Origin of the sequence: Micromonospora sp. RP3T (assembly GCF_003027925.1) — a bacterium.
Lineage (GTDB): Bacteria > Actinomycetota > Actinomycetes > Mycobacteriales > Micromonosporaceae > Micromonospora.
Genome location: NZ_PYPS01000018.1, coordinates 57,672 through 115,342, shown reverse-complemented (window position 1 = coordinate 115,342; position 57,671 = coordinate 57,672). Strand labels below are relative to the sequence as shown.

At 74.4% G+C, this 57,671-nt stretch carries 35 protein-coding genes (2 of these 35 cut by a window edge); 25 read left to right on the top strand and 10 right to left on the bottom strand.

Annotated elements, in window-relative coordinates:
• Nucleotides 1-523, bottom strand: the beginning of a protein-coding gene (locus tag C8054_RS16520; RefSeq protein WP_233219673.1) for a cytochrome P450. It extends 659 nt beyond the left edge of the window; only the first 523 of its 1,182 coding nucleotides appear in the window; its start codon is at nt 521-523; the stop codon falls past the left edge of the window.
• Between the two features lie 274 nt (nt 524-797).
• On the opposite strand from C8054_RS16520, the gene C8054_RS16515 reads away from it, so the two are divergent.
• Nucleotides 798-3,641: a hypothetical protein gene (locus C8054_RS16515; protein ID WP_107157685.1), complete on the top strand. Its 2,844-nt coding sequence runs from the start codon at nt 798-800 to the stop codon at nt 3,639-3,641.
• Nucleotides 3,642-3,700: 59 nt separating this feature from the next.
• Complete coding sequence (locus tag C8054_RS16510; RefSeq protein ID WP_107157684.1) at nt 3,701-4,105, top strand: hypothetical protein; 405 nt, start codon at nt 3,701-3,703, stop codon at nt 4,103-4,105.
• A 132-nt stretch (nt 4,106-4,237) separates the two neighbouring features.
• On the opposite strand, the gene C8054_RS16505 is transcribed toward C8054_RS16510, so the two are convergent.
• On the bottom strand, nt 4,238-4,483 hold the full coding sequence (locus C8054_RS16505; RefSeq protein ID WP_107157683.1) for a hypothetical protein: 246 nt from the start codon (nt 4,481-4,483) through the stop codon (nt 4,238-4,240).
• 245 nt (nt 4,484-4,728) lie between these two features.
• On the opposite strand from C8054_RS16505, the gene C8054_RS16500 reads away from it, so the two are divergent.
• Complete coding sequence (locus C8054_RS16500; protein ID WP_107157682.1) at nt 4,729-4,938, top strand: DUF5988 family protein; 210 nt, start codon at nt 4,729-4,731, stop codon at nt 4,936-4,938.
• A gap of 69 nt (nt 4,939-5,007) precedes the next feature.
• On the opposite strand, the gene C8054_RS16495 is transcribed toward C8054_RS16500, so the two are convergent.
• Nucleotides 5,008-6,306 carry an ABC transporter substrate-binding protein gene (locus C8054_RS16495; protein WP_107157681.1) on the bottom strand — a complete coding sequence of 433 codons (1,299 nt, stop codon included), beginning with the start codon at nt 6,304-6,306 and terminating at the stop codon, nt 5,008-5,010.
• Nucleotides 6,307-6,552: 246 nt separating this feature from the next.
• Between C8054_RS16495 and C8054_RS16490 the strand changes: the two genes are divergently transcribed.
• The 4 genes from C8054_RS16490 (at nt 6,553) to C8054_RS16475 (ending at nt 10,144) form a co-directional block, all read left to right on the top strand.
• Complete coding sequence (locus tag C8054_RS16490; protein ID WP_158273865.1) at nt 6,553-7,719, top strand: uroporphyrinogen-III synthase; 1,167 nt, start codon at nt 6,553-6,555, stop codon at nt 7,717-7,719.
• Nucleotides 7,720-7,723: 4 nt separating this feature from the next.
• On the top strand, nt 7,724-8,746 hold the full coding sequence (locus tag C8054_RS16485; RefSeq protein WP_107157679.1) for an RICIN domain-containing protein: 1,023 nt from the start codon (nt 7,724-7,726) through the stop codon (nt 8,744-8,746).
• An 88-nt stretch (nt 8,747-8,834) separates the two neighbouring features.
• Entirely contained in the window at nt 8,835-9,680 is an 846-nt protein-coding gene (locus C8054_RS16480; RefSeq protein ID WP_158273864.1) for a chitosanase, read from the top strand.
• A 149-nt stretch (nt 9,681-9,829) separates the two neighbouring features.
• Nucleotides 9,830-10,144, top strand: coding sequence for a hypothetical protein (locus C8054_RS16475; protein ID WP_107157677.1), 315 nt, complete (start codon nt 9,830-9,832; stop codon nt 10,142-10,144).
• Here the strand turns inward: C8054_RS16475 and C8054_RS33260 are convergent.
• On the bottom strand, nt 10,132-13,077 hold the full coding sequence (locus C8054_RS33260) for a LuxR family transcriptional regulator (RefSeq protein WP_107157676.1): 2,946 nt from the start codon (nt 13,075-13,077) through the stop codon (nt 10,132-10,134). The two genes, C8054_RS16475 and C8054_RS33260, sit on opposite strands and share 13 nt — an antisense overlap.
• A 250-nt stretch (nt 13,078-13,327) precedes the next feature.
• Between C8054_RS33260 and C8054_RS16465 the strand changes: the two genes are divergently transcribed.
• The gene (locus C8054_RS16465; RefSeq protein ID WP_107157675.1) at nt 13,328-14,767 is read left to right on the top strand and encodes a chitosanase; all 1,440 of its coding nucleotides are present in this window, start codon (nt 13,328-13,330) and stop codon (nt 14,765-14,767) included.
• Nucleotides 14,768-14,849: 82 nt separating this feature from the next.
• Nucleotides 14,850-15,374, top strand: a complete 525-nt coding sequence (locus C8054_RS16460) for a hypothetical protein (RefSeq protein WP_107157674.1) — start codon at nt 14,850-14,852, stop codon at nt 15,372-15,374.
• A 21-nt stretch (nt 15,375-15,395) separates the two neighbouring features.
• On the opposite strand, the gene C8054_RS16455 is transcribed toward C8054_RS16460, so the two are convergent.
• Nucleotides 15,396-16,067 carry a response regulator transcription factor gene (locus C8054_RS16455; RefSeq protein ID WP_107157673.1) on the bottom strand — a complete coding sequence of 224 codons (672 nt, stop codon included), beginning with the start codon at nt 16,065-16,067 and terminating at the stop codon, nt 15,396-15,398.
• 166 nt (nt 16,068-16,233) lie between these two features.
• Nucleotides 16,234-16,563: a winged helix-turn-helix domain-containing protein gene (locus tag C8054_RS16450; RefSeq protein WP_158273863.1), complete on the bottom strand. Its 330-nt coding sequence runs from the start codon at nt 16,561-16,563 to the stop codon at nt 16,234-16,236.
• A gap of 183 nt (nt 16,564-16,746) precedes the next feature.
• Here C8054_RS16450 and C8054_RS16445 point away from each other — a divergent pair, with 183 nt between their 5' ends.
• Nucleotides 16,747-17,460: a zf-HC2 domain-containing protein gene (locus C8054_RS16445; protein WP_107157671.1), complete on the top strand. Its 714-nt coding sequence runs from the start codon at nt 16,747-16,749 to the stop codon at nt 17,458-17,460.
• Nucleotides 17,457-20,111, top strand: a complete 2,655-nt coding sequence (locus tag C8054_RS16440) for a LuxR C-terminal-related transcriptional regulator (protein ID WP_107157670.1) — start codon at nt 17,457-17,459, stop codon at nt 20,109-20,111. Before C8054_RS16445 ends, C8054_RS16440 begins: the two co-directional genes overlap by 4 nt.
• Here the strand turns inward: C8054_RS16440 and C8054_RS16435 are convergent.
• On the bottom strand, nt 20,074-22,914 hold the full coding sequence (locus C8054_RS16435; protein ID WP_158273862.1) for a LuxR family transcriptional regulator: 2,841 nt from the start codon (nt 22,912-22,914) through the stop codon (nt 20,074-20,076). The two genes, C8054_RS16440 and C8054_RS16435, sit on opposite strands and share 38 nt — an antisense overlap.
• Before the next feature lie 124 nt (nt 22,915-23,038).
• Here C8054_RS16435 and C8054_RS32055 point away from each other — a divergent pair, with 124 nt between their 5' ends.
• The 3 genes from C8054_RS32055 to C8054_RS16420 all read left to right on the top strand — a co-directional run bounded on the left by C8054_RS32055 (nt 23,039) and on the right by C8054_RS16420 (nt 25,554).
• Nucleotides 23,039-23,923 carry an RICIN domain-containing protein gene (locus tag C8054_RS32055; protein ID WP_158273861.1) on the top strand — a complete coding sequence of 295 codons (885 nt, stop codon included), beginning with the start codon at nt 23,039-23,041 and terminating at the stop codon, nt 23,921-23,923.
• A gap of 165 nt (nt 23,924-24,088) precedes the next feature.
• On the top strand, nt 24,089-24,463 hold the full coding sequence (locus C8054_RS16425; protein WP_158273860.1) for a WhiB family transcriptional regulator: 375 nt from the start codon (nt 24,089-24,091) through the stop codon (nt 24,461-24,463).
• 101 nt (nt 24,464-24,564) lie between these two features.
• Nucleotides 24,565-25,554, top strand: a complete 990-nt coding sequence (locus C8054_RS16420; protein WP_107157666.1) for an RICIN domain-containing protein — start codon at nt 24,565-24,567, stop codon at nt 25,552-25,554.
• A gap of 54 nt (nt 25,555-25,608) precedes the next feature.
• On the opposite strand, the gene C8054_RS16415 is transcribed toward C8054_RS16420, so the two are convergent.
• Together C8054_RS16415 and C8054_RS16410 are read right to left on the bottom strand one after the other, a co-directional pair.
• Nucleotides 25,609-27,828 (bottom strand): hypothetical protein, encoded by a 2,220-nt coding sequence (locus C8054_RS16415; RefSeq protein WP_107157665.1) that lies wholly within the window; start codon nt 27,826-27,828, stop codon nt 25,609-25,611.
• 16 nt (nt 27,829-27,844) lie between these two features.
• Nucleotides 27,845-28,906 (bottom strand): hypothetical protein, encoded by a 1,062-nt coding sequence (locus C8054_RS16410; RefSeq protein ID WP_107157664.1) that lies wholly within the window; start codon nt 28,904-28,906, stop codon nt 27,845-27,847.
• A gap of 160 nt (nt 28,907-29,066) precedes the next feature.
• Here C8054_RS16410 and C8054_RS16405 point away from each other — a divergent pair, with 160 nt between their 5' ends.
• Nucleotides 29,067-29,663, top strand: coding sequence for a sigma-70 family RNA polymerase sigma factor (locus C8054_RS16405; RefSeq protein WP_158273859.1), 597 nt, complete (start codon nt 29,067-29,069; stop codon nt 29,661-29,663).
• Between the two features lie 9 nt (nt 29,664-29,672).
• Nucleotides 29,673-30,884 (top strand): S8 family serine peptidase, encoded by a 1,212-nt coding sequence (locus C8054_RS16400; protein WP_107157662.1) that lies wholly within the window; start codon nt 29,673-29,675, stop codon nt 30,882-30,884.
• On the opposite strand, the gene eccCa is transcribed toward C8054_RS16400, so the two are convergent.
• Nucleotides 30,790-34,806: a type VII secretion protein EccCa gene (gene eccCa, locus C8054_RS16395; protein WP_107157661.1), complete on the bottom strand. Its 4,017-nt coding sequence runs from the start codon at nt 34,804-34,806 to the stop codon at nt 30,790-30,792. The genes C8054_RS16400 and eccCa overlap by 95 nt on opposite strands.
• 134 nt (nt 34,807-34,940) lie before the next feature.
• Between eccCa and eccD the strand changes: the two genes are divergently transcribed.
• The 9 genes from eccD to C8054_RS16350 all read left to right on the top strand — a co-directional run.
• Entirely contained in the window at nt 34,941-36,338 is a 1,398-nt protein-coding gene (eccD, locus tag C8054_RS16390; protein WP_107157660.1) for a type VII secretion integral membrane protein EccD, read from the top strand.
• A gap of 5 nt (nt 36,339-36,343) precedes the next feature.
• Nucleotides 36,344-37,735: a type VII secretion protein EccB gene (gene eccB, locus C8054_RS16385; RefSeq protein WP_146179925.1), complete on the top strand. Its 1,392-nt coding sequence runs from the start codon at nt 36,344-36,346 to the stop codon at nt 37,733-37,735.
• A gap of 64 nt (nt 37,736-37,799) precedes the next feature.
• Entirely contained in the window at nt 37,800-38,099 is a 300-nt protein-coding gene (locus C8054_RS16380; RefSeq protein WP_107157658.1) for a WXG100 family type VII secretion target, read from the top strand.
• Between the two features lie 15 nt (nt 38,100-38,114).
• On the top strand, nt 38,115-38,411 hold the full coding sequence (locus tag C8054_RS16375) for a WXG100 family type VII secretion target (protein WP_107157657.1): 297 nt from the start codon (nt 38,115-38,117) through the stop codon (nt 38,409-38,411).
• Between the two features lie 11 nt (nt 38,412-38,422).
• Nucleotides 38,423-38,770: a hypothetical protein gene (locus C8054_RS16370; protein WP_107157656.1), complete on the top strand. Its 348-nt coding sequence runs from the start codon at nt 38,423-38,425 to the stop codon at nt 38,768-38,770.
• A 110-nt stretch (nt 38,771-38,880) separates the two neighbouring features.
• Nucleotides 38,881-41,124, top strand: a complete 2,244-nt coding sequence (locus tag C8054_RS16365; RefSeq protein ID WP_146179924.1) for a WXG100 family type VII secretion target — start codon at nt 38,881-38,883, stop codon at nt 41,122-41,124.
• A 22-nt stretch (nt 41,125-41,146) separates the two neighbouring features.
• Nucleotides 41,147-41,563 carry a YbaB/EbfC family nucleoid-associated protein gene (locus tag C8054_RS16360; RefSeq protein WP_107157654.1) on the top strand — a complete coding sequence of 139 codons (417 nt, stop codon included), beginning with the start codon at nt 41,147-41,149 and terminating at the stop codon, nt 41,561-41,563.
• Between the two features lie 3 nt (nt 41,564-41,566).
• Complete coding sequence (locus C8054_RS16355; protein WP_107157653.1) at nt 41,567-41,896, top strand: hypothetical protein; 330 nt, start codon at nt 41,567-41,569, stop codon at nt 41,894-41,896.
• Nucleotides 41,897-41,944: 48 nt separating this feature from the next.
• Nucleotides 41,945-57,671: the 5' portion of a hypothetical protein gene (locus C8054_RS16350; protein ID WP_107157652.1), read on the top strand. 11,057 nt of this gene lie beyond the right edge of the window; only the first 15,727 of its 26,784 coding nucleotides appear in the window; it begins with the start codon at nt 41,945-41,947; its stop codon lies off the right edge, out of view.

Here is a 57,671-nt window from a genome sequence, read left to right as displayed (position 1 = left end):
GCGCGGTCTCCGCCGCGGTCTCCCGGGCGATCAGCAGGCGGCTGGTGCGCTGGAAGAACTCGTGGTCCTCGTACGGGACGCCGAGCACGTGGCAGATGACAAGCGACGGTACGGGAAGGGCGAACGCGGACACCAGATCGGCCGGTTTCGGGCCGGCCAGCAGGCCGTCGACGAGGTCGTCGACGATGCCCTGCACCGTCGGCCGCAACTGCTCGATGCGTCGCAGCGTGAACGAGGGGCTGAGCATCCGGCGCTGGCGGGCGTGCTCGGGATCGTCCATGGTGATGAAGGTCTGCAGGTCAGCGGCGCGCGCCTGGAAGCTCTCACTGACGTGTGGGTAGCCCGGCAGCAGCGAGTCCGAGCCGATCCGCTCGTCGGCGAGCAGGGCACGTTGCACGTCGTGCCGGGTCACCAGCCACGGGGTGCTGCCGTCCCAGAGCCGGATCCGGACCAGCGGCGCCTCGGCCTGCAGACCGCGCAACCCTGGCGGGGGGTCCAGCGGGCAGCCCTTCGCCCGGGGCATGGGAAAAGCGGGGACGTCATTCTCCACTCGACCGGAAGCGCCGATAGAAGACCGGGTCATGGTGGCTCCTCTGCTTTCGCGCGCTGTAGCCAAACGGCGATATCCAGGCCGTTGCCCGCTCACGCTATCGGAAACCGCGTGGACAAGAAGCCGCGCGACGACCTGATGCGGACATTGGCCGAACCATAGGGGTGAAGCCGCAGAATGTAGGGGTGACCTCCCGGCCATCACCTACCGTTTTTATCCGGAATCGACTTTCGAAGGAGATCGCGAAGTGGCGGACGTGCGAGGGGTACCGATCTCCGACCTGACCGATCCGGTCGCGTGGGGAGTGCACCGCCCGATCGCCGTGCAGACGCCCGGTCCTCAGCCGGTGCAGCCCCGCTACCTGCGGCGCGCGCACGACGAGAGTCTGGCGCGGATGGTCGCCCGAGCCGCTGAGGGCCGCAGTGGCATCGCGGTCCTGGTGGGTGGATCATCGACCGGCAGGACCCGCGCCTGCTGGGAGGCGCTCCATGGGTTGCCGTCGGGCTGGCGGTTGTGGCAACCATCGGACCGCGACGGGCTGGCCGCCGTGCCGACCGACCTGTTCCGGACGGAGCCGCGGACGGTGGTGTGGCTCGACGATCTGCATCAGCACCTGGACCAGCCCGGCGACACCGGCGAGCGGGTCGCGACCGCGCTACGCGCTCTCCTCGCCGACCACCACCGGTCGCCGGTGCTGGTACTGGGTACGCTCTGGCCGACGCACTGGGCGCGGCTCACCCGGGGCGGCTCCCGGTACGTCCAGGCCCGGGCGCTGCTGTCCGGCGCCGACGTCCCGGTGCCCGCCGCGTTCACGGGACCGGCCCGCGTCGACCTGCTCCGCGTGGCCGGCACCGACGCCCGGCTCCGGATGGCTGCGCAGGAAGCGCGGGACGGGCAGGTCACCCAGTATCTGGCCGGGGTTCCGGCGCTGCTGGATAGGTACCGCCACGCGCCGCCGGCGGCCCGCGCGCTGATCCATGCCGCGATGGACGCCCGCCGGTTGGGCCACCGCCCGGCCCTCCCGCTCGCCTTCCTCGTGGCCGCGGCCCCGGCCTACCTGACCGACGCCGACCGGGACGCGCTGCGCGAGGACTGGCTGGAACAGGCGTTGGCCCATGTCGCCGAGCCGTGCCGGGGGGTGCCCGGGCCGCTGCACCGGATTCGTCCGCCGTACCCCGGCCGGCCGGGGCCCGGCGACGGCCTGCGGTACCGGCTGGCCGGCTGTCTCGACCAGCACGGGCACGACACGCGGCGGGGCATCTTCCCACCGGCGGGGTTCTGGGCCGCGGCGGCCGACCACGTCGACCCGGCCGACCAGGCCGCGCTCGGAGACGCCGCCCAGGCACGAGGCCTGTACCGGCACGCCGGCCGGCTGCACCGCAGTGCCGCTCGCGGCAACCGCCGCGGCGTCGCCTATCTCCTGAACGCCCCGGATCCACTGCGTACCGACGACCGGCCGCTGCGTTGGGCCGCTGCGCACGCCACGCTCGAGGATCCCGCCGCGGTGGCCCAACTGCTGGACCGACTGCGGCGGGCGAATGCGAACGAGCAGGTCGCGACGCTGCTCCGACGCGATCCGGCCGCCCACGTCAGCCTGGACGACCCGGCCGCCGTGGCCGGGCTGCTGGTCCGGCTCAGCGTGGTGGGCGCACCCGCTCCGGTCACCGCGCTGGCGCGGCGTGCCGCCGCGCACACCGGCCTCACCGACCCCGCAGCCGTCGCCGGGCTGCTGGACGGCCTGCGCGGGGTCGGCGCCCGCGACCAGGTCGCGGTGCTGGCCCGCCGCGCCGCCGCCGAGGTGGGCCTCACCGACCCGGCCGGCATCGTCCCGCTGCTGGTCGGTCTGCGCGGGGTCGGTGCCCACGACCAGGTCGCGGTGCTGGCCCGCCGCGCCGCCGCCCAGGCCGACCTCAGCGACCCCGCAGCCGTGGCCGGGCTGCTGGACGGCCTGCGCGAGGTGGGCGCGGACGAACAGGTCGCCGCCCTGGCCCGCCGTGCCGCCGCCCACGTCGCTCTCGACGACGCGTTCGCCGTGGCTCAGCTGCTGGACTGGTTCGGCACGTCGGGCGCCCACGACCAGCTCACCGTGCTGGGGGGCCGCGTCGCGACCGACGCCGACCACCAGGATCCGGCCCTGGCGGCCGGGCTGCTGGACGGTCTGCGCGGGGCCGGCGCTGACGACCAGGTGACCGTGCTGGCGAACCGCGCCGCCGCGCACGCCGACCTCACCGACCCGGCCGGAGTCGCCCAACTGCTGGACCGGCTCACCGACCTGGGCGCGCACCAGCAGATCAGCACGCTGCTGGCGCGGGACCCCGCCGCGCACGCCGGTCTCGACCGCCCGACCGCCGTGGCGGCGCTGCTGGACCAGTTGTCCGAGGCGGGCGCGGACCAGCAGGTCGCCGCCCTGGCCGACCGCGCCGCCGCGCACGCCGACCTCACCGACCCGGCCGGAGTCGCCCAACTGCTGGACCGGCTCACCGACCTGGGCGCGCACCAGCAGATCAGCACGCTGCTGGCGCGGGACCCCGCCGCGCACGCCGGTCTCGACCGCCCGGCCGCCGTGGCGTGGCTGCTGCACGAGCTGGGGGAAGCCGGTGCGGACGGGCAGGTCGACGCGTTGGCCGAGCGGGCCGCCGCGCACCTCGGCCTGGATCATCCGATCCTCGTGGCCGGGCTCCTGGACCGGTTGCACGAGATGGGCGCACGCGACCAGGCCAGGACGCTGGCCGGGCGTGCCGCCGCCCACATCAGCCTGGACAGCGCCGCCGCCGTGGCCCAGCTCCTGGGCCGGCTGCACGGGATGGGCGCGCACGATCAGGTGGCGACGCTGCTGGAGCGTGATCCCGCCGCCCAGGTGTCGCTCAGCGACTCGGCCGCGGTGGCCGGGCTGCTGGACCGGTTGCGCGAGCTGGGCGCGGACGATCAGGTCGGCACGCTGGTCGACCGGCTGCCGGCGGAGGGCGAGTTCGACCTCTTCCTGCGGCTCACCGGCGCCACGTACCGGTACGGCCGAGAGCCTGACGGCCGGCCGGCGGATCCCTGGGACTGGTCCGAGGTGGACGCGCACGGCCCGGCACCGTCCGCCTGAAGGGCGGCTTTAGCGGCTGCGCACATGCTGGCGGCAGACACCCAACAGGAGGGACTCCGATGGCCGACAGCATCGCGTTGACCGGGCTCACCGAGATGGTCAACCTGCGCTACGAGGGCAATTCCCCGGACACGCCCGATGTGGGCGACACCGACGCCTACGACACCGTGCTGCTCGACGGCAACGGCCGTAAGGTCGGCACGCTGAGCGGCCGGGGCAAGGTCGCCTACCGACGGCCGACGGACGACCACGTGATGGTCCACTACCGGGAGGAGTTGACCCTTCCGGACGGGACGGTCGCCATCGCCGGCTGGATCGACGCCAACGACATCCAGGCGGGCAAGTGGGTCACCCTCGACGCCCGGGGCGTGGACGGCGCCTACGCGGGCTGGACCGGCGTACGGATGCTGCGCATCAAGGAGCCGCACAAGGTCATGGACGCGGCGGTATTCCTGTTCAACTGAGCGCGGACCTACCGGTGCGGTGGTTGCCCCAGCGGTGGTGGTGCGAGCCGCGAATCCGCTGGGGCCGACCGGGACACCGGCGGCGGGCAACGCCGCAGGGTCCGCAGCCGCCCCGGTCGGGCCGCCGCAGGATCACGAGTCGGCCCGCATGGACGAGGTGAGCGCGCGCCAGATCGCCGACTCGGCCTCGGTCAGCTGACAGCGGGGGCAGCCGGCCTCCGACGGCACCGGTTCCTCGCCGGTGCCCGGGGTGTGGTCGACGGGTTCCCGGGGCCACGCCACCGGCAGGTAATAGGAACTACCGAGCAGGACCAGGCCGGTGACGACACTTTCCCCACCACGGCGGGCCCACCTCACCAGCAGGTTGCCGACCGCCACGAGTGATGACCGAAATTGCGACAACAGCACTCCCGGAAAGGTAGCAGCGATGCCCTTCGACGGCATTGGGGAACCGTCAGGATATGGGCGCTCTCTTGAGGTTTTCTAATTCCGCACTAAAGCCGGACGACAAGGGTCCGTGGTTGACACCGACCAGCCGGCGAATCTAGCCTCAATTGAGGTGCCCGGACAGCTGAGACGCCCATTCCTGCCCGCTCTGGACCGACTGGAAGAGGTGCCGCTTCATGCCTGAGCTGATGGTCGAGAAATGCCGCCTGGAAGGTGGTCCGAAATTCATGCCGGAGCAGTGCCGGACGGCGCTCGTACCGATCGACGAACTCAAGGTGAAAGTACGGTTCAACAACGGCTGGGAGCATTTCGAGCGAGTGGATGAGTTCACCGAGAAAGGGCTCCCGATTTTCCGCTGGACGATGTGCACGAAGGTGGCCGAGTAGGCGCGGCGCCGCCCACCGCACCAGCCTCCGACGCGGTCCGCGGATGCCGCCCCGCAGCGGCCCGGTCCGCTACCCGCTGCCGTACGCCTTCTTCGCCGCGTCCTCCAGGCGCTGCGCCACCACCCGCGCGTCCAGGCCCTTGGCGAGGAACTCCTGGAGCAGCACCCAGAGTGCGGCGTTGCTACCACCACCGAAGCGCTGCGGCGTCAGGTCGGACAGGTCGAACCGGAGCACGCCGGCGTCCACCACGGCAGCGGCCATCGCCCGGGTGGTCGGATCGGGATAGGCGCGCTGGTCGAGTTTGACGTTGGCCGAGATGAATCCGCCCTTGCCCACGATCAGCGCGGCGGCCTCCGGGGACGCCAGAAACGTCATGACGGCTCGCGCCCCGGGGGTGTCCTTCAGCTGGACCGCCTGGTCGCCGGCGACGACGACCGCCGGCGCCGAGTCCCTGATCGACGGCCACGGGAAAACCTTCGCGGTCTCCCCCACGCGGGACCGGCCGAGCCGGGTGATGTCGGCGGCGACGAAGTCCCCCTCGAAGAGCATGGCGGCCCTCGGCGTGGCGCCGAACACGTCCGCGATCGACTGGTCGAAGGTGATCTGCGGCGCGCCGACGGGGCCACCGAGGATCGTCCGGGGCGTGCGCCAGTACGCACCCAGCAGTGTCAACGTCTCGACGACGGCCGGATCGGTCCAGGGAATCTCGTGGCGAGCGAGTCGGTCGTACTTCGTCGGCCCGCCGATACGCAGGAAGGCGTTCTCGAACCAGTCGGTCAGCACCCAGCCGTCACCACCGGCGGCGACCATCGGGGTGGTGCCCGAACGCACCAGAGCGCGCGAGACCGCCCGGAAGTCGTCCCAGGTCGCGGGCGGCGCCACGCCGGCGGCCCGGAACGACTCCGTGCGGTACCAGATCACCGATTTGTTTGCCACCTTGAAGTAGAAGCCGTACCGGGTGCCGTCGACCGCGCCGAGCCGCTGCCACGCATCGTTGTAGTTCGCCGTGACGGCGTCCGCGGTCCGACCGCTGAGTGGGACGAGCGCACCGCGTCCGGCGAGCGCGGCGACCACACCCGGCTGGGGGACGAGCGCGACGTCGGGTGGCGACCCGGCGGCGACGCGGCTGTCGAGCAGCACCGGCAGGTCGTTGCCGCCGGCCGTGTACCGCACGGTGGCGCCGGTCCGCGCCGCGAAGGCGTCGAGTACCACCTGGAAGTTCTCCCGTTCGGTACCGGACCAGGTCGCCGCGACCTCGACGGTCGTACCGACCAGGTCGGGGTCCGGGCGGGGCGGACGGACGATGTCGTCACAGGACGCCAGGACGACCACGATCGCGACGGCGGCGAGGAGGGATCTTCGTGCCATGGGGTCTCCAACGGTCCGCGGTTGCCGGTCCTCCGATCGGGCGTCCCGGACAGTGTCGAACGCGGTTCTGTCTCCGACCAGCGACGCGCCTGTGACGTGATGCAAACGACGAGAACCTCACAAGATCCTCGCGGGCGTGAACGCCACTCCGTCACCAGCCGTTGGTCAGGTCGGCTCCGGCCGACGTCCCGGGTGTGGGGCTCGGAGCGGGAGCGGGACTCCGAGTGGCGGTGCGGGGAGGCAGGGATGCGGGACCTGGCCGGCTACACGATCGCGGTCGCCGCCGAGCACCCCGGCCGGCACGAGTTGGCCGCACGCCTGCGGGCGGTCGGGGCATGGCCCGTCGCCGTCCGGCCCGTCCGCGCGGTCGGGCCGGCTGATCCGGACGCCGTGGCGGAGGCGACCCGCCGGGCAGTCGCGCGACCCGTGCACGACGTCGTCGCCTTCTCCGCCCCCGGGCTTCGGACCTGGCTGCGGATCGCTCAGAAGGCGGGGCACGGTGACCCGGTCGCGGCGCTGCTCCGCGAGGCCCGGCTCGTCACGCACGACGCCCGGGCCGTCGGCGTGCTGCGCGAGCTGGGCCTCGCCCCGACCCGGCCGCCCGCCCGTGATCCCGATCGGTGGCTGCTCGATCAGCCGATGGCCGGTCGCCGGGTCGTCGCCGTCGTCGGGTCGGATCATCATCGCGAGTGGTGTGCCGCGCTGGGCCGACGCGGCGCCGACGTCGTCGAGGTGGCGACCAGCCGGGCCCTGCCGCCCTCGCGCGCCCACGAGCTGCGCCGGCTGTGGACGGGAATCGTCAGTGGTCACGTCGACGCGGTCGCGTTGACCGGTCCGGCCACCGCGGTGGACCTGCTGCGCCGGGCGGACGCCGACGGTGTGCTGGACGATGTGCGCGACGCGCTGACCGAACGCGTGCTGGTTGCCTGCCTCGGCCCGCTCACGGCGGCGCCGCTTCGCGAGCGGGGCATGACCCCCGTGGTCGCGGCGGCTCCGTGCCTCGCCGGCCTGCTGGCGGCGCTGGTGGAGCAGGTGCCCGGCCGAGGACCCACGCTGGACGTCGACGGCCACCGGATGCAGATCCGCAGCCGATCCGTCGCGATCGACGATCTCGTGGTCCCCGTGCAGGCCGGACCCATGACGGTCCTGCGGGTGCTCGCCCGCTCACCCGGGCACGTGACGTCCTCCGCCGAGATCCGCGGCGCCTCGGCGGCCTGGTCCGGGGTGAACGACCACGCGGTCGAGATGGCGGTGTCCCGGCTGCGGCGCGCGTTCGACGACACCCCGTTGGCCGGCGTCGACCTGGTGCAGACCGTCGTTCGCGGTGGATACCGGCTGATCGCCACCCGGATCGGCGCGGTTCCCGACCGCCACCCACTGCCGTCGAACCAGGCCCAGGTCTGTCCGTTGTAAGGACATGGACTCGACACGAATCGGCAGGCCGCTCGGCCCCGACGACTGGCCGGCGGACGGCGCACTGTTCGGCAACCGGCCACCGATCCGGTCCCACCGCCGGCCCCGGGATCGGCGACGGCGACGGCCGCTGCGGGTCCTCGTCAGCGGCACGATGGTCGGCGCCATGGCCTGGTCGGCGACCGGTTGGACGACCGACGTGCCGCATCACCGCGACGGCCTGGCCACCGTGCAGGATCCGCCGGCCCGCGACCCCGCCGTCGGCGCGCCCCCCACCGCGCCGCACCCCGCCGGAGGCGGTGCACCTGCCACGGCGCCCCCCGGTGCGCCCCGTCCGATCGGCGACGCCTCCAGCGCGGGCTCGACCCCGCCTCCGGTGACGACGCCGAGCCGGCCATCCCTGCGCCCGGTGGCCGCGCCGGCCGGCATCACCGTGGCTCCCGCACCGCCACGGGGCAGGTCCGTTGCGCGGCCGGCGTCACCCGCGCCCATCCCGACGACGCGACGCCCGGACCCGCCGGCGACGACCCGGACCAGCACGCCCGCACCCACCACGGCACCGGCCACCCCCACCGCCGTGGCGCCGTCGAACGGCGGCACGGTACAGCTGATGAACCCGACGAGCGGCCAGTTCGTCGGCGTACGCGACGGGTCGGCGGCCGACGGCGCCGCCATCGTCCAGCTCACCGGTTCCGGCGACGCGGCCCGGTGGAAGCTGGTCGGGACCTCCGGCGGGTGCTATCAGCTGATCAACCTACGTTCCGGGAAGGCCCTGGACAATCCCGACGGCGGTTACGACGACGGCGCGCCCATGCAGCAGTGGGAGCCGGCGAGCGGTAACGCCAACCAGAACTGGTGCTTCCGGTCGGTCGGCTCGAAGCGGTACTCCATCCGCAACGTGGCCAGCGGCTCGCTGCTCGACCTGCGGGACGGGCGCACCGGAAGCGGGGTGCCGATCCAGCAGTGGAGCGCCGACCCGGCCGCCCCCAACAGCAAGCAGACCTGGCAACTCGTCCGCGTCGACTGACCGGCGACGCGTGTACGCCCTGCCTCGGTGCTCTAGTCTGTCGGCGAGCAGGCGTGGTGTGTACCGACTCTCGCCACTGGAGTGGTGCGTGGGTTACCTGGACGTCCGTCGTCGCCGGCCGCGCGTGTCCTGGACCGCGCTACCGACCGTGACCGCCGCCGGTCTCGTCCTCGCGCTGCTCGCCGGAGCGCACGAGCCGGTCAGGGTGGACGCCGAGCAACGTCTCGTGCTCAGCCAGTTGGAGAGCACCCTGCTGCACGACACCGCGCAGCCGCAGTACGCCCGCGCGGTCCGGCAGTTCGACTCGCGCGGCTACCTGCTCGGCATCGGTGACTTCTCCACCGCCAACGGCGAGGCGTTCGAGGTCGTGCAGAGCTATGCCGCCCAGGTCGGCCCGACCCCGCTGTCGAGGAGATACCTCACCGTGCTGGCCCGGCTCAGCGCCGACCAGGACCCCTCCGTCACCGATCTGGCCGGGCTGCCGGCCGCCTGGGCGGAGGCCAGCGCGGACGCCCGGTTCCGACGGGCGCAGGACGACGTCCTCGAGTCCCGCTACTTCGCGCCGTCGCTGAGCCTGGCCCGCGCGTTGGACATCAGGACGCAGCTGGGCGTGGCGATTCTCCTCGACTCGATGCTGCAACACGGCAACACCGACGACGTGGACTCGCTGCCGGCGCTGGTCCGCCGGGCCACGCACCGCGCCGGCGGTCCACCCGGCACGGTCCCCGAACGGGAGTGGCTGTCCGCGCTCCTGCGGGAACGCCGGGCGACGCTGGCCAGCCCGGCCGACCGGGAGCACCGGGACACCTGGCCGTACACGGTGGGTCGGGTGGACGTGCTCGCGGCGCTGCTCGACGACGGCCACGACAAGCTCCGGCCGCCCCTGACCGTCGCCCCGTACGGCACACCGCGGCTGGTAGGTCCCACCTTTTGATCCGACGAGGCTGAACGATCCCCGTCGGGGATCCGTTGTGACGGCGTGCCCGGCACCGGTTCCCGTCCCGGCGAACGGATCGGGCACTCCGATGAGAGGGAGGTACCACATTGTTCAGGACTGGACGGTGGCGTCGCGCCGTCGCCCGGGTGGCTGTTCCGCTGATGACGGCCGGCCTTCTCGCCACGGTCTCCGCCGCCCCGGCCGAAGCCGCCGCGCCCTACCAGCTTCAGCTCTGCTCCCAAGGGCCGTGGACCAACGCGCTCGTCAGCGGGCCTGACGGGAGCTACTCCACCAGGGGCGTCCCCTCGTACAACTGCGGGTGGTTCAGCCTCCCGTCCGGGATGCTGACGATCTCCTTCATGGCCGGATCGACCTACGTCGGGTCGTTCTGGGTCTCGGGATCGGACGGTGCCTGCGCCGTCGTGTACGGCAACTGGCACGGCGGCTTCTACCGCTGTTGAGGGTCGGCGGGGGCGCGGTCGCGCCGCGCCCCCGCGGGCAGCCCTCGCTCGCGGTGGAGGGCGACGATCTCGGTACGGGACCGGCAACCCAACTTGGCCAGGATGTGCGACACGTGGGTCTGGACGGTGTTGCGGGAGGTGTACAGCTCGGTCGCGATCTCCGGGTTGGACCGGCCGGCGGCCACCAGGCGGCACACGGTGACCTCGGTCGGAGTGAGGGCCTCCCATCCCGTCACCGGGCGGCGCCGGCGGGCGCCGCGGCTGCCCCGACGGACACCGGTGTCACGCAGGCGCGCCTCGGCCCGGCGGCTGTTCCACCGGGCGTCCAGGTCGGCGTACCGGTCGAGCGCCTCCGCAAGGGCCGCCCGGGCCTCGGCCAGCCGGCCGGCCCGACCCAGCGCCCACGCGGCGTCCTCGAGCGCGGTGGCCTGGTCATGAACCTGGTGGACGGTGGCGAACCCGGCCGCGGCCGCGAGGAGCCGGTTCGGGTCCTGGTCGACGAGTCCCCGGCAGTGCTCCGCCGCGGCCAGGCTGACCAGGTCACCGCGCTCCTCGGCCTGCGCGACGCAGGCGCTCGCGGCGGCCCGGGCGACCTCGTCGCGACCCAACTCGACCGCGATCCGAACCGCGGTGGCACTGAACACGCAGCGTTCGGGCGTGAGCCGGGGGAAGCACCGGGTCGAATCCGGGTCGAGCAGGGACAGCCACCGGTCCAGCGCCCGTTCCGGCCGCCCGTCACGCTCCTCGACGAGGGCCTGCGCCGCGTGCACGTAGTCGGTCATCCCGGCGGCGTCGGGGGTCGGCGGCTCCGCGGCGGCGGCGGCCAGGTACCGCTCGATCAGCTCGTCGTCGCCTCGGTTCGCCGCGATCAGCGCGCCGACACCGAACAGCATGCCCCGGACCACCGCTCCCCGATGCAGCAGCTCGGCCGCCGCGTCGAGCTCGGGCAGCGCGTCGTCCCAGCGCCCCATCAGGAAATTGATCTCGGCGGCCTGGACCCGCAGCCAGGCCAACCGCAGCGGCGTGCCGGCCCGCTCGGCCAACGTCAGCGCACGGCCCAGGGCCCGCGCCCCCTCCCCGGTGCGGTTGAGGTTGTAGAGCGCGGTGACCCGCAGCCCCTGGAACAGCAGGTGCAGCTCCACCGTGGCGGGATCGTCGCCCAGGATCGCCAGGCCGCGTTCCGCCTCGGCCAGCGAGCCGGCCGAGTCGCCGAGGGAGATGCCGGTCGCGAGTGACCAGGCGAACAACGCCCAGGCGACGGCGATCCGGTCGGGCACCCGCTCGCCGTCGGCCTCGGCCTCGCGCGCCACTGTCAACGCCTCCTCGAAGCGCCCGAGACCGGCCAACGTGACGGCCTGGATCGCGCGCACGCGGGCCCGCCACCGGGCGTCGAGGCGGTCCGCGGCCAGCGCGGCCACGGCCAGGTCGAGCGCTTCGAGCGGGCGACCCAGGGCCCGCAGGACGACGACGTGGCACCACGTCATCCGCCCGATGACCTCGACGTCGATCGCCTCCCGCAGCAGCGGGACGACGGCCGCGTCCACCGCTTCGTAGTCGCCGAGGTGGAACAGGGCATCGACCAGGTGCATGCCCAGCACGGACCGCCGCGGATCGTCGTCGCCGACCTGGGCCATGACCCGCCGCAGCAGCTCGGCGGCCAGGCCGGCGGCGCGCGTGGTCACGGACGGGGCGGCCCGCAGCAGCCAGTCGACCACCCAGCCGCTGACCGGCCCGGGGCTGGCCTGGAGCTGGGTCACCACCAGTTCGGCGGGCTCTCCCACCTCGGCCAGCCGCTGCGCCGCCTGCCGGTGCAGCGCGTTGCGCATCGCGGCCGGCATGGACTCGTAGAGCGCGTGCCGGATCAGCGCGTGCCGGAAGGCCAGCTCCGGGTCGGCGTCCGTGAGCACGCCGGCCGCGAGCGCCTCGTCGATGACGTCGACCAGGGCCAGCGGGGACCGCTCGACCAGCAGCGCGAGGTGCTCCAGCCGGAAAGCGGCGCCCAGCACCGTCGCGGCCCGCAGCACCCGCATCGCCGGCTCGGACAGGAAGCTGAGTCGGGCGCCGATCGCCGCCGCCAGCGACCGTGGGGCCGCCGCGGCGGCGTCGTCGAGGTCGAGCGCGCCGTCCTCGGCCCGCCGGACCCGACTGCCCCGGACCAGGGCGTAGACCAGCTCCCGCACGTACAGCGGATTGCCGCCGGCCTGCCGGACCAGGGCCCGCAGGCCCGGTCCGGGCGGGGCCTGGGCCAGCCGTTCCACCAGCCGGTGTACGTCGGTGTCGGCAAGCGGGTCGAGCGGTAGGTGCGCCCCGCCGCCCGCCGTGACGGCCCGCCGCAGCCGGTCGACCTCCTCCCGCCGGGGAACCGGCCGTGCGGCGGCGACCAGCAGGAGCGGCAGCTGTCGGGTCGCTTCGTCCAGCCTTCCCCAGACGGCGAGCGTGGTCCCGTCGGCCCACTGCATGTCGTCGGCCACGATCATGACGGGTCCGACCGCGCAGAGCCGGTCGACCAGCACCGTCAGCAACTCGGCCGCGGCGGTGACGGCGTTGCCGGTGCCGGGGCTGTCGTCGCCGTCACGGCCCCACAGCCGCGCGGCGATGGCGGCCCGGTCCGGGTCGGTGCTTCCGGGACCGACCCGCAGGGCGTCCAGCAGCACCCGCAGCGGGAAGATGCCCGCCGCCTCGGCCGCACGAGCGGTGAACAGGGCGATCGCGCGCCGGCCGACCCGGCCGCACAGCTCGGTCAGGAGGGCCGTCTTGCCGACGCCCGGCTCGCCGTCGATCCACACCGAACGGCCCCGCCCCGAGGCGAGATCGGCGACGACCTCGTCGAGGATCGACAACTCGGGATCGCGGCCCACGAGGTCCACCGGCGCCGGCCCTCGCGCCCGGTAGATCACGTCCGTGGTGGTCCGAGGCCCGGCCGGCTCGCGCATGGCTGACTCCCCTCCCCGGACCGGACGGCGGTGCCCGCCCCGCGATCACTCGCAGGGGGTGCACCGGCCACAGCCGACAAGTGTCGCACCCCGCGCACGCGGCCGGTGACAACAACTTCACGTCGGTGATCGGTTCTGCCATCATCTGTCCGGCTCCAGCACATGCTGCGGCACCGGCAAGTCGACGTGAGGGGGCGGGGTGCCGCAGGACCGACCGACCGCGCGATCCCGATTTCGACCCGGGCTCCCGATGATCGCCTGGCCGGCGATCATCGTGATGATCGTGGTGGGGTCGCTCGTGGTGTGGGCGATCGAACCCGACCGCGGGTTGACGGTCACCCCGGAACAGCGGCTGATCATCGAGAAGATCCGCAGCGTCCTCATGCACGACGCGGACGCTCCCCAGTACGGGCGGGTGGTGGACCAGGCCGACGGGCGCGGCTACGTGGCGGGCACCGGCGACTTCTCCACGGCCGGCGGTGAGATCGTCGCGGTCCTGGACACCTACACCGCCCGGGTCGGCGCCAACCCGCTGTCGCTGACCTACCTGCCGGTGCTGAAGCGGCTGGCCGGCCGTCGGAGCCCGGCGGTCGGTGAGCTGGCCGGGCTGCCCGACGCGTGGCGCCTGGCCAGCAAGGATCCCCGCTTCCGACAGGCCCAGGACGACGTGGTGGACGACAGTTACTACCAGCCGGCGATGCGGACCGCCACCGACCTCGGCCTGACCACCCCGCTCGGCCTGGCCGTCATCTACGACACGCTCCTGCAACACGGCGACTCGGCCGATCCGGACGCGCTGCCGTCGATCATCTACCGGACCGAGGTCCGCGCCCACGGCCGCCCGGGGAAGGTGCCCGAACGCGACTGGCTGTCGGCGTTCCTGGCGGAGCGGAGGGCGACGTTGACCAACCCGTCGACGGCGCAGCGCCGCGCCACATGGCCGTACACGGTCGGTCGGGTGGACGCCCTCGGGACGTTGCTGGCCGACGGGCACGACGACCTCCGGCCGCCGCTCACGCTGAGCCCGTACGGACGCCGGCACGTGCTCGACCTGACGCCCTCGATGCCGACTGTGGCCGACAGCACCACCCACCCGCCCGCCACGCCGTCGCCGTCAGCCGTCCCTCGTACGACCTCCCCGCGCTCGGTGGTGCCGTCGCCAACGCCGATGGGATCACGGAGACCGTCCGCCACGACCAGCCCGTCACGACCGCCGAGCAGCCGCCCGGCCGCACCCGCGGCGACCGCGCCCCGCGACGGGCTGCTGGTCCGGGTGGTCGCCACCAACGGCAGGTCGATCGGGGTGGCGGACGGTGCGTCCTTCGCCGGCGCGAAGATCGTCCTCAGTGGGGGGACCGGGGCGGCCGAGCGGTGGCGCCTCATCGCCGCGACGTCGGGCTGCTTCCACCTGGTCAACGTCAGGTCGGGCATGGCGCTCGACAACCCGGACGGGACGTGGACCAACGGGGTGCAGATGCAGCAGTGGGAGTACGGCTGGGGCACCAGCAACCAGAGCTGGTGCTTCACCTCCGTCGGCCGGGACCGGTACTCGATCCGCAACCTGACGAACTACTACCTGCTCGACGTCCGCGACGGCGGCACCACCGACGGCACCGCGGTCCAGCAGTGGGGCGCCGACGCGGCGGCTCCGAACGCCAACCAGACCTGGCGTCTCGTGACGGCTGGCTGACGGCGACGAACCCCGCGCCCGGTCGGTCCGTTGTGACTGGCGAACGGCTCCGAGCGACGGCGGCAGGGAAGGGCAGGCAGCCATGCCAGCGATCAGGGTAAGGACACGGCCGGGGAGCGCACCCATCCCGATCCGCAAGCCTGACGGCACGTTCTACCGCTTCGAGCTGACCGAGCCGGGCGACCGCTGGCGGGCCTACGCCGACGAACCGGCCGACCTGGTCGCCGAGCTCGCGCCCTGGTACGCCGTGGGGTCCGCGGCCGGTCGGGCCGCCGCCCGACGGTCGATCGCGCAGCGGCTGCGGGCGGTCATCCAGGCGCAGCTGCTGGCGTTCAGCGACGCTCGGGAACACACTCCGGAGCAGATGCACGCGCTCTGCGGCTCCGCCGACCCGGCGGCGATCACGGTCTGGACCGCCGAGACGCCGCTGGTGTTGATCGAGGGCGCGTACGCCCCGGCCGGGCTCCTGCCACGTCCGGTGGCCGAACCGCCGGCGGAGATCCTCTGGATCGACCCCACCAGCGACGAGAGCCTGCTGCGCTCGCTGCACTACCTCGGCGCCCTGGTGCTCGAGGAACTGGCCGAGCGCGCCGCGGACCGGTCGTGACCTCGTCCGTCCGGAAGGGGTCTACCGCCGGTCGGTGAACGCCAGCCGGTAGCCGGCCCCCCGGACGGTCGCGATGGCCGCCGGCGCGCCGAGCTTCCGCCGAAGCCGGGCGATGACCACGTCGACCACGTTCGACGTGGGGTCGGCCATCTCGTCCCAGCAGTGCTCGATCAGCTCCGTCCGACTCACCACAGTGGGGTGGCGCATCATCAGCCGCTCCAGGACCGCCAGCTCCTTCGGAGTCAGGCTCAGCAGGACGTGGTCCCGGCGTACCTGGCGCCGGGCCACGTCGAACTCGAGGTCGCCGGTGCGGAGCACGGCGGGGCGGATGGAGCCGCGCCGTCGGCACAGCGCCCGTACCCGGTGGACCAGCTCCGCGGTGGCGATCTGCTTCGCGACGTAGTCGTCCGCGCCCGCCTCGAAGCCGGCCAGCCGGTCGCGCACGTCGTCCCCGGTGGCGAGCAGCATCGCCGGCACCGCCATGCCGCGCCGGCGGAGCAGGTGCAGCCGGTCGGCCGAGTCGCCGTCGGCCAGGAACCGGTCGAGCACCAGACAGTCGTACTCGTTGACCGCCAGTCGCAGCTCGGCCTGACGCCAACAGTTCGCCACGTCGACGGCGAGCCCCGACGAGCGTAGGGCGAGCACGGTGGTGCCCGACACCGAGCCGCCGTCTTCGAGGATCAGGATTCGCATGCGTCTCGCTCCTCACGCCGGGCAGCGGATGACCGTCAACTGTGTCGAGGACTACGGCGGGCGACGGCACGGGTTCATCCAGCGCGGCATCATCCCGACCCCTGGTCGGTCCGCTCGCCGGTTCCGCCGGCCGCCGGCGCCCGGACGTCGACTCAGCCCGGAGACGTCAGGTCGCGTCCGGCGGACTGAGCCGGACCGGCTCGGGCCGCTCGGCGTCCGCGACCCGCCACCCACCACCGCCCGTGACGATCAGCTCGCGGCCCAACCGCGCCCGGAGCCGATGAATGATCACGCCGATCTGGTTCGTCCGCGGCGGTCGCATCGCGGCCGGCATGGCGTGCCAGATCCGCTCGGCGGTGCAGGGCAGTCCGCGTGCCTGGACGAGGACGCGGAGCACGAGGAACTCCCGCCAGCCGAGTCGTGCCGCGGACAGCCGGTTCCCGATCCAGGCCCGGCGTCCGGTCTCGTCGAGCCGGACGTCGCCGAATGACAACACGCTTGCGCCTCCCTCACCGTGCGTGGTCCGCATTGTGGCCCGGGGGACGTGAGGATTTGATGAAGCGCCGAGGAGCGGGTTTCGGCCTTGTGAAATTCTGCCCGTCGGTCGAACGAGTGAGCCTTCCCATCCGATGTCAGAGCGAGATCAGCGGGGTGACCCGTCAGGAGGAGACGCGCCAGCATGGATGCCACCAACGGTCGGGGCGGATCGCACGTCAGCGATCAGATCGACCTCTACCTGACCGGAGCGCTGGACCCGGAGCGCGAACAACGTTTCGAGGAGCACCTGTTGCGGTGCGCCTCGTGCCGCACGGAGGCGGACGAGTCGAGCGAGGTGGCGCTGGCCGTGGCCGCGCTGCCGGCCGGGTTCGTCGCCGAACTCGAAGACGCGGACCGGTCGACGCCGGCGGGCGGTGACCACACGTCCGGCGCGGCTCCCACCCGGCCGGCCGACCGCGGCGGCTCCACCTCGGACAGCCGCCGCCCGCCACCGCGCCGCCGCTCACGTGCCCGCCCGGTGCTCGCCCATCTGGCCACGCTGCTGGTCGGGGCGCTGCTCGGCGGCGGCTGGGCGCTCTACCAGCACCGGGAACCGGATCCGATACCCGCCGCGAACGGCACCACGACGGGGACGCAGGGCCAGCTCGCCGCCACCGTCACGCCCAGGTCCGGCGGCACCGAGGTACGCGCGGTCACCGTCGGGCTACGCCCGGGCGTGCGGTACGAGCTGCTCGCCGTCAGCACCGACGGCCGTACCCTGGTGGTGGCCGACGGCGTCGCCGCCGGCGGTCCGCAGACGATTGTGGGGACCGTCCGGCTGCGCCCCGACCAGTGCCGCTTCTTCGCGGTGATCCAGGCAGCGGGAGACGTCCTGCTGGTGGCCCCCGCCGCATGACCGCACCGGGACGGACGCCGGATCGCGCGCCCGGGCCGGTGGACGACGGGGCGGACCGACCGCTCGTGGGCCGCGAGTCCGAACTCGCCACCCTCGTCGCCCTCCTGAACCGGGCACGGGCCGGGCGCGGCGGGGTGGTGTGGCTGGAAGGCGCGGCCGGCCTCGGCAAGACGGCCCTGCTGTCGGCGCTGCTGCGCCGGGGCACGTCGACCGGCTGTACGGTGCGGGCCGGCGCCGGTGACGACCCGAGGTCGCTGGACGCGGTGTGGGGCCTCACCGAACACCGGCCGACGCACCCGCCGGGGATCACGGAGTCCGTCGACCAGATCGACGCCGCGGTCGCCGCGCTCTGCGCGAGCGGCCCGGCCGTGCTCGCCCTGGACGACCTGCATCGCGCCGGCCACGCCACCGTGCTGGCCTGGAACCGGATCAGCCGATCGGCGGCCCGGCTTCCGCTGCTCCTGGTGAGCGGTTGCCGGCCCAGCCCGTACCGGGAGCCGGTCGCGACGCTGCGCGAGCTGGTCACCCAGCACGACGGTGAACTGCTGGTGCTGGGCCCGCTCGGGGACGCCGATATCGTCACCGTGGCGGCCGGACGCCTGGGCGGCCGACCGGGCCCCCGGCTCGGACGCTGTCTGCGGGCGCTCGGCGGCAGTCCCGCGCGCGTGCTCGGCCTGCTCGACGACCTGGACGCGGCGGGCCTGCTGCGCCGCGCCGGCGGGCGGGTCGAGCTGGACGGCGACGACGACCGCACGGCCGCCGCGCTCGACCGGTACGCCTGCGCGGGGGTGGCCGAGCCGAACCGTCCGATCGTGCGGATGGCGGCGCTGCTCGGGCCGAGGTTCGACGCCACCGAACTGGCCGTCGCCGGTGGGCTGCCGCTGCCCGCCGTCACCACCGCGCTGTCCGACGCGGTCGAGGACGGCGTGCTCGGCGACGACGGCGACCGGTTGTCGTTCCGGCACGACGTGGTGCGGGACGCCGTCGCCCGGTCGTTCCCGGTCGCGGCCCGGCGCGCGTTCCACCGGGCCGGCGCGCTCGCGTTGCTCGCCACCGGCGCCGAGGCCGCGGTGGTGGCGAGGCACCTGCGCGAATCCGGAGAGCTGACGTCGGCCGCCCGCGACTGGCTGGCCCAGCTGCCGGAGTCGACGCTGCTCACCGACCCGGCGCTGTTCTCCGATGTGCTGGGCCTGGGACCGGTCGACGCCCGCCGCTGCGTGCTCGACCACTGGTTGGGCCGGCGCCAGCTCGCGGCCCGCACCGCGCTCGCGCTCGCGGCGACCGCCGAAGCCCGCCCCGGGGTCGCCGCCGACCTGCGCCGGCTCGCCGTCCGCGCCCTGGTCCGCGACGGGAGCCTCGCCGACGTCGACGCCATCTGCGCCGACACCGACGATCCCCGCCTGGCGGGCTGGCACGCGGTGGCACTGGCCGGGCTCGGTCAACTGGCCGCCGCCCGGGAACGGATCCGCGGCCTGGCCGGCGCGCCGCAGGACGGGCCGACGGCCGCCGTGCTGGCGCTCGCGAGAGTCCGCGCCGGCGATGGCCGGCTCGTCGCGGACAACCTGGCCGCCGTCCGCGACGACCTCGGCGGCGACAGCGAGTCGACCGAGCTGCGCGGGTTGCTGCACGGATGTCTGATCGACCTGCTCGTGCAGACCGGTCCACCGGACGCGCTGGCCGGGGCGATCCTGGAGGCCGGGCCACTCGCGGCCCGTACCGACCCCGGCCTCGCCGCATGGCTGCGTGCGACGGCGGCCCGCGCCGGCTACCTGGCCGGCCGGTGGGACCTCGTCGGCGATGCCGAGCCCGGGCTGGCCGCGCTGGTGGCCCGGCACCGGTCGCCCCCGGACGCCACGACCACCAACCGGTCCCTGAGGTCCGTCGGGCGCGAGGACGAGCTCGACGCGATGGCCGCCGAGCAGGTGGGCGACCTGGCCGGGGCGTTGCGGGCGCGGCAGCGGGCGCTGGCCGCCGCGCTGGAGGCCCGCCCCGCCCGGCTGCACGGCGCCGAGCATGTGGTCCGCCTCGGCCTCGCCGTCGGCGACGACGTGGCCGACGTCGTCCGCCGTTGCGAGCGGGCGGCGGCCGAGGAGGCGCTACCGGTGCAACTCGCGATCGCCGCCCTGGTACGCGCGATGCCGGACGCCGACCCGGCGGCCCTGAGCCGCGTCGTCGAACAGCTCAGCCGGCGCGGGGCGCCGCGGCAGCACGCGTACGGGCTGGAGGAGCTGGCGGTCGCGCTGGCCCGGACCGGTGACCGGGCCGGCGCCGGGCGGGCGCTGCGCGAGGCGGTGCGGCACTACGCCTCGGTCGGGTCGGTATGGGAGATCGCCCGGGCCGACCGGCGGCTCGGCCGCTACCGGGTACGCCGCCGGACGCCGGCCGACCAGCCGACCTCCGGCTGGGCCGCGCTGACCCCGGCCGAGTTCCGGGTCGTCCGGTTGGTGGCCCGGGGGATGTCCAACCGGGACATCGCCGACGAGCTGTATCTCAGTCAGAACACCGTACAGACGCACCTGGCCCGGATCCGGGCCAAGCTCGGCGTGCGGTCCCGGCTGGACGTCGCCAGGGCGGCCGGATTCCAGGCCGAGCCGGGTGGCGAGGTGGGGCCGGTCAGGTGCCGACGGTCCGGCCCCGGGCGGCCGACGTGACACCGGTGCGGGTCGGTGGCGCGGCGGCGGGTTCGTGGAGCGCCACGTCGCGGGCGAGCTCGGTGCGGGAGCGTCGGCCGAGCTTACGGAGCACGTTGGACACGTGTGTCTGCACGGTGTTACGGGACAGCATCATCTCCCGGGCTATGTCCGGATTGGACAGTCCCTGGGCGACCAACCGGCTGATCCGCAGCTCGGTGTCGGTCAACGACTCCCATCCGTGCCGGACCGACCGCGGCGACACCCGGGTGCCGCGGCGGATGCCGTACGGACGGAACCGCGCCGCGGCCCGGCGGAGGTCCCAGTCCGCACCGACCCGCGCGTACTGCTCGCTCGCCCGCAGATAGTGGCGACGCGCCGCGTCGACGTCGCCGGCACCGGCCAGCAGCACCGCCGCCTCCTCGGTCACGAACGCGCTGAGCAGGGGCCATCCCCCGGCGAGGAACCGCTCGGCGACCGCGAGCAGGCCGGCCGCGTCGCCGTCGAGCATCGCCCGGCAGGCGACGGCGCAGAGCTGCCCGTCCCGGCTCGGCGGCCGGGCGGCGTCGACCGCGGCGCCGGCGGCGCGCGCGATCTCGTCGGCGCCGAGAACCCGGGCCAGGCGGATCAGTGGGAGCGCGTCGGCGCACCGACCGTCGCGCTGGACCCCGGCCGGCAGGTCCAGATACCGGGCCCGGAACAGCAGCGCCTGCCGGTGGCCGCCGGCCGACTCGGCGCGCAACGCGAGCGCCTCGTCCAGGTGCGGGCCGGCAGCGGCCGGCAGCTCGTCGGCGTCGGGGATGCCGGCGGCTCGCAGGTGGCGGTTGCCCTCCTCCGGCTCCCCACGCCGGTAGGCGATGACCGCACGCATCCCGTGCAGGTAGCCGAACGCCGGGTGGCGCAGCGCCGACGCGTCCATCTGCGCGATGTGCATCAGTGCGTCGTCCCACCGGCCGCACTCGAAGAGGAAGCCGGCGGCGTGGGCGTGCACCGTGGAGGTCCGGTACGTGCCGACCCGCTCGGCCGCCACGAGCACCTCGTCGAAAGCGGCCTCCGCGTCCGGCGATCCGAGCGCGCCGAGCCGGGCGGCCCGGTTGCCGGCCATCAGCAGCCGCTGGTCCAGCGACTCCGGGTCGTCGCCGAGCACGGCGAGACCCGCGTCCAGGTGGGCGATCAACCGATCGCCGCCGTCGACCACGGCCAGGGCGCTGTGCGCGTAGGCGACACCGAGCGGATCACCGATCGAGGTGGCGAGCGCGAGCGCCTGCTCCCCCACCGACCGGGCCGCGTCGGGCGCGCCGGCGAACGCCTGCGCGTTCGCCGACCAGGCGGCCGCCCGGGCCCGCCAGAGCGGCGTGGCGGCCGGATCGGTGACCGAGGGGGCGACGACCCGTACCGCCTCGTCGAAGCGGCGCAGCCGGGACAACGAGCGCAGCACCTGGATCCGCAGTCGGGCGGCCAGGTCCGGGTCACCGGCGGAGGCGATCGCCTCCGCGCCGAGCCCGGTCACCGTCTCGTCGTCGCCGACCCAGAACGAGACGAGCATCAACTGCCGGACCAGGACCCGCCGCCGGCCGTCCGTGTCGGGTACGGCGTCCACGGCGCGGCGCAGCAGCCGGGCGTACGCGGCCGGGGCCGCGTAGAGCGCCGACTCGGGCCGTTCGGCGAGCCAGCCCAGGGCCCAGCCGGGAAGCGGGTCGGCCGCCGCGGTGAGGTGCCCGGCGACCTCCCGGTCCGCCCGGCCCCCGTCGGCGAGCGCCCGGGCGATGTGCCCGTGCAGCCCGGCGTGCAACGCGGACGGCGTCTGGGTGAGCAGGACCTGCCGCAGCAACTCGTGCCGGAACCGGACCCGGTCGGCGGACAACTCGACCACGCCGGCGGCCGAGGCGGCGGCCAGCGCGTCCGTCGCGTCCCGCGCCAGCGCCAGCCGCAGATCCTGCCGGGTGAAGTCGTTTCCCAGGAACGCGGCCAACCGCATGGTCTGCAGGCAGTCCGGGCTCAGCACGCCCAGGCGGCGCCCCACCGCCCCGGCCAGGGTCCGGGGCACCAGCTCCGCCACGCACAGCTCGACGGAGCCGTCGGCGAGCATGGTCAGCTCGTCCTCACCCAGCGTGCAGAGAATCTCCCGCAGGTAGAACGGGCTGCCGGAAGCCGTGTCGAGCAGGGCCGACAGCCGTGGCCCGGGCGGTCCGGTCAGGTGGGCCCCGGCGAACGCCGACACGTCGTCCGCGCTCAGCGCGGACAGCGTCAGCGTGACGGTCGCGGCCCGGCCCAGCGTGTCGCGGACGCCGCCCGGCTCGTCCCGGTCGGGCCGGGAGGTCAGCACGAGCAGCAGGGGAAGCTGGTCGACCTCCCGGCCGAGCCGCTCGGCGAACGCCACGCTCGCCTCGTCCGCCCAGTGCAGGTCCTCCAGCACCAGGACCCGCGCCTGGTCCGCGCAGAGCTTCTCGACCAGCTCCACCATCCGCTCGGACGCCGCCAGCACCGGGTCGGCGTACGGCAGCTCCCCGGCCGCCTCACCGGTGAGCAGGCGGGCGATCTGCGCGCGGACCGGGTCGTCGGACCAGGTGGACACGTCCAGCGCGTAGGCCGCCACACAGAGCGGGAAGACCTGCATGAGCTGATCGGCGTGCCCGATGTGCACCCGGCAGCCACGCGCGGCCGCCCGCCGATCGAGCTCACCCACCAGGTGTGACTTGCCCAGGCCGGGGCCACCCTCGATGCGGAGGACACCGCCCCGCCCCGCGACGACGTCGTCGAGGGCGGCGTCGATGTGGACCAACTCGGCGCTCCGGCCCACGGTGACGCGATCGGCGAACCGCACCGTCTCACCATAACCACGACCGGTCACCACACAAGTGGCCGACTGTTCGCCGTACCGATCGAACGACCGGCCCTCGCTGGACGTTGTGGATGGGGAATCGTCGATCCGGAGGAGGCGTGGGAGCGTGAAGCGGTCCGCGAACGAGGACGACGGCTGGGCGTCCGACGACGCGTTGTTCACGCGACGCGGCCCGATCCGGTCGCACCGGCGGTCCGGCCGCCGGCGGACCGGACTCGTCCGGTTGGGCGCCGTCGCGGTGGCCACCTCGCTCGCCGCGGCCGGCTGGACCACCGTGGCCGGACTGTCCGACCGGGCGCCGACGTCCGAGGCCGAGCCGTCCCCGACCGGCACCGAGGCGCCGGTCGAGCCGGCGCCGCCCGAGGGGTGGGGCGACGCGACGGTGAACCCGACGCCGACGGCGCGGCGGGCCCCGACCAGCCCGCCGGCCAGGGGTCCGGCCGGACGGGCGGCGCCACGGCCGGCCTCGACCACCCCGCCGGTGACGGTCAGTGCCGGGCCCGCCCCGCCACGGGCCACCGCGACCGCCGGACCGTCGGCGGTCGCGCCCGCCGACGGTCTGGTGGTCCAGGTGATGAGCCGGGCCAGCGGCCTCCCGGTCGGGGTACGGGGAGGATCAACCTCCGACGGGGCCTCGGTCGTGCAACGGGCCACGGCCGGCGCGGCCACGCGGTGGCGCCTGGTGTCGGCCGGGTCGGGCTGCTACCAGTTGGCCAACGGGTCCTCCGGCAAGGCGCTGGACCTCACCGACGGCAGTCACGCCGACGGCACGCCGATGCAGCAGTGGACCCTCGGCCCGGGCAACATCAACCAGACCTGGTGCTTCCACTCCGTCGGCGGCGGCTGGTACTCGATCCGCAGCGCCGCCAGCGGAGCGCTGCTGGACCTGCGCGACGGCGGCGCCGGTGACGGGGTGACGATCCAGCAGTGGGGCGCCGACCCCACCGCGCCGAACGCGCACCAGACCTGGCAGCTGCTCCCGGCGGTCTGACGGGCGGCACTTCGTGCGGGTGCCGGGTGAACCGGGGGCCCGCCTGTTCGTAGAGAAACGGTGAGTCTCCGCCGTCGTACCGCCGGTGGGCTGCGATGGCGGACGAACGGGAGTTGTGCCGGGTGGACCCCGGCACAACCTTCCTCATCCGCAAGGAGGTGGGACGTGAGCGAGGAGACGGCGTCCGGCTGGTGGCGGCAGGCCGCCTGTGCCGGCTCGGACGCCAACTGGTGGACCGACAACTGCCCGGACCGGAGCCTGGCGGTGCGCATCTGCCTGGGCTGCCCGGTGCGCAAGGCATGCCTGGCCGACGGGCTGGCCAACGGCGACAACGGGATCATCCGCGGCGGCATGCTGCTCTGTCGGACCCGGCGGCGGACCGAGGCGGTACCCCTGCTCTGCGCGCAGTGCAGGCGTTCCCCGGTCACCTGTGGCCGCACGGGTGCGGGACGGTACTGCGGTCAGCGGTGCGCGGCGATCGCCCGCAGCCGGCGGGCCGCCGCCCCGCCCCGCGTGGGCCGCCGCCCGCACCTGTGGTGAACCCGGACGGCCGGCGGTACGTAGTGCCGGGGATCGTCGTTTCGGACGGGCGGAACTGACCGCCCCGCCGGATCGACACGGCGGAGGGGGAAGACACGACCGTGAACCGAGATCCTCATGAGGACGAGTGGGACCAGGCGCAGGACTGGGAGCGCGCCGGCGGTGACGCCGAACAGGACGAACCGCGTCTGGTGTGGACCGTCGCCGAGCCCGAGGCGGCGGAGACCGACGGGAGCACCGACGGACCGGCCGACCCGGACGCCACCGCCGCGCCGGACCGGCCGCGCCGGCCGGCGGCGCCGGTCAAGGTCGTCGTCGCGGCCGGCGTGCTCCTGCTCGCGGCGGCGATCTGGGTGACCGCCGGCGGGGACGGGTCTCGGCCCACCACGTCGCCGCCGTCCGGCACCGGGATGCCGGAGCCCTCGGCGGTGCCCGAGCCGGGCTTCACCGAACTGCCCACGGAACCCACCGAATCCCCGAGTCCTCCGGAGCCGACGTCAGCGCCGGCGGCGAGCGATCCCGCGCCGATCGCGGGCCCACCCTCGCCCGCCACGTCGCGGTCCCCGGCGGCGCAACGCCCGACCGCGCCCCGTTCTCCGCAGCCGTCGGCGGTCCGGCGGGTCACGCGCCCCGGCCCCGTCGCACCGCGGGCCGGGATCACCGTGCGCCTGGTCAGCCTCGCGACCGGCAAGTCCGCCGGGGTCAGCCAGGGCTCGGGCGCCGACGGGGCGCGCATCACGCAGAGCGGCGACGCGGCCGGCTCGGCGCAGCACTGGCGTATGGTGGCGGGCCCATCCGGCTGCTACCAGCTGATCAACGTCCGGTCCGGCAAGTCGCTCGACAACACCGACGGCACCTCGACCAACGGAACGCAGATGCAGCAGTGGACGTGGTACCAGGCGAGCGCCAACCAGTCCTGGTGCTTCCGGAGCGTCGGCTCCGGACGGTACTCGATCCGCAACATGACGAGCGGATTCCTGCTCGACGTCCGCGACGGTGGCACCGCCGACGGGGTCGCGGTCCAGCAGTGGAACGCCGACCCGGCCGCCCCCAACGCCAACCAGACCTGGCTGCTCGCCCCGGTCTCCTGACCGCCGCGCGGGGCCGCCGCACCGACGCGCGCCGGCCGGCCGGACGCCCGGGCGTCACCCGAGCCCGACGAACGGTCGGCCGGCGTCGGCGAAGCCGATCGGCGCGATCAGCGGGGCGTCGCCGTCCGGCGCGTCGGGCACCTCCCGACGCAGTCGGGCGAGCAACTCGTCCGGATCGGCCGGCCGCCCGGCGCCGAGATCCGCGAGGTACACCCGGAGCCGCTCGCCGACCGGGTCGACGGCGAGCACCTCGAAGCGGCTGCCCGGGGGGAACACCGCGACCGGCGCCCCGGCGACGAAGACGCCGTCCAGGCGACGGGCGGTCATCGACCAGATGACGTACTCGACCGACGCGGCAGGGTGGCCGCCCGGGACCAGTCGCGCGTCGACGAACCCGGGTTCGGTGAGGTGCTGGCCGGGCGTGCCGACCGCCGGCACACCGGTGGCGGCGAAGACCGGACCGAACACCACCGGCAGCAGCGGCAGCGCCGCCACCACGCCATCCGCGACGGCCGCCGCGCGTGCCGCCCGGTCGCCGTCCACCGGCTCCGATCCGGGTGCCGGCGCTGCCCGCAGGTAGGCGTTGACGTCGGTCCGGTCGTGCGTGCCGTAGGCCCGCAACGCCACCAGTTCCGGGCGCGGTTCCTCGCCCGGCGCCGCCGCGACCCTGCGGTGCGCGTCGGCCAGTTCGGCGGCGTAGCGGGGAAAGGCCGGGCCCAGCGCGGCGAGCAGTCCGGAGGCCGGGTCCACAAGCGTGTCCTCCGCGTCGGCGGCGGCGGGCCCGGACGCGGGTGGCGGGTACGGCGTCGACCGGGCGGCCAGGTCGTCCAGCCCGGCACCGGAGGTCGGCAGGACCGAGCCGACCGGGCGCGACGGCGCAGCGGGCCGGTGGGCGCGGAACCCGGCCGAGGCCAGCAGCACCCCGGTCGCGGTGAGCGCCACCGGGCCGGCCGAGGTGAGAACCGTGGCGTCCCGGGCGGCGGCCAGGTCGGCGGCGAGCGAGGCGGGGCGGCCACCGTCCGGCCCGGTCAGGACCAGCGGTCCCACGCCGGGTCCCAGGACCGCGGTGAGCAGGTCGGCGAAGTCGGTCGCGTCGATCACCCGGTCACCGACGACGAAGCCACCACGGTCGGTGGCGACCTCGACCACCGTCCCGGCGGCGGCGGACGTGAGGCCGAGGTCGTCGGCACCGTCCAGGAACGACCATCCCGCGGCGGTGGCATGGCCGGTGACCGGCCGGCGGCCGGTGGTGTAGGGACCGGTGCGCGGTGCCGGGCCGGCCGGGTCCGGGCCGGGTGGGGGCCGGGAACCACAGTGCGGTGGCGGACCGGCGACGCCGGCGGATTGCCCCGGGTCGGCGGCGCCCGGCGGCCCGCCGCCGGCCGGGTCGGGGCCGTCCGCCGACGGGAACTCCCCGACGGCCGCGACCACCGTGCCGTCGAAGGTGACCGGCACCAGCCGCCGGCCGGTCCGGGTCAGTGCGGGCACCGCCGAGCGCAGCCGCACCGGGAGGTGACGCAGCCGCTCCGGCGGTGTGCCGGCCGGCAGCGCGCCGGGCAGCAGCACCAGCCGGGACGCCGGATCGGGCCGCAGTGCGGCCACCGCCCGGCACAGTTCCGCCACGGGCACCGGCGCGCCGCACCCGCCGACGAAGATGGTGGCGGCGTCCGGCTCCCGGGGCAGGCCGCCGACCGTCCCGCCCGGTCCGACGTCCGGCGGGAGCAGCCACAGCCCGGCGGGCACCGGGCGGGCCACCAGGCCCGGCCCGGCCCACCGTCGCGGCGCGGGCAGCGTCGACCACGGCGGCGCGGGTGACCAGGGCGGTTCGTCGCGATCCTCGGCCGGCCCGGCGCCGCCGACGGCGTGCCACCCGGCCCCGGTGTCGGGGAGATCCGGGCGGCGGCCGGCGGGCTCGGCCACCGAGACGCAGCTACCGTCCCGCGCGACCGTGACCGGGCCGAGCGAGACCGTGACCGGTCGGCCGAGCCGGCGGGCGACCAGACGGGCGCCGTCGCGGCGGGCCGCCGCGTCCGGCCCCCGACCGAGCAGGACGAGCCGCAGGCGGTTCTCGGACGGCGGTGCGCCCGCCAGGGCGTCGGCGACGAGCGTGAAGAGCCCGTCCCGACCGGTCACCGCCGGCGCGGTCACCAGCACCGTCTCCGGGTGGACCCGCTGGAGGGCGGTGGTCACCGCCCGTAACGCGCCCACCGGCCCGGTTCCGCCCCGCAGCAGCAGCGCGGCGCCGAGCGCCTCGACGGCGATCGCGGCACTCACCGGCCGTCCCCGGTCCTCACCACGGACCTGCCGCTCCCGCGTCGGCCAGCGCCCGCACCGCGAGCTGGGCGGCGATGGTGTCCGGTGCCCCCGCCCGGTAGTCGGCCGAGCGGATGTGCCGCAGGAAGTCCTCCTCCGGTGCCAATCCGTGGGTGCGCAGGTAGTAGGCCACGCCGTCCGACCACACCCACGCGCCGTCGGACCGGCAGGTCATGGGCACCACGGCCGGCCCGCCGCCGACGACGTCGTCCATCAGGGCTGTGCTGGCCAGGACCGGTACGCCTCCGGTCAGGAAGGCCAGAATCCGGTCCCGCTCGGCGGCGTCGAGATCCTCCCGGCCGGACGCGACGCCCGGCTGTACGCCCGGATCGAGCAGTCGCGCCACCCGGGGCCGGACCCGCGCGGCAGCGACCGCCCCGGTGCCGTCGGCGGCCCAGATCAGCGCCGCGACGGCGAGGGCGGCCCGCTGGTACGGCGGCAGGTCGTCCGGCTCGGCGAAGAGCTCGACCTGCGGGTCCGTCTCACCCGCGTGCTCCAGGACCTCCTGCAGGCGGGCCGCGACCAGGGCGAGCAGTTCCCCGTCGGCGGCGGCCCGGACGAGGTACACCCGTCTCGGTGGCGGCCACGCCGTCGGCCGGTCCGGCGACCGCCAGACCCGCCACACCGCGCTCGCCGTCCCCTCCGACTCCAGCTCGACCGCGTCGACGCAGGCCCGGTCGATCCGGTCGAGGTCGTCGGCCACGCCGTCCGTCGGTGCCGGGTCCGCCGCGCCGGCCGACGGGACCGGCTCGCCGTCGGAGAGCGGACCAATCGGCGGGGTACGGGTGAACACGACCGGCGGGAGGACGGGCCGGTCACCGGCGCGCAGCCCGGGCGGAACCTCGCCGAGGGCGGCCCCGATCCGCTCGGCGTCCCGGTCGACGAGGGGGAACCGTCCGATCGTGGCCGCGTATCCGACCATCGCGGCGACGTCGCCGGTCACCCCCCGGACGAGGCTGTCGCGGGCGACGCTGACCAACGCGTCGGGCACCCAGCCGGCGACCCGGAGGAGCAGGTGGTGGTACGCGGCGACCGTCACAGGACGCCTCCTTCGGAAACGGTCGGGCAGTGGTCCGTCACCGCTACTTCGTCGGACCGGTTCGAAACGTTCACACGCGTGCAAGAAATCACTGGGCTCAACGATGTCTCGCCGGCCGGATCACGGGAGCGTCATGACAGTGACGACAATGGAGGGTCCGATGACCGCGATGGCCGATCATCCCGCCTGGAACCCGCCCCGGGGCCGGTCGGGCGAGGCGCGGCAGGCCACGCCGGCGGAGGCGGCGGCCACCCCCACGAGCCGGGCCGACGCCCAGCTCACCCGGCTGCACGAGCTGCACAGCAAGCAGTTGCTGAACTATCTGGTCAAACTCACCCTGGGCGACCGCAAACTGGCCGAGGATCTGTTGCAGGAGACGTTCGTCCGCGCCTGGCGTCACCTGTCCCGCCACGGTGACACCGACATCGACACGTTCCGGCCGTGGCTGTACACGGTGGCCCGACGCCTGGTCGTGGACATGCTGAGGTCGCGCCGGTCCCGGCCGTCCGAGGTGGTGATGGACGATCTCACCAAGCTGTCGGTGTCCGAGGACACCATCGCCGACGTGGTGTCGGCGCGAGCGGTCCGCGAGGCGCTGCTGCGGTTGCGGCCGGACCAGCGCGGTGTGCTGATCGAGCTCTACTTCCACGGCCGCACCCCGAGCGAGGTCGCGGCGCGGCTCGGCGTCCCGGTCGGGACGGTCAAGTCGCGGGCCCACTACGCCAAGCAGGCGTTGCGCACGTATCTGAACCAGTAGGGAGCGCCGATGCCCCTCTCGTCCCGACCGGTGGCCCGTGCCGGCGCGTCGTGCGCCGCCGTAGCGCTGATCGCCGCTCTGCACCTGGCCACCGCGGTCACCCCGGCGGTCGCCGACGAGGACCCACCCGCCCTGCCCGCCGCGCTGACCGGCTGCGTCGGCCCGTCCCCGGTCCGGTACGGCGAACGCACCCCGTGGCCGGTCGCCCGGATGGCGCCGTACCTGACCCGCTCGCTCAGCCAGGGCCGGGGCGTCCGGGTGGCGGTCCTGGACTCCGGCGTCAGCGGCGCCGCCGCCGGCCTGCGCGCCGCCGTCGCGCCCGGCCGGGACGTGGTCTCCGGCGGCCCCGCCCGGTCGGACTGCCTGGGTCGGGGTACGGCGTTGGCGGCGATCGTGGCCGCCCGGCCCACCCCCGGCACGGGCGTGGTGGGGATGGCCCCCGAGGCCACCGTGCTGCCGTTCCGGATCATCGGCCCGCAGCGCCGGACGACGCCGGCGTCCATCGCCGACGGCATCGACGCCGCGGTGGACGCGGGCGCGGACGTGGTGCTGGTCGGCAGCGGCCAGGTGGCCGACACCCCGGCGTTGCGCGCCGCCGTGACCCGGGCCGCCGGGCGCGACGTCCTCGTCGTCGCGCCGGTCGACGACGGGCCGGCGTCCACGACGGGACAACCGCCGCCGGTGTGGTATCCCGCCGCGTACCCGCAGGTCCTGGCGGTCGGTGGGGTCGACGCGAACGGCCGGGGCACCGTGCCGGCGCTGCCGGCGAGCGGCCTCGACGTGCTGGCCCCGGCGAAGGACGCGGTCGTGCCCGGCCCGACCGGCGCGGGCCACTACACGGTCGGCGGGACGGCGGTGGCCGCCGCGCACGTCGCCGGCGCCGCCGCGCTGGTCCGCGGGTACCACCCGGAGCTGACCGCCGCGCAGGTCCGGGACCGGCTGGTCGCCACAGCCGAGCGGGCGCCCTACGCGCCGGCCGGCACGGTCGACCCGTACGCCGCGATGACGACGCTCGATCCTGGCGCGGCGACCCGACGGGTCCGGCTCGACACGGGAGCCGTCTCGGTCGCCACCGCCCCGCCGGCCGATCCGGCGGTCGCCCGCTCCGGGCTGCTCGCCGCCGCCATCACGGTGGTGGCGCTGCTGATCGGCGCCGGGATCCGGATCCGGCGGGGACACCGTCGGCCGGCGTCCCGGGATCCAGGTACGGCGTCTGGATGACCCTCGCTCCCCGGCGGGTGCAGAGCAGCGCGCGACCCGGCGGCAGGATCCTCGGCTTGGTGTTGCCCAGCAACGGGCCCTCACCCGGCGGGCAGGACAGCACCACGTCCGGGCTGTTCGTCTCCTGCAGACGGCGGACCAGGGGATCCATGGACATCCGCATCGCGCCCGCGGCCGCCCGGGTCAACACCATGTGGAACCCGATGTCGGTGCCCTGCGCCAGGTACGGGACCAGCCGCAGCAGCGGACTCTCGTGCCCGCCCATCATGTCGTAGTCGTCGACGAGCAGGTACAGCCGGGGACCCGACCACCAGTCCCGGGCCCGCAGCTGCTCCGGTGAGACGTCGGTGCCCGGCATCCGGTGCTTCAGGCCCTCGATCGCCTCGGCCACCGTGGCCTTCGTGGAGTCGACGGACACCGAGTAGCCGAGCCGGTACGCCTCGGGGATCCGGTCGAACAGCGCCCGCCGGAAGTCCACCGCCATGATCCGCACCTCCCGTGGCGGGTAGCGGCGGACCAGCGCGTCCGCCACGTACCGCAGCAGGCTGCTCTTGCCGCTCTGCGCGTCGCCGAGGACGGTGAGGTGCGGCAGCTCCTCGAAGTCGTGCCACACCGGCCGCAGCCGCTCCTCGTCGATGCCGATCGGCAGCCGGAGGTCGCCCTCGGCCGCCGGCAGCTCGGCCGCCGGCAGCACCGCCGGCAGGGTGCGTACCCGGGGTGCGTCCGGACCGTCCCAGAAGTCCCGGGCCGCCGCGGCGAGCGCCCGGGTGCCGTCGGCCACGCCGGCCGGGTCGACGACGCCGTCGATCCGGGGCAGGGCGGCCAGGAAGTGCGCCTTCTGCGCGGTCAGCCCGCGCCCCGGCACGTGCGGGACGGTGGCCGCCGCCCGCAGGTCGATCGCCGAGTCGACCGGATCGCCGAGGCGCAACTCCAGCCGGTTGCCGATCAGGTCCCGCATGCCGTGGTGCACCTCCGACCACCGGGACGCGGTGAGCAGTAGATGCACGCCGAAGTTGAGGCCCCGGGCGACGATCTGCCGCACCGCCGCGTCCGCCGCCTCGAACTCCTGGCGCAGCGTGAACCAGCCGTCGACCACGAGGAACACGTCGCCGTACGGGTCGTCGTCCAGCCCGGCCGCCCGCCGGGCCCGGTAGGCGGCCATGCTGTCCACGCCCTCGGCGGCGAACCGCCGTTCCCGCTCCGCGATCAGCGCGCTCACCTCGGCGATGGTGCGGGTGACCCGGTCGGCGTCGAGCCGGCTGGCGACGCTGCCGACGTGCGGCAGGTCGGCGAGCGTGCCGAGCGTGCCGCCGCCGAAGTCCAGGCAGTAGAACTGCACCTCGCGGGGGCTGTGGGTGAGCGCCAGCGCGCAGATCAACGTGCGCAGCAGGGTGGACTTGCCGCTCTGCGCGCCCCCGGCGATACCCAGGTGGCCGCCGGTGCCGGACAGGTCCGCGACGAGCAACTCGCGGGCCTGGTCGAACGGTTTGTCCACGAAGCCCACCGGGACCACCAGCAGGCTGTTGCCCGGCCAGCCCACCGCCCGCAACCCGGCCTCCGGGTCGGGGGCCAGCGCCGGCAGGAGCTGGTCCAGGGTCGGTGGTCGCTGCAGCGGCGGCAGCCAGACCTGGTGCGCCGGCGGGCCCTGGTCGACCAGTTGGTCCACGACCACGTCGAGCACGCTCGGGCCGCGCTCGTCGGGCGGGTCGGCCGGTCCGGCCGCCGCCGGTTGCTCCGGCGGCTCGGTCGCCACGACGGGGATGTGCCCGAGCCGGTACGCCACCACCTGCCGCTGCACCACCGCGAGATCGAGCCGCTTGTGCTTGGGCCGGTGCGCCCCGGACACGTAGGCCGCCTTGAACCGGAGCAGCGACGACACGTCGGCCCGCAGGAAGCCGTTCCCCGGCTGGGTGGGCAGCTCGTGCGCGTCGGGTACGCCGATGGCGGTGCGGGACTCGATGGCGGAGAAGGTGCGCAGCCCGATGCGGTACGACAGGTGTGTCTCCAGCGCGGCGATCCGGCCGTCGTCCAGACGCTGGCTGGCCAGCAGCAGGTGCACCGCGAGCGACCGGCCGAGCCGGCCGATCATCACGAAGGTGTCGATGAAGTCCCGGTGCGTGGCCAGCAGTTCGCTGAACTCGTCCACCACCACGAACAGGGTCGGCAGCGCGTCCAGCGGCTGACCCTGGGCCCGGGCCCGCTCGTACTCCAGCACCGAGGTGAACCCGCCGGCCTGCCGCAGCAGCTCCTGGCGGCGGATCAGCTCGCCGTGCAGCGCCTCGCGCATCCGGCCGACCAGCGCGGCCTCGTCGGCGAGGTTGGTGATCACGGCGGAGGTGTGCGGAAGCCGGTCCAGGCCGAGGAAGGTGGCGCCGCCCTTGAAGTCGACGAGCACGAAGTTGAGGATCTCCGACGAGTGGGTCATCGCCAGTCCCAGCACGATGGTGCGCAGCAGCTCGCTCTTGCCGGAACCGGTGGCGCCGATGAGCATCCCGTGCGGGCCCATGCCGTCCAGCGCCGACTCCTTGATGTCCAGCTCGACGGGCGCACCCTCGGCGTCGATGCCGATCGGGATCCGCAGCCGGCGGGCGGCCGGTCGGGCGGCCCAGGCGTGGGTCAGGTCGAGGTGGCTCAGGTCGGCGACGCCCAGCAGCGTACCGATGTCGAAGTCGGTGGTCAGCGCCTCGGCGGCCGGCTCGGTGGTGATGCTCAGCCGGTACGGCGAGAGGATCCGGGCCAGGCTACGGGCCTCGGCCGGGGCCAGTTCGTCCGGCCGGGCCAGGTTGGACCGGACCTCGCGGCCGACCTGGTCGTGCTTGACCTGTTCCAGCCCGGAGTCGGTGAGGTCGGCCCAGAGCAGGCCGCGGGGCACCGTGGTCGGTGGGGTACCCAGGTCGATCAGCACCGCGTTGCGGTATCCACCGGACAGCAGGCGGGAGCCGGCGGGGATCCGCCCGCCGTCGCAGACCAGCAGCACGAACGGCTCGTCCCGGCTCGGTGTGGCGCCCGCCTCCCACCGGGGCCGGGCCAGGAAGTCCTCCCCCAGCAGCCGCTCCACGGCGTCCGTGCTGGCGGCCGCCAGCCGGGCCGGACCCGCCGCGTCCTGCTCGGTGGGGTGTTGCAGGTGCGGCAGCCACTTCGCCCACTCCCACGCCTCGGTGGCGTCGTCGGACACGCACACCGCGATCATGACCTCCTCGGGCGCGTGGAACGTGGCGACCTGCGCGACAAGCGCCCGCGCCACCGCCCGGCGCCGCTCGGGGTCGCCGGTGATCCGGATCTGGTGGAAGCCGGGCAGGAACAACGCCACCGGCAGGTCGGCGACCGTGTTGTAGGCGTTGATGAACCGCCGCAGCGACTTCGCCGCCAGCGGTTCCAGGTCCTCGATCGGCTTGGTCTGCAGCGGCGCCATCCGGGTCGCCAGGCGCTGCCGGCCGGTGCCCACCCGCACCTCCAGGAAGTCCGGGTGGCTGGGTCGCCGTTCCCACCGCCGCGTGGTGAGCGCCACCGACCAGAGGGCGGACGGGTCGGGGTGCCGCCAGTCGGACGCCTCCCGCTGCTGGTCGATGGACCTGCGGACGCGCTTGCGCTGCTGCGACAGGTAGCGCAGGTAGTCGCGGCGGTCGCCGCTCATCCGGTGCTTGCGCTCCCCGGCGCTCATCGCCAACTGGCCGACCAGCATGCCGACCATGGCGACGCCCATCATGCCGGCCATCACCCAGGTGAGCACCCCTCGGCCACCGCCGAGGAACATCATCGCCATCACGCCGGACATCAGCATCATCGGCAGGATCGTCATGACGCTGCGCAGGCCGCCGGGGGTGACCTCGGGCAGCACCGGCGGCTCCTGAAGGCTGATCTCGCCCGCGGGCGTCTCCGGCCCGGTCCGCCGGGCCGGGCGCCGGAACACGACGGTGCTCACCGTTCACCTCCGATGCCGGCGGTACGGGGTCGCCGGCACGGACTACAACGCACGATCCGAGGGGCGAGGGTCAGCGGGAGCAGATTTTTCCGCCGCCGGATGAACCCGGCCGGCACCCATCCGTTGATTCGGCCATGACTGTCTCGGCCACCGGTGAGATGTGCCGCCTCACCGTCTGCGGGCCCACCCGCCAGGTGGAGGTGGCCGTACCGACGCACGTGGTGGTGTCGGACCTGCTGCCGGTGCTGGTCGAGCACCTGGGCGAGAACCTGGTCGAGACCGGCCTGCTGCACGGCGGCTGGGTGCTGCAGCGTCTCGGCGCCGTGCCGTTCGACCAGGGGTCCACCGTCGCCATGCTGGGCCTGCACGACGGCGACCTGGTCCACCTGCGTCCCCGCTCCGAGCAGATCCCGCCGGCCGACTTCGACGACCTGGTCGACGGCGTCGCCACCGGGATGAAGCAGCGGCCCGGCCGGTGGCGGCCGGAGCTGAGCCGGTGGGCCGCCCTGGCCGCGACCGTGCTACTGGCGGCCACCGGCGTCGCGGCGCTCGCGCTGCCCGGCCACGCCGGCCACCGGGCGGGCGCGGCCGGCGTGCTCGCCGCCGCCTGCCTGGTCGGCGCGCTGGTGGCCACGTTCGCCGTCGGCGATCGGCCGTTCGGCAGTGCGTTCGCCGGCGCCGCCGTCGGGTACGCCGGCCTGGCCGGCCTGCTCGCGGTCGACCCGCGGGTCGGGGTGGTCGGGCTGCGCCCGGACGGTCCGGGCCTGTTCGCCGCCTCGGTGGCCGTCCTGGCCGTCGCCGGGATCGCCGCGACGACGATGGCCCACGCCCGGCCGACGCTGCTGGCCGTGCTGGTGGGCGGCCTGCTCGCCGCGGGGGCGACCGCGCTCGCCGCGTTCGCCGGCCTGACCGCGGTGCAGGCGGCCGGCGCCATGCTGGTGGCGGCCACCCTGGCCACGATGGTGGTGCCGCTGGTCGCCTTCCGGCTCGCCGGCCTGCGGATGGCGCCGCTGCCCACGCAGCCGGAGCATCTCCAGGAGGACCTCGACCCGATCCCGAGCGGCACGCTGCTGCCCCGGGCCGCCGTCGCGGACCGGGCGATGACCGCGCTGTACGCCGGGATCGCCGCCCCGACGGCGGTGGCCGTGGTCGTGGTCGGCATCGCACCGGGCTGGGCACCGGCCACCCTGGTCGGCCTGGTCGCGCTGGTCCGCTGCCTGGCCGCCCGGACGATGACGAGCGCGTGGCACCGGCTGGCCCAGCTCGCGCCCGCCGCGGTCGGCGCGGTCACCCTCGCCCTCGACGCGGTGGCGTCCAGCGGCCCGTTGGCGCGGGTCACCGCCCCGGTGCTCGCCGTGTCGCTCGGTTCCGCCCTGCTGCTGCTCGTCGCGCGGACCATGCCCGATCGCCGGCTCACCCCGTACTGGGGTCGGCTCGGGGACCTGGTCCAGACGCTGGCCGCCACGGCCGTCCTGCCGGTCCTCCTCGCCGTGCTCGACGTCTACCGGTTCGCCCGTGGGATCGGGGGCTGAGCGCGGTGCAGTCGAGACGGGACCAGGTGCAGGCCCAGTCGTACATGACCGGCCGGCTCACCGCCGCCCTGGTGATGGCCGAGCCGGAGGCGCTGGAGAACCCGCACCGACGATTGCTCACCGGGATGATCGCCGGACTGCTGGTCGGCTGCCTCATGGTCGCCGGGGTCGTGGTCTACGGCCTGCTCAAGCCGGGGGGTGCCACCCGCTGGCGGGAGCCGGGCACGCTGATCGTCGAGAAGGAGTCGGGCGGCCGGTTCGTGCTCGTCGACGGCCGGCTCCGGCCGGTGCACAACTACACGTCGGCGGCCCTGATCTTCGGCCGGCGGCCCGCCCTGGTGACCGTCTCCGCCGCGTCGCTGACCTCCGTACCCCGGGGCACGCCGATCGGCATCGTCGGCGCGCCCGACTCACCGCCCGCGCCGGCGGGGCTGGCCGGGGCGCGGTGGAGTGTCTGCGCCCTGGGCGGGACGGACCGGGTCGGTACGGCGCGCGCCGGCACCCTGCTGACCCTCGCCCCGGGCGCCGGCGGAACCCCGCTCGGTGCGGACGGCGGCTTCGTGGTGACCTCGCCGGGCGGGCAACTGTTCCTGATCTGGGACGGGCAACGCTTCACGCTTACCCGGCCGTGGATCCCGCGGGTGCTCGGCTACTCCACGGCCCCCGTGGTCACGGCGAACTGGCTCAACCAGCTTCCCCCGGGTCCGGACGTCACCCCGGTGCCGGTCGCCGGTCGGGGCGCGGCCGGACCGGTCGTCGACGGGCGACCCACCCGGATCGGTCAGGTCTTCGTGGCCCGCGTCGTCGGCACCGCCGACCGCTACTTCCTGCTGCTGCGCGACGGGCTCAGCCCGCTCGCCGAGACCGCGCTCGCGCTGGTGCTCGGCGACCCGGGGACCGCCGCGGCCTACCCGGGTTCCACGGTACGTCCGGTGGACCTCAGTGCCGGGGCGCTCGGCCAGCTACCGGTGTCGAAGCAGCCGGCGCTGCCGGCCGGTCTCCCGCCGCGACCGCCGGTCCAGGCGAGCCCGGCGGCCGGCGACACCTGGTGCGTGCAGTGGTCCACGCCGGAGCTGCCGGCCCGGGTGACCGCGCGGTCGGTCCCGACGGTCACCGCCGCCGGGGACACGCCGGGGGTGACCCGGACCGCGCAGACCGCCACCTCGGTGTCGGTGGCGCCGGGGGTGGGTGGGCTGGTCCGGCAGGGTCGCGCCGGGCAACTGAACGGGACGAGCTACTTCCTGGTCACCGACGCCGGGGCGAAGTTCCCGGTCGCCGACGCCGACGTGGTGCGGGCGCTCGGCTTCACCGTCGAGGCGGCCCGGGTCGTGCCCGCCAACCTGCTGTCCCTGCTGCCGACCGGGCCGGTCCTGGACTCGGCGGCGGCGAGGAGGTGACACCCCGACGATCCGCCGGCCCGGCCGGCACCCCGTCCACCACCATCGATGTAGGAGGAACACCGTGACCTCACCGCTGAACCAGGTGGATCAGGCCACCATCACCCAGACGCTCAGCGCCTTCGAGACCACCATGGCCGACGTGAACGCCGCCGACCAGTCGGTCGACGCGGTCAGCTCGTCGGTGCCCTGGACCGGCGACGCCGCCACCCAGTACCGCAACTCGCTGGCCGAGTGGCGCACCGGCCTGAACGACGTCCGGCGCGGACTCGAGATGTTGCGCACCGCCATGACCCAGCACCTCAACATCTCGTCGAACGTCGAGGACGAGGCCGCCCAGAACGCCCGCTGGTACACCAACTGACGAGAGGAAGAGCAGATGGCGACCTACTCCCTGAACCCGAACGGCCTGCTGGACTCCGGTGAGGAGTTGCGCGGTGTCACCCGGGCCATCGACAACTCGCTGACCACCCTCGAGGGATACGTCAACCAGTTCATCGCCAACAACGCCGGCGGCGCCGCCACGGCGTACCAGCAGGCGCAGCAGACCTGGCACCAGGGGCTGGCGAAGATGCAGGCGTCGCTCGGCAGCGGCGCCACCGCCATCGACAGCATCCGGGAGAACTACCACATCGCGGACAGCCAGGGTGCGGCGCTGTTCGGCGGAAACGTCTAGGCGGGACCGCGATGCCGATCACCACCGACGACGCCTATCTCACCCGGGCGGCGAGCTCCAACACCCTGATCTCCGAGGAGGTCACCGCCTCGCCGGGAGGGGACATCGCCGGGATCAGCCTCAAGCCCGGGCACAGCAGCTTCTCGCTGGGCGCCCAGGTCCAGAAGGCGGTCTCCGGCGTCGGCGCGAACCTGAGCGCCCGGCTCACGGAGATCCGCGACACGGCCACCAACCGGGCCGCCCAGCTGACCAACTTCATGGCCATCACGAACGACACCGAGGGCATGAACGGCCACCAGGCGCAGGAGTTCCTCGCCAACGCGCCGGCGTGGAACACCTCGCCGACGCCCGGCAAGTAGCCACTTCTCCCGCCGGCATCGCCGTCCCCGCACGCCATCGCGGCGGACGGCGGTGCCGCGCGGGCCGACGAACCCGGACGCACGCCGCCGGTCGGAGTTGAGGGGATCAGATGACACAGCCGATGGACTGGGACGAGTCGATGCGGGTCGTTCTCGGCACCGACAAGGACATCGACTCCTCCCGGGTCAGCACCCCCGCCTGGCTCGGCCTCGACATGTCGTTCTGGGAGACCTCGGCCGCCACGGAGCAGGACTACCAGCGGCCGTGGGAGCACTGGATGCCCAACGGGAACGACTGGAACAAGATCACGATCTACCGGTACCGCGCCTACAACGACATGGCCAACTTCCAGCTCATCCGCGCCACGGTCTACTTCTACGAGGGCGGCGACAACTCGCCGGCACGCCAGGGCAAGGCACTTGTCGACGCGAGCCGGGAGATCATCGACGGGATCGACACCAACCAGTACCTCGACCCGGCGATGTTCCGCGACGTCGCCACCCGCTTCCGCAACGTGCACACCTATCTGACCGGCCCCGGCCAGGCCCGGCTCCGGGCGATGTACGACGAGGTCCACGCCGGAGGGTCGTTCGACGGCTCCGCCGCCGATGTCTTCGCCTGGGCGATGCACGACATGGCCCTCGGCATGCAACGCCTCGCCGAGAACATCAGCGGCCGGTTCGAGCTCAACTACAACCACTACGTGGACACCGGCTGGCCGCACGTGCTCGACCTGACCGCGACCGAGATCGACCGGTTCCGGCAGCGCCTCAAGGACGCGTGGAGCGCCTACACGGCGTATCAGCACCACGACCCGAACACCCTGGTCGACGCGCTGCTCAAGGAGATGGAGCGCCAGGTCGACGCGGCGGACGCGAATGTGGACAGGTCGGCGGCGACCGGCGACCGGCAGGAGTCCTGGACGCTGAACTTCGGATCGATCCTCGGCAAGGCCGGCAACGCCACCTACGACGTCATCAAACAGTCCGAGTGGGTACGGCTGAACAACGACCTGAAGCGGGAGTGGCAGAGCCGCTACGACGAGCTGGACACCGCCTCGCAGACGGCGACCCGGCTGCTCATCAAGAGCTACAACGACCTGATCGCGGCCTTCGGCCGGGGCGTCATCGCCCTGCCGCACGTGCCGTATCCGACGTCGGGCAGCGGGGGCAACACGCCGCCCGGCATCGGCGGTCCCCCACCACCCGGCTTCGACGGCGCCACCCCGCCGCCCGGCGGAAGCGGCGGCTCCGGCGGATCCATCCCGCCGCCCGGCGGAAGCGGCGGTTTCGACGGCGCCACCCCACCGCCCGGGGGGAGCGTCGGCGGCGTCTCGAACGCCGCCATCCCCCCGCCGGGCGGCGGCAGCGGTACGCAGTTCGGTGGTGACTCGGGCGGCTTCGGCGGAGCCGGCGGCGGTTTCGGTGGCGGTTTCGGTGGCGGGTCCGGCGGCTTCGACGGCGCGGGCGGCTTCGACGGGGGCACCGGCGGCGGCTTCGACGGCACCGGCGGTGGGTCCGGCGGTTTCGACGGCGCCGGCGGTGGGTCCGGCGGCTTCGACGGCGCGGGCGGCCCCGGCGGCGGCCTCGACGGCGCCGGCGGGATCGGCGCGTCCGGCGGGGAGACCGGCGGCGGCACGGGCGGTCCGGCCCTGGTCGGCGGCGGTATGGCGACCGGCGGCGGGCTGCCGGGAAAGCTGGGCGCCGGCGGCGCCGGAAGCATCGGCGGCAGCGTGGGCGGTGGCGCCGGCAGCGGTGCTGGCACCTCGGGCTCCGGCTTCGACGACGACACCGTCGGGGGTGGGCTCTCCGGCGGCACCCCGACCACGATCGACCCCGGCGACCTCGGGTCGAGCGGCTCGGAGCTGGGCGGCCTCGGCTCCAGCGGCGTCCGGACACCGGGGCAGCCGAGCGGCTTCGCCCTCGGTCCCCTGGGAACGCCTCCGGCGGGCTACGCCGCGGCCGGGGTGGGCAGCCTGCCACCGGGGACGCTGGGTGCCGGCTCGTTGGCGTCCGGTGGCGAGAACCTCGCCGCGTTGCCCGGTGCCGCCGCGTACGCCACGCCGGGCGCGGACGGCACGACCGGCGCGGGCATGGGTGGCATGGGCGGCATGCCGTTCATGCCGCCGATGGGCGGCGGGGGTGGCGGCAACCAGAACGAGAAGGAGCGCGAGCGCAGCACCTGGTTGGCCGAGGAGGAAGAGGTCTGGGGCACCGATCCGGACGTCACCGTCGCCGTCATCGGGCGGGAGGAGCTCGAACCCGAGCCGGCCAGCCGGCCCACCCGGACGCCCGCACCACCCCGCGCGCCGCAGCCGGGCTACGAGCCGTCGCGCGGGCGCGGAAACCGCTAGTCGAGAGGAAAGGGGAAACAGCATGTCCGGTTCCTGGCATGACGAGATCGATCGGGCCTACACCGAGCTGGAGGAGAGCCAGCAGGCCATCACCCGGGTGCAGCACGACATGGCGGACCGGAGGATCACGGTCCGGTCCCGGAACCGCGCGCTGTCCGTCGTCGTCGACGCCCAGGGCGAGGTCGTCGACATCACGTTCCACTCGCGCGGCTACCGCTCGATGCCCCCGCGGGAGTTGAGCGAGCTGCTGGTGGAGACCATCGCGGAGGCGCGCCGGCAGGCGGTCGCCGAGGTCGCGTCGATGTTCTCGGCGGTCCTTCCCTCGTCCCTTCCGATCATGGACATGATCAACGGGACCGCCGACATCGACGAGATGATCAGCCAGGCCCTGCGACAGGTCCCCGACCTGCCGGGCGCACCCGGCGCGGAACGGAGCTGACGCATGCCGACCCCACCCCTGCACGCCGACACCGACCTGCTGCGCAGTGAGTCCTTCGCGCCGTTCGTCACGCACATGCAGAACGTCATCGACACGCTGAATGCCGCGGTGGGCGACTGCCTGCCGGTCGCGACCACGATCCGCGACAAGTCGGACCAGATCCTCAACGAGGGCCTGGCCGCACAGGTCGAGCAGATTCGCATGCTGCTGTACGGCCTGCGTGACCTCTCAGCGGGCGACGCCGACCAGGTGACCGCGCTCAACCAGTTGCTCGGCGCGGTCGAGGAACTGAACACGGACGTCGCCTCCTTCGGCGGCGGCACGCGTCCATGACGGCCGGCGTCACCTCGACGCCGGCCCCGATCGACGGAGGCGCCGGTCGTGGAGATTGAGATCCCGGACCGGCTCGCCAACTTCCTCTACTGGCTGACCGATCAGAAGTTCCCCGGCGCCAGCGCGGAGAAGATGCGCCGATTGTCCCGGGAGCTGAAGGCGGCGGCCGATCTCGTCGAAGCCGCCGAGCCGAAGCTGGCCGGCGCCGTACGCCGGATCCAGGAGGGCGTGGGGGGTGACACCCAGCGGGCCTTCGTGGCCAGCATGCAGAACTACGTCCGCACGCCCGGCTACGTCAGCAACACGGCCGCCCACCTGCACAACGTCAGCGCCACGACCGAGAACGCGGCGATGCGGACCCAGTACCAGAAGTTCATGATCCTCGGGTCGACGGTCCAGATGTTCATCGAGTTCGTCTGGGCCTTCGCGGCGGCCTTCATCAACCCCGGGATGGCGATGGCCTGGCTCGCCGCCCGCATCGCCATCTTCCGGTTCGTCATCAGGCTGCTGTTCAGCCGCCTGATGCTTGCGGCGCTGGGCGCCGTCGCCACGGAGGCGCTGACCGAGGCGCTGATGGACGCCATCATCCAGCGGATCCAGATGCGGCTCGGCACGCGCCGGACGTTCGACCAGGCGCAGTTCTGGCAGGCCGTGCGCGACGGGACGATCGCCGGCCTCGTCGTCGCCGTCCTCGGCCCCGCGTTCGGCAACATCGGCGCGCTCCTGAACCGGGTTCCCGTCCGGCCCCGGCAACTCACCGACGTCCCGACCCCGCCGGTCCCGACCCCGCATCCCACGCCCAAGCCGGTCCCCACCCCGCCTCCCCCGCGCCCCACCCCCACCTCCGGCCCGGTCCCTCCGCCGCCACCCGCCACACCGCGACCCGTGCCGGTCACCGTCGGCCGCGACGTCCCGGGCCCGGCCGGCACCGTCCCACCCACCCGCGCGCAACGGGTACGCCAGCACGCCGGGGAGTTCGTCACCGAGGTCGCCGCGTCGATCGGCATCGAGGTGATCGCCGGGGGCACCGTCTCCGCCGCCAACGGCCAAGGGTTCAGCGTCGGCCCCGCCGCGGCGACCTCGGGGGCCATCAGCGGAACGGTCGAGTCGGGCGCCGGATCGGCCGGCACGGCCCTGCACGACCGGCTCTTCCCGAACACCGACTCCCCCGACCGCAAGCGGGACGACGCGAGCCCGGCGATGGTCGATCCCACGACCGGCCCCACGGAGACGGATCCGGCCGCGCTGTCCACGACCACGTCGATCGACCCGGCGACGACGACCGGCGCAGATGCCACCCCGCACCGCACGGGCCCAGGCACGGGCACAGGCACGGGCCCAGGCACGGGCCCAGGCACGGGCCCAGGCGCGAGCCCCGGCACGGGCCCAGGCGCGAGCCCCGGCACGGGCCCAGGCACGGGCCCAGGCGCGAGCCCCGGCACGGGCTCAGGCACCGACGCGGGCACCGGTACAGGCACGGGCGGCAGTGACGGCGCCACGGGCGAGGACCGGGCCCAGGCGCGGGTCACGTCCGGCGAGCCGGCCACGGCCGCCGTCGGATCGGACGAATCGGTCTACGGGGACTCGCCGTTCGACGACCCGAGGTTGACTCCCCACACGTTCGACGACACCGACTTCTCCGACGTCTCGTCGCTGTCCGACTTCTCCGACACCTCGTCGATCGCGGGTGCGGAGGGGTTCGACGGCGGCGACCGGTGGGACGGCACGGACCCGTTCACCGGCGACGACGTGGGCACCGCGCCGACGCACGCCGGCGAGCCGTCGTCCGTCGCGGACATCGCCGGGCCGGATGCCGGGCAGGTTCGCGGCAGCGCGCCGGTCGCGGCCACGCCGCTCGCCCCGGCCACCACCGGCCCGACCGGCACGTCCACCACCAGCGGCCCGACCACCACCACCAGCGGCCCGACCACCACCAGCAGCAGCCAGTCCGCCGCACCTGCCACCGGCACCGCCGGCCAGAACCCGGCCGGCACGAGCACCGGCTCGGGCGCCGAGCGGACGGCACCGGGCACGGCCACACCAGCCGACACGGGCGGCCCCGCCGCGCCGGGGGCTTCGTCGACGGGCGCGGCGCCGGTTCCCGCACCGGCACCGCAACCGCTGGCGCCGGCCGACGTCGGTACGCCCTCGGCCCCCGGTGCGGAGCCGGCGGCCACCGGCGGCACGCCGAATCGCGTACACCCGTGGGACCGTGCCGTGCCGGCGGACCCGGCGGCCCGGATCTCCGCGCTCGACGACTGGCTCCGCCAGCGCGAGCAGCGGCCCGGCGACACCGGCGATCCCAGCCTGGACTGCGTGCCGCTGGCCTGGGACGTGTTCGAGAAGGTGCACGGCCGGCGGTCCAACCCGGGCCCCCGCAGCGGCCTGGCCGGCACCGGTCTCGTCGACGCCGACCGTCGGGGGCCCTCCGTCGCCGACACCGCCGACCTGCTCCGGACGCTCGGCGGCGACACCGCCACCACGAAGGACGGCGGCCGGGTGCTGGCGTACCTGGCGAACCAGCCGGGTGCGATGGCGCTGGTGGTGGCCCGGCCGCAGCGGGACCGCGCACACGTCTACTGGGTCGTCGCGGACGGCCGCGGACCGGACGTGGCGCTCCGGTGGGTGGACCCGCAGCAGCCGAAATCGTTCGATCACGACGCCCGGGTGAACGGGCCGGCAAGCGAGTTCTGGTCCACGCAGCTCCGCTCACCGGACTCCGAGATCCTGGTGCTCGGGCCGGACGGCCGGGCGGTGGACATCGGGGTCGAACGGTTCGAGGTCCGTGCCCACGGGCTGCTGGACGCGCCGACCGGACCGCTCGCCGCGGGCATGCTTCCGCGCCGGACGGACGATGCTCCCGCTGACGCGCCTGCCGAACCGCCGGAGGCGGTCGGGTCCGCGACCGCCACGCCGCTCCCGGCCCCCGCCACCGATCCGGCGCCGAGCCCGGAGGTCACCCACCCGGTGCCCGTCGACTCCCCGACCACTCGATCCTGGCCGCTGCCCGATTCGCCCCAACCCCGCACTCCGAGCCGGCTGAGCGGCGTGTTCTCCCGACCGCAGACGCCCCGCCGGCCCCCGCCCGACCTCCCACCGACGAGGCCGAACTCGCCCCCCGACTCACCGCGTTCGCGACTGACCCGTGGACTGGCTCCCGAACTGTCGACCGACGGCACCGCTCCGGAGACCTTCCAGTCCGTCCTTCAGCGCTTCCGCCGGAGTCTGCACCTCGTCATCGAGCAGGCGTCCGAGCGGGAGGGCGACGCCCCCGGCCCGTCGCCGGAGGGTTCGGGCAGCCCGATCACCGCCGGATCGAGCCCGACGACGGCAGTGCTGCCGAGGCAGGACAAGGGCAAGGGCAAGGGACGGGTGCCGCGTGGCGCGGAGGCGGCGGACCCCGGCCCCGGTGACCCGCCGCCCCTCGACGACGGCTTCGACGAGGCGGAGATCCAGGAGGCCGTCCGCCTGTCCCGCCTTCCCGGCCCGCGCTCCGGACCGGGTGCCGCCTCCGGATCGGGCGTCCGCGCGGTCGGCCCGACGACACCACCCGATCCGCGTGCCCCACTCCCGTACCTGGGGAAACCGCCGAGCTCGCGGCGCGCCTCCGTCACCGACAGTCCCCGACCCGGTGCCGCAAGGTCACTGGACCCGATGGCGTTCGACGTGGAGGCCGCCGAACGCGAACTGCGGTCGAGCCTCACCGCGCCCGAACGCAGGACCATCGCGCGAGCAGGCACCAGAGCGCTCGCGCGTGCCATGACGACCTCACTCGCCGTCCAGCGGGCGTTGCACGATCTCAACAGCGCCTCCCCCGATTACGGCCTGAGGTTGGCCGAGGTGACGGAGGACACGAAGTCGTCGAATCGGCTGGCGCAGCAGTACGCCGAACTGAAGCGGCAAGCGCACATATCCCTGGAGGATTTTCTCAACGAGAACCAGGACACCGTCCGCTTCTCGGTGCTGGCACCCACCGACCGGCACCAGATGCTCATCTTCGAGGTGTTGAGCGCGCTGCGCAGGCTCGGGCACCACACCGTCGACGACGACGAGGGAACCTTCAGCTACTGGCGGCCGGGAAACATCCGGTTCGGAGTGACGATCCCGATGCGCGACCGGGAAGGACGACTCTGGGAACTCCAGGTCCACACCGAGGAGTCGTGGCGCTCGATGCAGCTCACCCGCGAGTTCCACCGGGTGAACCGCATGGGCTCGGCCCCCATGTGGGCCAGGGTCTCCGCCGTGCTCCACATGCTGCGCGTCAACGACGAGTTGGGGTTGAACGACACGCCGAACCTGTTTCCCAACCCCCTGCCCAACGGCCTGCCCGCGCTCGTCGGTCCGGGCACCGGCCCCTGGCAGGAGTACCTCGACGGTCTGGTGCGGGCGGGCCAGACCTTCGCCGACGTCGTCGCCGAGCACGGACTCACCCTGACCACGCTGATCGACCGGGAGCAGCTCCACCTGCCCCCGGACTCCCCGCACTGGGCCCGGACGCCACACCTACCGGCGGGCACCACACCACCGGAGGGACAGTCACTCGGGGGTCGGCGGCCGCGAGCCCCGCAGCCGTTCGACGCCCGTCGGTTCGAGCGGGAGCTGATCCGGAGCCTCGGTCAAGCCGAGAAGGAGGCGCTCTTCGACGCGGCCCAGGTAGCCCAGGAGCAAGCTGACCAGGCACTGTCGGTGATGCGGGAGGTGACCTCCGCCTTCCGGAGGACCGGCACCGACGTCACCCTGGTCGGAATCCGCCACCGCGCCAAGACCATGTCCGCCCTGGCCCGAAAGTTTCACGACCGGAATCTGCGGGACCAGACCGACCTGCCGACATTCCTCGCCACCAACAAGGACTCCGTCAGGTTCTCGATCCAGGTGCCCGCCAACGGGTACGACTCGACGGTCCGCAAGATGCTCGATCGCCTCGAGGACGCGGGTTTCGAACGCCGCGGCGACGACGACATCGTGCCCTTCTGGTGGCCCGGCGGCCGGTGGTTCGGGCTGACCACGACGCTGCGCTACCGCGGCCGGCTGGTCGAGGTGGACTTTCCCACGGCGGCATCGTGGCGGACTACCAAGCGGGCACGGGATTTTCACCAGGTCGTCCGGCTGAAGACGGCGCCCATGCCGGACCGGGTGAGCGCCTACCTGAACATGCTGCGACTCAACCGGGAAGACGGCCTGGACCGGGATCTCCCGGAACCGCTCGCCGATCTGCCGGCGAGCCGGGAGAAGGGCCTCGCGGCACTCGTCCAGGCGCGGCCCGACGAGTGGCGGCAGTATCTCCGCGACCTGGAAGAGCGCGACCAGTCGTTCCTGGACGTCGCCCTCGATCACGGTCTGACGCGGGCCGATCTGCCGTCGGCGACGGAACTCGGGCTTCCGGACCAGTCCTACCATCTGACCGCCCGTGCCGGTCGGCGGCGACCGCGTGGCGACTCGCCGGCGAGCCGCCCCCGCAGCCTGTCGCGCGGCGCGGCCGGCCGGCAGCCCGCCGAGACGATGCCGCCGAACCGACCGGAGAGCCCCGAGCAACCCCGACCGGGTACGGCGAAGAAACGGCGGGTGACCTTCACCGGCGAGCCCCCGGCACCAGCCGCGGCGGCGTCGCCCGGCATGTCACCGGCACCCACCACCGCGCCCTCACCCACCACCACACCGGCACCCACCGCCCCGCCCACACGTCTGCCGTCGCCGAAGCCTCCGGAGGCCGATCGCGATCGTCCGGACGACGAGTTGGGAACCGGGTCGGACCCCACCGGCGGGCGCACCCCACCCGCCGGCACGGAGAACCGCGCCGGCGACAGCGCCGCTGCTGCTCCGTCGGAGCCTCCCCGGGTGGAGGAGCCGACCGCCGGGTCGAGCAGCGGCGGAGCGGATCGCACGGGATCCCCCGGGCCCGGGGCCACCGACGGAGGCGGCACTCCTTCGGACGCACCGGCGGCGCCCCGGGCATCGGTGGACGTGCCGGCGTCCCCCGGGAAGCCGACGCCACCGCCTGCCCCGCACCGCCGGCCCTTCCGCACCCCCGCCGAAGCGCGGGGTGGCTCGCCGACCACAACCGCCGCGCCGGGGCGGCTACGCTCCGAGGATCGCGCCCTGCTGCTGGGCGACGGCAACCACCTGCTGGCCGCCGTCCTCTACACCGAACTCGACAACGTCGACGAGCAGGCATTCGAGAGCGTGCTGGCGCGGGCCGAGCTGACCCGGCTCCGAGCTGAGCGGGCGCAGTCGCAGCGCGCGATCAGCACCACCGGAGTCGCCGACGCCGTGGCGGAACTGCACGACCTCCTGGCCCCGCGGATCGCCCAGCTCACCGCCGCCCAGCTCGCGGAGATCCGAGCGGTGACGGCGGTCGTACCGACGGGGGGTGACCCCGCCCTGCGCGACGCGCTGGCGAACCTGCTGCGGCCCGACACGCCGCACGACCATTCCGACGTGGGGCCGATGCTCATCGGCGTCCTGCTCGGCCGACCGGTCGTCGTCGACGACGGCACCCGCGCCCGGTCGTTCGCCCCGGCCGGGGCGGCCGGCGCGCCGATCCGCCTCTATCGGCACGCCCAGGCCGGCACCGGCCACGCCGCCTTCCATGCCTTCGTCGCGCCGCCCCCGGCGCCCACCACGGCGTCGGCGCCCACCACGGCACCGCCGGTCCCGCACCAGCCGGAGCCGGCCACCACGGCCGCGGTCAACGATCCGCCCATCACGCCGCGGTTCGTCCCCGGCCGCCACGACGCACTCGCGGACGGTGACGGCGACCTGGGCGAGCTGGCCAGAAGCATCGCCGGTCGGGTGGTACGCGCGGCCGCCCACCGGCCGCCCGAGGGGGCGCCGGTCATCGTCACGGTCGAAGGCTACGGCGACGGACCCCGGCGCCTGCTCGGGCGGTCACCGACCGAGGTGGGGCGTCGCCGGGCGCAGTGGCTGGCCGGGGCGCTGGAACACCAGGTCCGCAAGCAGCTCGCCGACGACACCGGTGGCGACCCACCCATCGTCCTCTTCCGGCACCGGCCGGCAGTCGCGACCTCCGGCCAGGATCGCGGCGGTGCGCTCCGCCGCAGGCTCCGGCGGCTGGCGCCCGGCCGGCGGCCGGAGCCGGGCCGGGTAGTCACCCACACCGGTGTGGCGACCGTGCACGTCGCCATCGCCGACTCCTGGGACGACCACCGGCGGGCGGTCAATCCGAAGCTCCCACCGACGCCCGCCGCCGCTCCGGTCGGCAGCGGCCGGCTCGACCAGATCGCCTACGCCGCCGGGATCCCGGCCCACGCGCTGCCCGACCTCGACCGGCTCACCGGCCAGCTCGTCCAGTTCGCCCGGCAGCACCGCGTCCCGGACGACGCCGCCTCCCGGGACTGGATCCGCGGCGTGCTGCGCAACAACTACCGGCACCTGGTCGGCGACGGGATGCTCGTCTTCATCGGCAACATCGAGGTGCGGGTACGACTCGAGCTGACCGACCCCCGCCGGGAGTCCGCGCCCGCGGCGACCACCGCCGAGCGGACCGGGGACGGCGCGGGGCAGCCGACCGGGAAGGCGACGGCCCCCCCGGCCCGCCCGGCCGGGCGGGCCATGCAGGTACGCGCGAACGAGACGATCCACGGCACGTTCCAGGTCGGCGCGCACAGCGAGAGCCACTCCGGCCCGATCAGCTGGTTCCGCTTCGGCGGCTCCCCCGGATTCTCCTTCGGCGTGCCGCACGCGCTGCTCTCGGTGCGGCTCGGCGCCGCGGTGCGCTTCGTCCGCAATCTCGTCAACCGGTCCACCGGCACGGTGCGGGACGCCGAGGTCGGCCGGGTGGAGGACACCCGCGAGGACGCCGCGCTGATCTCCGCCGCCGCGCGGTACCACCTCCAGGTACGCGACCAGCCGGCCCAGAGCTGGACCAACCTCGCCACGACCACCCTCGACGCCGGGGAACGGATGACCCTCTCCCTGCCGGAGAAGTATCTGGACCGGCCCGAGCCCGGTCAGGCCGCCCGACTGGCCACCTCGATCCGACCGAACGCCCAGGCGCCCCGCGGCGCCGACCGGCGCCTGCCGAAGGTCTTCTACGCCTCCGGGCTCACGAGCCTGCACCTGCTCGCGGACGACATCGTCCGGCAACTGGAACGGGAACGCGGACCGATCCCGCTCGGGCATCCGCTGCGATCCGACGTCTGGCACCGGGTCTCCAACCTGGACACTCACCTCGACAAGGCGGTGAACCGGTATCGCGGTTACCCGTTCACGCTCGTGGAGAACGGCCGCGTCGTCGCCAACGTGCGCATCCGCACCCGGCGCGTCGGCCGGGGCCGCCCGGTGAGCGCGCCCAGCGACAAGGCGCACGTCGAGGAGGTCCGGACCGCCATCTCCGGCACGACCGCCGGATCGACGGTCACCAACGAGGCCAGCATCGAGCCCAGCCTGGAGTTCCTCATCGCGCGGGTGCCGAAGGTCAGGTTCGCGGTCAAGGTGCCGTACGCGCGGTGGAGCTGGACCAACCGGAACAGCAACTCCGCCGGACGGCTCGGCCTCTGGGTCCTCGTCTCGCGCTACGCCAGCTTCACCTCGGCGTACCAGATGGAGTTCACCCACCAGGCGACGGTGCAGGTGCGCCGCCGCCGCAACGTGCTGGTCCGGGCCGGCAGCGCGGCACGGGGGCTGCGGCCCCGCACCCGGCACGACCATCCGGGCGCGAACTACCAACCGCTCGAGATCCACGGTCGGGCGATGGTCCGGGTCCCCACCGCCGACGCCGTCGCGTACGGCATCGAACCGCCGGCCCCAGCGGGAACGACGCCGGCGACGGTGAAGACGACGGTCGGCGGCACGCCGCCACCCACCGTTCCGGAGCACACCCGCCGGGGCCGGGGCATCGGCAAGGGCATCGTCGAGGTCGACCCGCAGCTCGTCGACAGGTTGGTCGACCGGGTCGAACAGGAACTCGCCCGGTTCGGCTACGTGGTGCGCGACCCGGACGCGCCCTTCGAGCGCCGCTCCTGGTTCAGCCGCAAACGGGACAGCCAGGTCAACAACGGAGTGCTGCTGCGCAAGCTCATCTCCACCGCCGCCCTGGAGTCCAACTTCGACGGCGTCCACCAGGGCGGGTTCTCCATCACCGTCCGTAAGCGGCACACCGGTTGGTTCACCACGTTCGGCGTCCGTTCGGCGCGCGTGACGATCGAGGCCCGCCCGCGCGAGACCCAGGACGAGCGCGGCCGGACCATCCCGGTCGACCCCACCTCCGATCCTCGCCGAACAAGCGAACGGCACATCGTCAACCTGGAGATGGGACTCGACTCCGGCGGCTCGTCGGCCGGTGGCGGGCAGGGCTTCGCGGCCGGCGCGAAGCTGCGGTTCCTGCCCACGAAGACCGGCCGGCAACTACAGGGAGCCGGGATCGGTCTGGAGTGGGACCGGGGCATCGGCGGCGACGAGTCGGTCAACCACGTCAGCAACATGCCCCGGCTGATGGAGTACCAGGGCGAGCTGACCGAGTTCGAGGTGACGACCCAGTACGGGGTCGTCATCGAGCACGACCGCCAGTGGTCGTGGAAGCAACTCCTGAAGCGCGTCGTCGGCCGGTCCGACGACACCCGCCGCATGCCGACCCCCCTGCTCCCGATTCCGAGCACCGCGACGGTCCGCGTCGTCCCCGCCTTCAACACGAAGCCGTCGCACAGCCCGGAGCGGGCCGCGACCGTACCCGGGCGCACGGACACCCCGGTGGCGGTGCTCGACAACGCCGCCGTCTCCTACCTGGACGTGACCGGGCTCCTGACCACCGCCCGTGGCCGGATGCAGCGGATGGCCAAGCCCGGCGGGACGGCCGACGAGGAGATCTCGACCTTCCTCAACCACGCTCAGGTCCTCTCCCACTTTCCCGAGGTGGCCCGGGGTCGCTACACCACCGACACGTTCTTCACGTCGAAGTTCTGGCGCGACAAGCACCGGGCCGTGTCGCTCAAGGCCGATCTCGGCGCCTCCCAGTTCGTGGGCGCGACGAACGACCCCTACGTGCTCGGCCTGATCAAGCTCTCCCTGACGCAGGCCGGTCAGTCGAGCAGCCGCCGGCGCGGCGTCGCGGTGACGCCGCTCGACCTGGGCGCCGGCGGGGATCCCGGCCGGTCGAACGTGACCGGGGTCAGCGCGTCGCTGAGCCACTCGATGCGGTGGGGCCGGAGCCGCTCCCGGTCGACCAAGCAGACCGGCGGCCGCGAGTCGCTGGAACTCAACTTCCAGCGCGCCTACGCCTTCCGGGCACCGGTCAGCTACGACCTGCGGATCGGCAAGACCAAACGCGCGAAGCTGCTGCCCAACAGCAACTATCCCCCGGTCTCCCGCCCGATCTCCGACGTCGAGCCGATGATCTACCTGCTGTCCGAGCCGGATGCCCTGGAGCACTACGCCCGGGGCGACGTGCCACTCGACGACGAACAGCTCCTGGACATCGTCACCCGGTGGGTCGGCGGTGACCTCCAGATCTCGCACCAGCTCATGGCCCGCGTGCTCATCCGGTGGGAACGGACCGCAGCCGCCGGCGACGGGACCGACGACCATCACGACCTGCGGACCGACACCGCCCGCGAGCTGGCCCGCAGCCACGCCTGGACCGATCTGACGATGCCGCCCGACGTGATCGGGGAGTTCGAGACCCTCTTCGACCTCACGGTCCTCCCGGGCCATGCCGCCAGCCGGCGTCTCGGCCTTCCGCCCTACCTGCGGCCGGGATCGGGCGCGTCGTTGGGCCACAGCGGCATCCACTCGCTCACCCTGGCGGACGGGGCGCACCTGTCCGACGTGGTGGCCGACGCCGTGGAGCAGCTCGAACCCGGCCTGCTCGGCAAGACCCACGACCGGATGATCCCGCCGCAGGACAACCCGCCGCGCCGCCGGTGGTGGCGTCGCAGCGAGCAGGTCCCGCCGTACGTGGGACGGTTGCAGGGCGGCCTCGACGCGGTCCAGGCCCTGTTCGACGGCGGGCGGGAGCAACCGCTGCTGGAACAGGCGCTGTCCCCCGACGGCGTCTCGCTCTACTTCGCCAACCCGCACGCCTGGTTCGCCCAGGACATGGTCGAGGTCCGGGTCAGCGCCCGGCTGACCAGCCAGCCGGAGTTCGGCGACTACGTCCGGGGCAGCGGCCTGGAGACCTACCGCCACCGGTACGTCGAGCGCCGCGACGCGACGGACCGGCAGTTCACCCGCGGGACCTCGATCGGGTTGAAGCCCACGTTCGAGCACCGGCCGACGACCCCACCGACGCTCGAGCAACAGCGCCAGTCCTCCCAGCAGCGGGTCACCACCGGACCCGGGGTCCGGTGGGCCGACGGGGTGAGCCGGTCCCGGGCGACCACCGAGCAGCTCACCTACGAGTCGACGATCTACGACTGGGGCAACTACTACCGGGCGGCGGCCGGCGTCGAGTTCACCGTCGAGGTCCGGCGACTCAAGCTCGGCGGTCGACGCGTCACGAACTGGCTGACCAGCAAGGTCGTCTCCCGGTTCCGCAGCGGGCCACGGCCGCCCCTGCCCCCGGCGGCCGCCCGCAACCGGGCGGCCAGGATGCTGGCCCGGCTCCGCCGGACCGAGCGGACCCTCCCGCCGCGGACCGTCAGCGGCTCGGTGGTCCTGAAGGTTCCGAAGAGCGTCGCTGAGGCCACCCCGACGGCGCCGCCGACCGGCCTGCGGGCCGACGTCAACCCGACCACGCTGCCCGGGGACGCCTTCGTCGACGCCGTGCAGTTCCACGGCGCGGAGGCGGCCAGCCGCCGGCTGCTCGGGGCGCTGTTCGAGCGGCCGGCCAAGTGGAACCGGTGGTGGCCGTCGCGCTGGGTGAACCGGCCCGGCTACCACACCAGCGCCTCCGTACGGGCCTTGGTGACCCGTGACGTGCTGGCCGCCAACCTCATCCCGGCGGCCATGAACCCGGACGGGGTGCAGGTCGCCGCCGGCGCCTTCGTGCCCGGTCACTCGAGCCGGCGGGCGGACCTCACCCTGCGCGGCCGGCTGGAGAACCTGGAGATCATCTCCGAACTCGACGGCACCGGCACCGGCGCGTACGCGAAGTACCAGCAGGGGTTCGGCGCCTCCACCACCCACGACACGCCCTATCTGGCGGCCGGCCTCAGCGCGGGCGGCCCGGCCAAGCTGAGTGTCACCGACGGCTCGAACCCCACCGAGGCGTACGGCGCGCACCGCACCGAGGGCGACACCGACCTCAGCCGGCAGGCGCCGAAGTCGCACACCAGCACGTTCGCCGACGCGCACCGGCGGGAGGAACACGTCAAGCAGCAGGGGCCGGCCGTCCTGGTGCGGATGCACGGCCGGTACGTGCTGGCGGGGCAGAAGCGGGTCGTGCACTGGTGGCGCCCGACGTCGTGGGGGCGGAACCGGACCAGCGACGAGTTCAGCGGCGACGTGTACGTGGTCATGTTCAGGGCCGACTACGACGCGATGGTGGCCGAACGACGCCGTGCCGAGTTCGGCAGCGGGTTGGACCCGGCCGGGCGGGACCGCACCCGCCCACCGGTCGGCGGGCCGCGGTCGCCGAGCCTCGACCTGGTCGACGCGTTCGCCCGGCTCGACCCGAACGGCGCCACGCCGGCGCCGGACGGCCCGGACCTGGCCCTGCTGGGCCTCGCGCGGGACCTCAGCGGCCGGGTCCGGGTCGACGCGGACGACGTCCTCGTGGTGGAGGTCGACACCGCCGGCCAGGCCCGGCAGCTCCGCGAGTCCGTGGACGGGTGGGCCGCCGGACACCTCACGCCCGCGCAGATCGCCGCCGTGCACGAGGCGGATCCGGCCGGCCGGGACCTGGTCACCCGGATGGTCGACGCGGTGCACGCGGCCGCCCCGGCCGGCGCCCGGCCGGAGCCGCCGTTGCACATCCGGCTCCTGAACGACCCGCTGCGCGCCGCCCGGGCGCTGGCCCGGGCGCTGCGCGTCCCGGTGGAGCTGCGGCGGCGGGACGCGGCCGGCGGCGTGACCGACCGGTTCGGCGTCGCGCCGGACGGCTGGTACGTCGAACTCGAGCCGACGATCGGCAGCCGGCAGGTGGCGCCCGCGGAACTCGCCGTGGACGCGCTCCCGCCGCACCTGATCGACAGCGCCGTGCGGCTCGGCGTCACCCGCGACGAGTTGGTCGAGCTGGCCCGACGGCCCGAGGGCCAGTTCCCGGCCGAGGCGGAGCGGTTCCTCCGCGAGCGGGAACGGGCGGCCCGCCCGCCCGCGTCCCCGCCGCTGTCGGCCGAGCAGGACGGCGCCCTCAGCGCCCGCGGACTCGTCCCGCTGGCACCGGAGTCCGGGCCGGACTCCTGGTTCCGGGCCCTGGCCACGACCGCGCGGCGGCAGCCCGACCCGACGGCGGAGGTCCGGCAGGTCGCGGCGGCGACCACCGCCGCCGAGCTGCGGACGCTGATCGCCCGGCGGCAGGGACTTCCGGACGACGCGCCGCCGCCACCCCTGGCGACCGTCCCGGCGGTGCTGGGCGTCGAGGTGGAGACGATCGCCGCCGACGGGACCGTGACCAGCAGCGGGCCGGCCACCGGCCGGCCACTCGTGCTGGCCGGGATGGGCGGGAACGAGTTCCGCCCGACCGGACCGGCGGCGACCCCCACCCCGGTGGTCAAGCTGCCTCGACGGCGCTCCGCCACGTTCCTCTCCTCCGACCGGGCCGCGTCCGACGAGCCCGGCGGGGGCACCCTGGGGAGGACCACGATCACGCGACGGCACTCCGCCCCGATCAGTCGAACCCTGACCGAGGTCGCCCCCGAGGACCGGACCGTCCCGGACCACGTGCCGGCGGCCAGCACCCCGGCGACGGCCGAGCCGGCCCCGCCGGCCCTGAGCCAGCACCGGACCCGACGGATCGCGCTGGACGACCGGCTCGTCGAGATCACCAGCCGGCTCCGGGAGCACATCGGCGGCCAGTCCGATGCCCGGGTACGGCAGGAACGGACCGATGAGGTGGACGGGCTCACCGCGGCCGGGACCGGCAGCCGCCTCGCGGACACGGCCCAGCTCGTCCAGACGCTCACCGAGCTGCTCGCAACGTATCAGCGCACCGACGCGGAACGACAGTCGGTGCTGCGCCTGCGGCAGCGGCCGCCGGTGGACCCGCCACCCGCGAGCGGCGACGACCCCGGTGGCCCGCGCGTGCGGAGCGACGCCGAGGTCCGGCTACGGCACTACCTCGCGGCCAACGACCCGGACGGCGCGCGACTGCGCCACCTCGAGGACCTCCTCACGACCGGCACCGACGAGCGGATGCTCGACAACCTCATGGCCGCCCGGCTGGAGCACTACGAACGCGAGGACACCGAGCTGGCCGCGGCGCCGGTCTGGTGGCACGAGGGCAGCCGGAACCGCCCCGGCGAGTTCTACGCCCCCCGCGCCCACCAGCAGCGGTGGCTCAGGGCGAACGGCTTTCAGGTGGGTTGGGTGCCCGACGACGGGAACTGCGTGTTCGCCGCGACGCTCCGCACCGTCGGGACGGACCGCGTCACCGAAGCCGCCCGGCTGGTGGCCCGGGCCGCGGGGCTCCCGGGTGCGGTACGCGTCGACGACCCGCTCGCCCTGCGGGCGCTCCTCGCCGCCGTGTTGCGGCGGTCGCTGGAACAGCAGCACATCCGTGACACGTTGCGCCTGGCGGAGGCCGCCATCCACCCGGCGGCCCACGACATCGCCCGGACCGGGCAGGCGCTGCTGACCATCGAGGACCTGGCCACGTCGATGGCGACACCCGGCGAGTACGACAACGACCAGCGAGACCACTACTGGTTGGTGGTGACCCAGGTCCTCCGCTGGGCGACCGACCTCTCCACCGCGCGGGGCGGCGACCTCCGTGTCGATCTGCAGGGGCTGTCGGAGGGCACCGACGAGGCGGTGCTCAGTGGCGGCGGCGGCACCACGCCGACCCACGTCATCGTCCTGGTCAACCAGCACTTCCTGCCCACCCGGAGACGACCGGTGGCCGGCGGCCGGGACGTGACCGTCCTCCCCGCCGCGGTGGCGTGGGACCTGCCGCTGCCCCGGACCGGGGAGGGTTCACCGGTCGGGCTCGCGCGGCTGCGGAGCGAGGTGGAGACGGCCGCGCACCGCGTCCCCGCACTCGACAGGCGGGTGCGGGTCGCCGTGGCCGACCGGGGTACGGCCGGCGAGGACGCGTGGGCCTCGTGGCAGAGATTCGTCGACGGCTTGGCCGCGCTGCACGCCCGCATCGACGGGGTGACCGAGCGGACGCTGCCCGCCGCCCGTACCGAGTTCGGCAACCTGCTGCTCACCTACCAGCTCGCCCATCGCCGACTGGCCGACCTGGGCACCGCACTGCCCGGCAGCCGGCAGCTGGTCGCGCCGATCGACGGACCGCGGGACGGGGTGCCGGTCGCCCCCGGGGTACGCCGACCACGCCGCCCCGGCGAGCCGGAGGGCCTGCTCGGCGGCGCCACCGGCCTCGAGGTGGAGTTCGCCGGCCTCGCGCTCACCTTCCCGGTGCTGCCGGCGCCCAAGACCACGCTGTTCCGCCTGGCCGACCTGTTGACGGTCACCTACGACACGAACCGCCGGAGTTTCATCCTGGAGGTCGTCACGGCGCCGACGGGTGTCCTCCCGGGCGAGGAGAACCGGGCCCGCCGGAGCGAGGTGCTCAACGCGCTCGACGCCGTGAACGCCGCGCTGGCCTCGGTGACCGGGCCCACCCTGCTGTCCGACCTGTTCCCGCCGGAGCGCGGCTTCGCACACGACGTGCAGGGCGTCTCGATCCGGCCCAGGACGGACGAGCCGCACACCCGCTACGTGC

What these genes read in the sequence shown, in the direction of transcription:
- C8054_RS16360 (WP_107157654.1), top strand. Translation starts at nt 41,147, where the DNA reads ATGTCCGGTTCCTGGCATGACGAGATCGATCGGGCCTACACCGAGCTG.
- C8054_RS16405 (WP_158273859.1), top strand. Translation starts at nt 29,067, where the DNA reads ATGACCGCGATGGCCGATCATCCCGCCTGGAACCCGCCCCGGGGCCGG.
- C8054_RS33260 (WP_107157676.1), bottom strand. Translation starts at nt 13,077, where the DNA reads ATGCGCGAGCCGGCCGGGCCTCGGACCACCACGGACGTGATCTACCGG.
- C8054_RS16465 (WP_107157675.1), top strand. Translation starts at nt 13,328, where the DNA reads ATGATCGCCTGGCCGGCGATCATCGTGATGATCGTGGTGGGGTCGCTC.
- C8054_RS16355 (WP_107157653.1), top strand. Translation starts at nt 41,567, where the DNA reads ATGCCGACCCCACCCCTGCACGCCGACACCGACCTGCTGCGCAGTGAG.
- C8054_RS16365 (WP_146179924.1), top strand. Translation starts at nt 38,881, where the DNA reads ATGACACAGCCGATGGACTGGGACGAGTCGATGCGGGTCGTTCTCGGC.
- C8054_RS16500 (WP_107157682.1), top strand. Translation starts at nt 4,729, where the DNA reads ATGCCTGAGCTGATGGTCGAGAAATGCCGCCTGGAAGGTGGTCCGAAA.
- C8054_RS16400 (WP_107157662.1), top strand. Translation starts at nt 29,673, where the DNA reads ATGCCCCTCTCGTCCCGACCGGTGGCCCGTGCCGGCGCGTCGTGCGCC.
- C8054_RS16375 (WP_107157657.1), top strand. Translation starts at nt 38,115, where the DNA reads ATGGCGACCTACTCCCTGAACCCGAACGGCCTGCTGGACTCCGGTGAG.
- C8054_RS16485 (WP_107157679.1), top strand. Translation starts at nt 7,724, where the DNA reads ATGGACTCGACACGAATCGGCAGGCCGCTCGGCCCCGACGACTGGCCG.
- eccD (WP_107157660.1), top strand. Translation starts at nt 34,941, where the DNA reads ATGACTGTCTCGGCCACCGGTGAGATGTGCCGCCTCACCGTCTGCGGG.
- C8054_RS16370 (WP_107157656.1), top strand. Translation starts at nt 38,423, where the DNA reads ATGCCGATCACCACCGACGACGCCTATCTCACCCGGGCGGCGAGCTCC.
- C8054_RS16510 (WP_107157684.1), top strand. Translation starts at nt 3,701, where the DNA reads ATGGCCGACAGCATCGCGTTGACCGGGCTCACCGAGATGGTCAACCTG.
- C8054_RS16440 (WP_107157670.1), top strand. Translation starts at nt 17,457, where the DNA reads ATGACCGCACCGGGACGGACGCCGGATCGCGCGCCCGGGCCGGTGGAC.
- C8054_RS16460 (WP_107157674.1), top strand. Translation starts at nt 14,850, where the DNA reads ATGCCAGCGATCAGGGTAAGGACACGGCCGGGGAGCGCACCCATCCCG.
- C8054_RS16490 (WP_158273865.1), top strand. Translation starts at nt 6,553, where the DNA reads ATGCGGGACCTGGCCGGCTACACGATCGCGGTCGCCGCCGAGCACCCC.
- C8054_RS16445 (WP_107157671.1), top strand. Translation starts at nt 16,747, where the DNA reads ATGGATGCCACCAACGGTCGGGGCGGATCGCACGTCAGCGATCAGATC.
- C8054_RS16495 (WP_107157681.1), bottom strand. Translation starts at nt 6,306, where the DNA reads ATGGCACGAAGATCCCTCCTCGCCGCCGTCGCGATCGTGGTCGTCCTG.
- C8054_RS16455 (WP_107157673.1), bottom strand. Translation starts at nt 16,067, where the DNA reads ATGCGAATCCTGATCCTCGAAGACGGCGGCTCGGTGTCGGGCACCACC.